The organism is Acidovorax sp. FHTAMBA, from assembly GCF_038958875.1.
GTDB lineage: Bacteria > Pseudomonadota > Gammaproteobacteria > Burkholderiales > Burkholderiaceae_C > Acidovorax.
In genome coordinates, this window is the sequence record NZ_CP152407.1 from 1,362,672 (window position 1) to 1,418,698 (window position 56,027).

50 protein-coding genes and 3 tRNA genes (2 of these 53 cut by a window edge) are annotated in these 56,027 nt (G+C 65.0%); 23 read left to right on the forward strand and 30 right to left on the reverse strand.

The features are described 5' to 3' along the window. The 3 genes in view from rapZ to AAFF19_RS06340 are tightly spaced (at most 2 nt apart) and all read right to left on the reverse strand, a layout consistent with a single transcriptional unit that may run on beyond the window. On the reverse strand, window positions 1–670 hold the 5' portion of the coding sequence (gene rapZ, locus AAFF19_RS06330) for an RNase adapter RapZ (protein WP_008905080.1). The gene continues 197 nt to the left of window position 1, outside the view; only the first 670 of its 867 coding nucleotides appear in the window; its start codon is at window positions 668–670; its stop codon lies beyond the left edge, outside the window. Then, window positions 670–2,340 carry a DNA repair protein RecN gene (recN, locus tag AAFF19_RS06335; protein ID WP_182118288.1) on the reverse strand — a complete coding sequence of 557 codons (1,671 nt, stop codon included), beginning with the start codon at window positions 2,338–2,340 and terminating at the stop codon, window positions 670–672. The genes rapZ and recN overlap by 1 nt, the downstream gene beginning before the upstream one ends. Before the next feature lie 2 nt (window positions 2,341–2,342). After that, entirely contained in the window at window positions 2,343–3,239 is an 897-nt protein-coding gene (locus AAFF19_RS06340) for an NAD kinase (RefSeq protein ID WP_008905078.1), read from the reverse strand. 28 nt (window positions 3,240–3,267) lie between these two features. Here AAFF19_RS06340 and hrcA point away from each other — a divergent pair, with 28 nt between their 5' ends. The 4 genes from hrcA (at window position 3,268) to greB (ending at window position 5,325) form a co-directional block, all read left to right on the forward strand. Further along, entirely contained in the window at window positions 3,268–4,272 is a 1,005-nt protein-coding gene (gene hrcA, locus AAFF19_RS06345) for a heat-inducible transcriptional repressor HrcA (protein WP_008905077.1), read from the forward strand. 51 nt (window positions 4,273–4,323) lie between these two features. Further along, window positions 4,324–4,400 (forward strand) — tRNA-Ile (locus AAFF19_RS06350). Window positions 4,401–4,605: 205 nt separating this feature from the next. Continuing rightward, window positions 4,606–4,682, forward strand: a tRNA-Arg gene (locus tag AAFF19_RS06355). Between the two features lie 76 nt (window positions 4,683–4,758). Further along, window positions 4,759–5,325, forward strand: coding sequence for a transcription elongation factor GreB (gene greB, locus AAFF19_RS06360; RefSeq protein ID WP_008905076.1), 567 nt, complete (start codon window positions 4,759–4,761; stop codon window positions 5,323–5,325). Between the two features lie 72 nt (window positions 5,326–5,397). Here the strand turns inward: greB and AAFF19_RS06365 are convergent, their stop codons facing one another. The 4 genes from AAFF19_RS06365 to AAFF19_RS06380 form a co-directional block, all read right to left on the reverse strand. Then, window positions 5,398–7,680 carry a bifunctional (p)ppGpp synthetase/guanosine-3',5'-bis(diphosphate) 3'-pyrophosphohydrolase gene (locus tag AAFF19_RS06365; protein WP_182118289.1) on the reverse strand — a complete coding sequence of 761 codons (2,283 nt, stop codon included), beginning with the start codon at window positions 7,678–7,680 and terminating at the stop codon, window positions 5,398–5,400. 94 nt (window positions 7,681–7,774) lie between these two features. Further along, on the reverse strand, window positions 7,775–7,978 hold the full coding sequence (gene rpoZ, locus AAFF19_RS06370; RefSeq protein ID WP_005794722.1) for a DNA-directed RNA polymerase subunit omega: 204 nt from the start codon (window positions 7,976–7,978) through the stop codon (window positions 7,775–7,777). A gap of 16 nt (window positions 7,979–7,994) precedes the next feature. Next, a complete protein-coding gene (gene gmk / locus AAFF19_RS06375; protein WP_008905074.1) occupies window positions 7,995–8,615 on the reverse strand; it encodes a guanylate kinase in 621 nt (206 codons plus the stop codon). A 36-nt stretch (window positions 8,616–8,651) separates the two neighbouring features. Further along, on the reverse strand, window positions 8,652–9,569 hold the full coding sequence (locus AAFF19_RS06380) for a YicC/YloC family endoribonuclease (RefSeq protein ID WP_182118290.1): 918 nt from the start codon (window positions 9,567–9,569) through the stop codon (window positions 8,652–8,654). A 75-nt stretch (window positions 9,570–9,644) separates the two neighbouring features. Between AAFF19_RS06380 and AAFF19_RS06385 the strand changes: the two genes are divergently transcribed. The 5 genes from AAFF19_RS06385 (at window position 9,645) to hemW (ending at window position 14,426) form a co-directional block, all read left to right on the forward strand. Then, entirely contained in the window at window positions 9,645–10,661 is a 1,017-nt protein-coding gene (locus AAFF19_RS06385; RefSeq protein WP_008905072.1) for a serine/threonine-protein kinase, read from the forward strand. Between the two features lie 28 nt (window positions 10,662–10,689). Further along, the gene (locus AAFF19_RS06390) at window positions 10,690–11,592 is read left to right on the forward strand and encodes a PP2C family serine/threonine-protein phosphatase (RefSeq protein WP_008905071.1); all 903 of its coding nucleotides are present in this window, start codon (window positions 10,690–10,692) and stop codon (window positions 11,590–11,592) included. Window positions 11,593–11,744: 152 nt separating this feature from the next. Continuing rightward, on the forward strand, window positions 11,745–12,476 hold the full coding sequence (rph, locus tag AAFF19_RS06395) for a ribonuclease PH (protein ID WP_182118291.1): 732 nt from the start codon (window positions 11,745–11,747) through the stop codon (window positions 12,474–12,476). Between the two features lie 76 nt (window positions 12,477–12,552). Beyond that, the gene (rdgB, locus tag AAFF19_RS06400) at window positions 12,553–13,152 is read left to right on the forward strand and encodes an RdgB/HAM1 family non-canonical purine NTP pyrophosphatase (protein WP_182118292.1); all 600 of its coding nucleotides are present in this window, start codon (window positions 12,553–12,555) and stop codon (window positions 13,150–13,152) included. Window positions 13,153–13,166: 14 nt separating this feature from the next. Beyond that, on the forward strand, window positions 13,167–14,426 hold the full coding sequence (gene hemW, locus AAFF19_RS06405) for a radical SAM family heme chaperone HemW (protein WP_182118293.1): 1,260 nt from the start codon (window positions 13,167–13,169) through the stop codon (window positions 14,424–14,426). Window positions 14,427–14,461: 35 nt separating this feature from the next. Here hemW and AAFF19_RS06410 read toward each other — a convergent pair whose 3' ends face one another. After that, on the reverse strand, window positions 14,462–14,800 hold the full coding sequence (locus tag AAFF19_RS06410) for an I78 family peptidase inhibitor (protein WP_342721506.1): 339 nt from the start codon (window positions 14,798–14,800) through the stop codon (window positions 14,462–14,464). 398 nt (window positions 14,801–15,198) lie between these two features. On the opposite strand from AAFF19_RS06410, the gene AAFF19_RS06415 reads away from it, so the two are divergent. Continuing rightward, window positions 15,199–15,369 carry a hypothetical protein gene (locus AAFF19_RS06415; RefSeq protein WP_342721507.1) on the forward strand — a complete coding sequence of 57 codons (171 nt, stop codon included), beginning with the start codon at window positions 15,199–15,201 and terminating at the stop codon, window positions 15,367–15,369. A gap of 57 nt (window positions 15,370–15,426) precedes the next feature. Here the strand turns inward: AAFF19_RS06415 and AAFF19_RS06420 are convergent. The 9 genes from AAFF19_RS06420 to AAFF19_RS06460 form a co-directional block, all read right to left on the reverse strand. Continuing rightward, window positions 15,427–15,514 (reverse strand) — tRNA-Ser (locus tag AAFF19_RS06420). A gap of 19 nt (window positions 15,515–15,533) precedes the next feature. Beyond that, window positions 15,534–16,211: an urease accessory protein UreG gene (gene ureG / locus AAFF19_RS06425; RefSeq protein ID WP_342721509.1), complete on the reverse strand. Its 678-nt coding sequence runs from the start codon at window positions 16,209–16,211 to the stop codon at window positions 15,534–15,536. 51 nt (window positions 16,212–16,262) lie between these two features. Then, a complete protein-coding gene (locus AAFF19_RS06430) occupies window positions 16,263–16,973 on the reverse strand; it encodes an urease accessory UreF family protein (RefSeq protein ID WP_342721510.1) in 711 nt (236 codons plus the stop codon). Window positions 16,974–16,983: 10 nt separating this feature from the next. Then, window positions 16,984–17,649 (reverse strand): urease accessory protein UreE, encoded by a 666-nt coding sequence (gene ureE, locus AAFF19_RS06435; RefSeq protein ID WP_342721511.1) that lies wholly within the window; start codon window positions 17,647–17,649, stop codon window positions 16,984–16,986. A gap of 70 nt (window positions 17,650–17,719) precedes the next feature. Then, window positions 17,720–18,208, reverse strand: a complete 489-nt coding sequence (locus AAFF19_RS06440) for a GNAT family N-acetyltransferase (protein WP_342721512.1) — start codon at window positions 18,206–18,208, stop codon at window positions 17,720–17,722. A gap of 11 nt (window positions 18,209–18,219) precedes the next feature. Further along, on the reverse strand, window positions 18,220–19,965 hold the full coding sequence (gene ureC, locus AAFF19_RS06445) for an urease subunit alpha (protein WP_342721513.1): 1,746 nt from the start codon (window positions 19,963–19,965) through the stop codon (window positions 18,220–18,222). Between the two features lie 89 nt (window positions 19,966–20,054). After that, entirely contained in the window at window positions 20,055–20,360 is a 306-nt protein-coding gene (locus AAFF19_RS06450; RefSeq protein ID WP_342721514.1) for an urease subunit beta, read from the reverse strand. 19 nt (window positions 20,361–20,379) lie between these two features. Next, window positions 20,380–20,565, reverse strand: coding sequence for a hypothetical protein (locus AAFF19_RS06455; protein WP_008905051.1), 186 nt, complete (start codon window positions 20,563–20,565; stop codon window positions 20,380–20,382). Window positions 20,566–20,591: 26 nt separating this feature from the next. Beyond that, a complete protein-coding gene (locus AAFF19_RS06460; RefSeq protein ID WP_182118308.1) occupies window positions 20,592–20,894 on the reverse strand; it encodes an urease subunit gamma in 303 nt (100 codons plus the stop codon). Between the two features lie 425 nt (window positions 20,895–21,319). On the opposite strand from AAFF19_RS06460, the gene AAFF19_RS06465 reads away from it, so the two are divergent. From AAFF19_RS06465 to AAFF19_RS06475, 3 genes are all read left to right on the forward strand, one after another. Beyond that, window positions 21,320–24,949, forward strand: coding sequence for an ATP-binding protein (locus AAFF19_RS06465; RefSeq protein ID WP_182118309.1), 3,630 nt, complete (start codon window positions 21,320–21,322; stop codon window positions 24,947–24,949). Continuing rightward, entirely contained in the window at window positions 24,949–26,019 is a 1,071-nt protein-coding gene (locus tag AAFF19_RS06470) for a response regulator (RefSeq protein ID WP_182118310.1), read from the forward strand. Before AAFF19_RS06465 ends, AAFF19_RS06470 begins: the two co-directional genes overlap by 1 nt. A gap of 125 nt (window positions 26,020–26,144) precedes the next feature. Further along, window positions 26,145–27,083 (forward strand): DMT family transporter, encoded by a 939-nt coding sequence (locus AAFF19_RS06475; protein WP_182118311.1) that lies wholly within the window; start codon window positions 26,145–26,147, stop codon window positions 27,081–27,083. A gap of 103 nt (window positions 27,084–27,186) precedes the next feature. On the opposite strand, the gene AAFF19_RS06480 is transcribed toward AAFF19_RS06475, so the two are convergent. After that, window positions 27,187–27,873, reverse strand: coding sequence for a DUF3334 family protein (locus AAFF19_RS06480; RefSeq protein ID WP_008905046.1), 687 nt, complete (start codon window positions 27,871–27,873; stop codon window positions 27,187–27,189). A 329-nt stretch (window positions 27,874–28,202) separates the two neighbouring features. Between AAFF19_RS06480 and AAFF19_RS06485 the strand changes: the two genes are divergently transcribed. Further along, window positions 28,203–29,264 (forward strand): sensor domain-containing diguanylate cyclase, encoded by a 1,062-nt coding sequence (locus AAFF19_RS06485; RefSeq protein ID WP_342721516.1) that lies wholly within the window; start codon window positions 28,203–28,205, stop codon window positions 29,262–29,264. A 23-nt stretch (window positions 29,265–29,287) separates the two neighbouring features. On the opposite strand, the gene AAFF19_RS06490 is transcribed toward AAFF19_RS06485, so the two are convergent. The 3 genes from AAFF19_RS06490 to AAFF19_RS06500 form a co-directional block, all read right to left on the reverse strand. Then, the gene (locus AAFF19_RS06490) at window positions 29,288–30,589 is read right to left on the reverse strand and encodes a UDP-N-acetylglucosamine 1-carboxyvinyltransferase (RefSeq protein ID WP_342721517.1); all 1,302 of its coding nucleotides are present in this window, start codon (window positions 30,587–30,589) and stop codon (window positions 29,288–29,290) included. 797 nt (window positions 30,590–31,386) lie between these two features. Continuing rightward, window positions 31,387–31,845, reverse strand: a complete 459-nt coding sequence (locus tag AAFF19_RS06495) for a (2Fe-2S)-binding protein (RefSeq protein ID WP_342721518.1) — start codon at window positions 31,843–31,845, stop codon at window positions 31,387–31,389. Between the two features lie 13 nt (window positions 31,846–31,858). Continuing rightward, entirely contained in the window at window positions 31,859–34,129 is a 2,271-nt protein-coding gene (locus AAFF19_RS06500; RefSeq protein ID WP_342721520.1) for a xanthine dehydrogenase family protein molybdopterin-binding subunit, read from the reverse strand. A gap of 348 nt (window positions 34,130–34,477) precedes the next feature. Between AAFF19_RS06500 and urtA the strand changes: the two genes are divergently transcribed. The 5 genes from urtA to urtE all read left to right on the forward strand — a co-directional run bounded on the left by urtA (window position 34,478) and on the right by urtE (window position 41,214). Next, on the forward strand, window positions 34,478–35,749 hold the full coding sequence (gene urtA / locus AAFF19_RS06505; protein WP_342721521.1) for an urea ABC transporter substrate-binding protein: 1,272 nt from the start codon (window positions 34,478–34,480) through the stop codon (window positions 35,747–35,749). 176 nt (window positions 35,750–35,925) lie between these two features. Next, a complete protein-coding gene (gene urtB / locus AAFF19_RS06510; protein WP_342721522.1) occupies window positions 35,926–37,506 on the forward strand; it encodes an urea ABC transporter permease subunit UrtB in 1,581 nt (526 codons plus the stop codon). A gap of 15 nt (window positions 37,507–37,521) precedes the next feature. Then, entirely contained in the window at window positions 37,522–38,685 is a 1,164-nt protein-coding gene (urtC, locus tag AAFF19_RS06515) for an urea ABC transporter permease subunit UrtC (RefSeq protein ID WP_342721523.1), read from the forward strand. After that, on the forward strand, window positions 38,682–39,557 hold the full coding sequence (gene urtD / locus AAFF19_RS06520; protein ID WP_342721524.1) for an urea ABC transporter ATP-binding protein UrtD: 876 nt from the start codon (window positions 38,682–38,684) through the stop codon (window positions 39,555–39,557). Before urtC ends, urtD begins: the two co-directional genes overlap by 4 nt. Before the next feature lie 967 nt (window positions 39,558–40,524). After that, complete coding sequence (urtE, locus tag AAFF19_RS06525) at window positions 40,525–41,214, forward strand: urea ABC transporter ATP-binding subunit UrtE (protein ID WP_182118320.1); 690 nt, start codon at window positions 40,525–40,527, stop codon at window positions 41,212–41,214. Window positions 41,215–41,218: 4 nt separating this feature from the next. Here the strand turns inward: urtE and AAFF19_RS06530 are convergent, their stop codons facing one another. Continuing rightward, the gene (locus AAFF19_RS06530) at window positions 41,219–42,064 is read right to left on the reverse strand and encodes a phosphatase PAP2 family protein (RefSeq protein ID WP_182118321.1); all 846 of its coding nucleotides are present in this window, start codon (window positions 42,062–42,064) and stop codon (window positions 41,219–41,221) included. 278 nt (window positions 42,065–42,342) lie between these two features. Here AAFF19_RS06530 and AAFF19_RS06535 point away from each other — a divergent pair, with 278 nt between their 5' ends. The 3 genes from AAFF19_RS06535 (at window position 42,343) to AAFF19_RS06545 (ending at window position 45,520) form a co-directional block, all read left to right on the forward strand. Continuing rightward, on the forward strand, window positions 42,343–43,413 hold the full coding sequence (locus tag AAFF19_RS06535; RefSeq protein ID WP_182118322.1) for a diacylglycerol kinase family protein: 1,071 nt from the start codon (window positions 42,343–42,345) through the stop codon (window positions 43,411–43,413). A 40-nt stretch (window positions 43,414–43,453) separates the two neighbouring features. Next, a complete protein-coding gene (locus AAFF19_RS06540) occupies window positions 43,454–44,245 on the forward strand; it encodes a metallophosphoesterase (protein ID WP_246330690.1) in 792 nt (263 codons plus the stop codon). A gap of 192 nt (window positions 44,246–44,437) precedes the next feature. Further along, complete coding sequence (locus AAFF19_RS06545; RefSeq protein ID WP_182118323.1) at window positions 44,438–45,520, forward strand: adenylate/guanylate cyclase domain-containing protein; 1,083 nt, start codon at window positions 44,438–44,440, stop codon at window positions 45,518–45,520. A 21-nt stretch (window positions 45,521–45,541) separates the two neighbouring features. On the opposite strand, the gene AAFF19_RS06550 is transcribed toward AAFF19_RS06545, so the two are convergent. The 6 genes from AAFF19_RS06550 to AAFF19_RS06575 form a co-directional block, all read right to left on the reverse strand. Continuing rightward, window positions 45,542–46,288 carry a haloacid dehalogenase type II gene (locus tag AAFF19_RS06550; protein ID WP_342721525.1) on the reverse strand — a complete coding sequence of 249 codons (747 nt, stop codon included), beginning with the start codon at window positions 46,286–46,288 and terminating at the stop codon, window positions 45,542–45,544. Between the two features lie 59 nt (window positions 46,289–46,347). Further along, window positions 46,348–47,193: an urease accessory protein UreD gene (locus AAFF19_RS06555; protein ID WP_182118325.1), complete on the reverse strand. Its 846-nt coding sequence runs from the start codon at window positions 47,191–47,193 to the stop codon at window positions 46,348–46,350. A 142-nt stretch (window positions 47,194–47,335) separates the two neighbouring features. After that, window positions 47,336–48,103 carry an ABC transporter permease gene (locus tag AAFF19_RS06560; protein WP_182118326.1) on the reverse strand — a complete coding sequence of 256 codons (768 nt, stop codon included), beginning with the start codon at window positions 48,101–48,103 and terminating at the stop codon, window positions 47,336–47,338. Window positions 48,104–48,120: 17 nt separating this feature from the next. Then, window positions 48,121–48,945, reverse strand: coding sequence for an ABC transporter ATP-binding protein (locus tag AAFF19_RS06565; protein ID WP_342721526.1), 825 nt, complete (start codon window positions 48,943–48,945; stop codon window positions 48,121–48,123). Between the two features lie 96 nt (window positions 48,946–49,041). Further along, entirely contained in the window at window positions 49,042–50,073 is a 1,032-nt protein-coding gene (locus tag AAFF19_RS06570; protein ID WP_342721527.1) for an ABC transporter substrate-binding protein, read from the reverse strand. A gap of 248 nt (window positions 50,074–50,321) precedes the next feature. Continuing rightward, window positions 50,322–52,628, reverse strand: a complete 2,307-nt coding sequence (locus AAFF19_RS06575; protein WP_342721528.1) for an NADP-dependent malic enzyme — start codon at window positions 52,626–52,628, stop codon at window positions 50,322–50,324. Window positions 52,629–52,995: 367 nt separating this feature from the next. Between AAFF19_RS06575 and AAFF19_RS06580 the strand changes: the two genes are divergently transcribed. Then, entirely contained in the window at window positions 52,996–54,330 is a 1,335-nt protein-coding gene (locus tag AAFF19_RS06580) for a glycerate kinase (RefSeq protein WP_182118329.1), read from the forward strand. A 181-nt stretch (window positions 54,331–54,511) separates the two neighbouring features. On the opposite strand, the gene AAFF19_RS06585 is transcribed toward AAFF19_RS06580, so the two are convergent. Both AAFF19_RS06585 and uraD read right to left on the reverse strand, forming a co-directional pair. After that, on the reverse strand, window positions 54,512–55,753 hold the full coding sequence (locus tag AAFF19_RS06585; RefSeq protein ID WP_342721529.1) for an ArgE/DapE family deacylase: 1,242 nt from the start codon (window positions 55,751–55,753) through the stop codon (window positions 54,512–54,514). After that, on the reverse strand, window positions 55,750–56,027 hold the 3' portion of the coding sequence (gene uraD, locus AAFF19_RS06590) for a 2-oxo-4-hydroxy-4-carboxy-5-ureidoimidazoline decarboxylase (RefSeq protein ID WP_342721530.1). 1,501 nt of this gene lie beyond the right edge of the window; only the last 278 of its 1,779 coding nucleotides appear in the window; its start codon lies off the right edge, out of view; it ends in the stop codon at window positions 55,750–55,752. Before uraD ends, AAFF19_RS06585 begins: the two co-directional genes overlap by 4 nt.

Genomic DNA, 56,027 nt, shown 5'->3' on the forward strand with positions numbered 1-56,027 from the left:
GCGCCACCTCGGGCTGCTGGCGCAGGAAGTCGGCCACCGGGGCGTCCTGCCCGGTCAGGTCGCGCAGCGCTGGCTCGTAGTGCGGGTTGGGCAGCATGCGCACATCGAACACGTAGTCCGCATCCATCGGAATGCCGCGTTTGAACGCGAAGGACTGGAACACCAGCGTGAGCTGGCCCGGCGTGGCGGCCATCAGCCCCTTGACGTAGCTTTGCAGCTGCGAGGCGCGGATGGTGCTGGTGTCTATCACATGGGATTGCTCGCGAAGCGCGGCGAGCAATTCGCGCTCCACCTCGATGATCTGCACCAGCGCCTTGCGTCCCTGCTGCAGGTCCGCATGCGACAGCGGGTGGCGGCGCCGCGTTTCCGAAAAGCGCCGCACCAGGGTGTCGATCGTAGCGTCGAGGAAGATCGAGTGCACCGAAACGCCCTCGCTGCGCAGCCGGTTCAATTCCTGCGGCACCTGGTGCAACGACGTGGCGCTGCGCACGTCCATCGCGATGGCCAGCCGGTTGCCGTGGTGGCGGTGCTCCAGCGCGACGAAGGCGGGCAACAGCTCGGGTGGCAGGTTGTCGACGCAATAGTAGCCCGCGTCCTCGAGCGCGTGCAGGGCCACCGACTTGCCCGATCCGGACATGCCGGTGATCACCACGATCTCAAGCGTTGCCATCACCGCGCCCTTTCCACCGCCGCGTCCGCCAGCTCCAGCATTTCGCGCGCATGCGCCAGAGTGGTTTCGGTGGACTTCTCGCCGCCCAGCATGCGGGCGATCTCGGCTACGCGCACTTCACCCTGGATGGGCTGGACGCTGCTGGTTGTGCCTTCGGCCTGCTTGCGCTTGATCACCTTGAGATGGTGGTGCGCGCAGGATGCCACCTGCGGCAGATGCGTGACGGCAAGCACCTGCCGGTCGCTGCCCAGCTGCTGCATGAGGCGGCCCACCGTTTCGGCCACCGCACCGCCCACGCCGGAGTCCACCTCGTCGAAGATGAGCGTGGGCGCGGCACCTAGCTGGCTGGTCGTGACCGAGATCGCCAGCGAGATGCGGGAGAGCTCGCCGCCCGACGCCACCTTGCCGATGGGGCGTGGCGACATGCCGGGGTGCCCCGCCACCAGGAACTCGACATCGTCGATCCCATGCGCAGCGGGCTCGGCCAGCTTGGCCACGGAGACCTCGAACTTGCCCCCCTCCATGCCCAGGCCCTGCATGGCATGCGTGATGGCGGCCGAGAGGCGGGGCGCCGCCTTGGCCCGCGCCTGCGACAGGGTGCGGGCCGCAGCGTGATAGGCCTTGGCGCTGGCAGCTTCGGCAGCCTCCAGTTGTGCCAGATCGGTCGCGGCGTCCAGGCGGCGCATCTCGTCTTTCCAGCCCTGGAGCAGGGCGGGCAGCTCCGCAGGCGTGCGGCGGTACCGGCGCGCCAGGGTCATCCAGGAGGAGATGCGGGCGTCAAGTTCCGCCAGGCGCTGGGGGTCCATGTCGGCATGGCGCAGATACAGCTGCAGCGAGTGTGCCACGTCACCGGCCTGCGCGAGGCAGGACGAGAGGATGTCGGCCAGGCTGGCGAATTCGGGCTCGATATCTTCCTGCCCGTGCAGCAGGGAATGTGCGCGGGTGAGGGCTGCCAGCGCGCCAGCGTCGTCGTCCTGCAGCACCTGGAGCGCGGCCTGCGCACCCTCCATCAGCGCCTGCGCATGCGACAGGCGCTTGTGCTGCGCTTCCAGCTCTTCCCATTCGTCTGCGGCAGGCGCGAGCTTGTCCAGCTCGCCGATCTGCCACTGCAGCCGCTCGCGTTCCTGCTGCAGTGTGGCCTGGTCCTGCCGCGCCTGCTGCAGCGTTTTCTGGTCGGCACGCCATCGGCTCCAGTGCATCGTCACGTCAGCCTGGCTCAGGCCAGCATAGGCGTCGAGCAGTTCGCGCACCGAATCGGGGCGGGTCAGGCTTTGCCAGGCATGCTGGCCGTGGATGTCAAGCAGCATGTCGCCCAGCGCCCGCAGCTGTGTGGCGGTTGCCGGCGTTCCGTTCACCCATGCCCGGCTCTTGCCCTGCGCGTCGATCGTGCGGCGCAACAGCAGGGTGTCGCCCGCCTCGAAGCCTGCTTCGTCGAGCCACGGTTGCGCTGCGGCCGGGCAGTCAAACTCGGCACTGATGTCGGCACGGGATGCGCCTTCGCGCACCACGCCCGCATCTGCGCGCGCCCCGAGCGCCAGTTGGACAGCGTCGATCAGGATCGACTTCCCCGCACCAGTTTCACCCGTCAGCACCGTGAAGCCTGTTTGCAACTCCAGATCCAGGGCCTGGACAATGACGAAGTCCTGCAGGGTGATCCGCCGCAGCGCCATGGTCAGGATCCCCCTTCATTCCAGCGCAATTTTTTGCGCAGGGTGGCAAAGTAGTTCCAGCCTTGAGGATGGAGAAACCGCACGCAGTGCTCTGACCTTTTCACCAGAATGCGGTCACCATGCAGCAGTGAGGCCAGTGACTGCATGTCAAAATTGGCACTGACATCCCGACCACTCACAACCTCAACCGCCACCTCGGTGGCATCTGACAGAACAATCGGTCGGTTGGAGAGCGTATGGGGTGCGATGGGCACGAGCACCCATCCGGGAATGGAGGGGTGAAGCATGGGACCACCGGCTGACAGCGAATACGCCGTTGACCCTGTGGGTGAGGCGATGATGAGTCCGTCTGCGCGTTGGTTCGCCACAAATCGGCCGCCGACCTCGACCCGCAATTCCACCATGCCTGAAGTCGCGCCTCGGTTCACAACGACATCGTTCATCGCGAGGGCTTCGAAGACGACGCGCTCGTCGCGCACGACCGTAGCGTGCATCAGCGGTCGCAAGTCTTCCTCGTATTCACCCTGAAGCATGGGGGGCAGAGTGGCCTGATAGGTATCGAAAGGAATGTCGGTGATAAAGCCAAGCCGTCCCTGGTTAATGCCGATCAGGGGCGTCCCAAACCGGGCGAGCCGCCGACCTATGCCCAGCATGGTGCCGTCACCCCCGACCACCAGGCCCAAATCGCACCGACTGCCTATCTCGTCTACATTCAGGACTGGATAGTGTGTGAGCCCGGTGTTGCTTGCGGTCTCAGCTTCCAGCATCACTTCGCAACCCTGGCGCTCTAGAAAATGGGCGATGTCTTCCAGGGCCAGGCGGGAGCTTTCACCGATGGAGCCCGCCGAAGAAGCTTGGTACTTGCCTATGAGTGCGACATGGCGGAAATTGGACGTCATCACGAAATTACATCATTAAAATCATCCCATGCTCGATGACCGTGCCAAGTTGTTGCTCAAAGCGCTGGTCGAGCGCTATATCGCCGATGGGCAGCCTGTCGGATCCCGCACCTTGTCGCGCGCGTCCGGGCTGGATTTGTCTCCAGCCACCATCCGAAACGTCATGGCGGATCTGGAGGAGCTGGGGCTGATCGCCAGCCCCCACACGTCAGCTGGTCGCATACCCACGGCACGAGGCTATAGGCTGTTTGTGGACACCATGCTGACAGTGCAGCGGGACCCCCTGACCCCTCCCCAGCTAGCGCCCGAACAGCCGCAGAAGGTGATCGCCAACGCTGCCCAGTTGCTCTCCAGTCTTTCGCAGTTCGTGGGTGTCGTGATGGCGCCTCGCAGAACGTCGGTGTTCCGCCACATTGAGTTCTTGAGGCTGTCCGAGCGGCGGTTTTTGGTCATCATCGTTTCGCCTGAGGGAGACGTTCAGAATCGCGTGATCTTCACGGATGTGGACTACTCCCAGTCGCAACTCATCGAGGCTTCCAACTTTCTGAACGCGCATTACGCCGGGCTTGCAATGGAGCAGGTACGTGAGCGACTGAAATCTGAGGTGGATGTGCTGCGCGGCGAGATCGCTTCGCTCATGCAAGCTGCGGTGAATGTGGGGTCCGAGGCCCTGTCCCAGGCACAAGACGAGGTCGTGATTTCTGGCGAGAGAAACCTGTTGGCGGTAAGCGATTTCTCCAGCGACATGGGCAACCTGCGGCGTGCATTCGATCTGTTCGAGCAGAAAACCCAGATTCTGCGGTTGCTGGACATCTCCAGCCAGGCTGAAGGGGTGCGCATCTACATTGGCGGTGAAAGCCATGTGGTGCCGTTCGAGGAACTGTCTGTTGTCAGTGCGCCCTACGAGGTGGATGGCAAAGTGGTCGGGACGTTGGGCGTGATCGGCCCCACGCGCATGCCATACGACCGCATGATCCAGATCGTGGACATCACATCAAAGCTGGTGTCCAACGCCCTCAGCTACCGCAAGTAAAGCCCCTACAATACGGCGCTTGCCCCGTTGTATAGCGCTGGAGCATGGCTTGGGGCGTTAGCTCAGTTGGTTAGAGCAGAGGACTCATAATCCTTTGGTCGTTGGTTCAAGTCCAACACGCCCTACCACCCATTCATCCGAATGGGCGATCAACAGGATCGCAGCCAGCTTTCTTTTTTGCGATGAGCGTCTTTCTTTTTTGGAGTCGCTCCAGTGCATTACAATCTAAGGCTGCATTGATTTGTATTTGTGCTGGCCAGGCCAACGCGGCAGGTGTCAGTTAAAAATTGATTTCAAGGGTCGCCAAGAAATCATGCTATAATTCAAAGCTTAGCGGCTGTAGCTCAGCTGGATAGAGTACTTGGCTACGAACCAAGGGGTCGTGGGTTCGATTCCTGCCAGCCGCACCAATGTTTAAAGCCTGCAATCGCAAGATTGCAGGCTTTTTCATTTGTCCCAGCGTTTTCGCTGAAGGGGATACCTGCCATGAGCAAGGCCTTTACCAAAGAAACCGATGCTTCCGATGAGGATGAATTGGTGTTGCCTGCGTTGCCTGCGGGCGGCAAGAACTACATCACTCCAGCAGGATACGCGCGCCTGCGTGATGAGCTGCTGAACCTCATTGACAACGAGCGGCCCAAAGTGGTGGAAACCGTTCACTGGGCTGCGAGCAATGGAGATCGGTCTGAAAACGGCGACTACCTCTACGGCAAGAAGCGTTTGCGAGAGATCGATCGGCGAATCCGATTTCTCACCAAGCGGCTCGAAATTGCCGAAGTGGTTGATCCCAGCCAGCACGTGGGAAGCGAACAGGTGTTTTTTGGCGCGACGGTTACTTACGTCGAGGATGAAGGCACAGAACGCACAGTCACCATCATGGGCATTGATGAGGCAGACAGCCGCGAATTGCAGGTGAGTTGGATTTCCCCTGTCGCGCGTGCGCTATTGAAAGCGCGCACAGGGGATGAAGTCCTGCTCCCCACTCCAGGAGGTGTTCGAAGTCTTGAAGTGGTGTCAGTGAAATATCCGCAACGCAACGACCGTGAGGATTAAAAATAGCGTCCGGCAGAGCTGAGTTCTCCCGGACGCTAAGGCTAGCGACGCTGCTTACCGCGCTGTGCGCGTTCATGCGGCCTGCGGGGTGATGCGTGCGGCGCGAATGACGGCCTGGGTGCGACGAAGGTTGCGAAGTGCTGTTTCGAGGTGGGCCTGATCCCGCACAGCCACGATGAAACGCAAGTCCGTGGTGTCAAGGGCGGCCTCGTCGTCCATGTCCACATGGGTAATATCTGCTTCCGAGTTGGCCAGTTCCGCAGCTACGCGGGCGAGTACGCCTTTGCCGTTCGTGACCGTCACCACGACCCCGGTTTCAAACATGCGCGTTGGTTCGTCCGACCAGTCCACCGCGATAAAGCGTTCACTATCCTTGTGCTGTAACCGCTTGGCGACGGTGCAGTGAACGTTGTGAACGACCAGGCCTTCACCGCGGCCCAGATAACCCACGATGCTGTCTCCAGGCACGGGGCGGCAACAGGACGCGTATTGCACTGATGCATTCTCGCTGCCGTCGAGTGTCACAGCACCCTGCGAAAGCGTCTCGTGGGATGTGTAGCGTTCCCGCGTCATCAGCAGCGCGTCGGGGCGGTGCCCGTGTTCAGACATGAGCACCATGAGCCGCTTCGCGACAATGCTGGCGATACGCTTTCCCAAACCCAGGTCGGTCATCAGTTCGCTGCGGGTACGGTTTCCTGTAAAACGCAGGAGCTTGTCCCACATCGGCTGGGTCTCGGTGTTCATGGGCGGCAACCGCTCTAGCCCTTCCGCGCGGATAGCCTGAGTCAGCAGTTTCTCGCCCAGGCCTTCCGATTCGTTCTGCGCCAGCGTTTTCAGGTAGTGCCGAATCTTGGAGCGCGCGCGGCCCGTGCGCACAAAACCCAGCCAGGCCGGGTTCGGCGTGGATACCGGGGCAGTGATGATCTCCACAACATCGCCATTCTTGAGTTCGGTGCGCAACGGCACTTGCTCGTTGTTGATCTTGGCTGCCGTGGTGCGGTCGCCCACGTTGCTGTGGATGGCGTAGGCAAAGTCCACCACGGTGGCGCCACGTGGCAAAGCCATGATCTGGCTCTTGGGGGTGAAGACGTAGACTGCATCAGGAAAAAGGTCCACCTTGACATGGTCCCAGAACTCTGCGGCATCGCGGGTCTCGTTCTGAATGTCGAGCAGGGACTGCAGCCATTTGGTTCCCAGCCTTTCGGCCGACGAGCCGTCACCGTCCTGTGCCTTGTACAGCCAGTGTGCAGCCACACCGGCCTCGGCTATGACGTGCATTTCGTCCGTGCGCATCTGAAACTCGATATTCACGCCAGACGGGCCCACCAGCGTGGTGTGAAGGGACTGGTAGCCATTGAGCTTGGCGATGGCGATGTGATCCTTGAACTTGCCGGGTACCGGCTTGTACATCTGGTGCAGCACGCCCAGGGCGGTATAACAGTCCGTGACGGTTGGCACGATCACCCGGAAGCCGTAGATGTCCGTCACCTGGGCAAAGCTCAAATGCTTGAGGTCCATCTTCTGGTAGATGGCATACAAAGTCTTTTCACGGCCGGCAAGACGAACTTTCATGCCGATTCTGGAAAATGCAGCATCCACTTCGGTCTGCACTTTCTGAACAAGATCACGACGGCGGTTACGCGATTTGTTGACCGCCTTGGACAACGTCGCGTAACGCCATGGGTGCAGGTGCCGGAATGCCAGGTCCTGCAGTTCCCGGTACGTCTGATTGAGACCCAGTCGGTGGGCGATGGGCGCATAGATTTCGAGCGTTTCCGAAGAAATGCGACCCCATTTGCTGCGTGGCATGTCCGACAGCGTGCGCATGTTGTGCGTGCGGTCCGCCAGCTTGATGAGGATGACGCGCACGTCGCGCGCCATGGCCAGCAGCATCTTGCGAAAAGACTCAGCCTGGTTTTCCTCGCGCGTATTGAATTGCAGCTTGTCCAGCTTGGTGAGCCCGTCCACCAGTTCGGCCACGGGGGCTCCAAACCGGTCAATCAGGTCGGCCTTGGTGACGCCGCAATCCTCCATGGCATCGTGCAGCAAGGCGGCCATCAGGGCCTGCGCGTCCAGCTTCCAGGTGGCGCACTGGGCAGCCACGGCAATGGGGTGGGTGATGTAGGGCTCACCGCTGTTGCGCAACTGGCCCAGGTGGGCCTCGTCAGCGAAACGGTAGGCTTGGCGTACCTGTTCGATGCTCGAGGCGTCGAGGTAGTCAAGGCTGTCCGTCAACGCGGCAAAGCTGGCCGCAGCCGCATTGGCGGCCGCGGCGGCTGCCGACAAAGTGCCTGCCGTCGGCGTTTCGCCCGGCTCGGCTTGCGTTGCAGAAGGTGAGTTGAGCACCGCGTTCATGCCTCAAATGTAGCGCGGGAGCGCACCACACCGCTTCGGGGCAAAAAAAAGCACCGCTTTTGCGGTGCTGTTTGGGGCTGCGCCCGAGAAAACCTCAACCAGGAACCTTCTTGAGCATCTCAAGGCCCACTTTGCCTTCGGCGATTTCGCGCAGGGCAGTGACTGCAGGCTTGTTGCGGCTTTCGATGCGGGGTGCATGGCCCTGGCTCAGCATGCGGGCACGGTACGTGGCGGCCAACACAAGCTGGAAGCGGTTGGGGATCTTTTCCAGACAGTCTTCTACGGTGATGCGTGCCATCGTTTTACTCCGGGATTCAGGTGATATTGAGCGACTGGAAGGTGTCAGCACGGGCGCGGCGCTGGGCGGCGTACTTGAGTCGCTGGGCGTGAACTACGGCTTTCAGGTCGAAAAGCGCGCGCTCAAACAACTCGTTGATTATAACGAAGTCGAATTTGCTGACCTGGGCCATCTCCTCGGCTGCATTCTTCAGACGGACTTCGATGACTTCCGGGGAGTCTTCGCCCCGTCGCTCCAGGCGCGAACGCAGTTCTTCCCAGCTCGGCGGCAGGATAAACACGAGGATTGCATTGGCGAAAGCCTGCTTGATCTGTAGCGCGCCCTGAAAGTCGATTTCCAGAATCACATCCGAGCCTTGGGCAATGCGCTCCTCGATCGCCTTCTTGGAGGTGCCATAGCGGTTGCCGTGCACGTGCGCCCACTCCACGAAGGCGTTGCCTTCCACCATGGCATCGAACTCTGATTGCGATGCAAAGTAATAGTCGCGGCCGTGCTTTTCCTGCCCGCGCGGCGCGCGGGTGGTGTGGGAGATTGACAGGTGGACGTGCGAGTCCAGCTCCAGCAAGGCCTTGACCAAGCTGGATTTGCCAGCGCCGCTGGGGGCCGCAACTACGATGAGATTTCCGGGATAGTCCATGGCTGATGTGCGCGAAGCGCTATCAAAAAATGAGTTTTATTCGATGTTTTGAACTTGCTCGCGCATTTGCTCGATCAGCACTTTCATGTCCACGCTGATGCGGGTCAGGTCAAGGGCCGCTGATTTGGAGCCCAGCGTATTGGCCTCGCGGTGGAGCTCCTGGATCAGGAAGTCCAGGCGCTTGCCCACCTCGCCGCCTTTCTTGAGAAGGCGTTCGATTTCGTCCAGGTGGGAGTCCAGCCGGGTGATTTCCTCGGCCACATCAATGCGGATGGCAAACGCCGTGGCCTCGGTCAGGGCGCGGTCACGGGCTGCCTCGGGCAGGGTGGCACCGTCGGTCAGCGCCATGGCTTCCTTCCAGCGCTCCATGAAGCGCAGCCGTTGCTGCTCGACCAGCAGCGGCACCATGGGGACGGCCTGTTCGGCCAGGGCACGCAATTGCTTGACCCGGTCCAGCAGCATGGAGGCCAGGCGCTTGCCCTCCCGTTCGCGGGCGGCCATCAGGGCGGTCAGGGCTTCTTCGGCCAAAGCAGGAACCGCATCGCTCCAGTCCTCAGAGCCCGATGGGGCGTTGGCGCACAGGCGCAGGGCGTCGGCTACCGTGAGGGGTGCCGCCGCCGGCAGCCATGCCTTGACGGAATCCTGCAAAGAATTGAGCCGCTGCAGCAGCCGTGCGGGCGGGTCCTGCAGGGTGTTGCTGTCCTCGTTCTCCAGGGCGGCGCGGACTTCAACCTTGCCGCGCTTGAGGCGGGCGGTCAGCAGGCTGCGCAGCGCGGGCTCCATGGCGCGCAGTTCATCGGGGAGGCGGAACGAAAGGTCCAGGAAGCGGCTGTTGACCGAGCGGATTTCCAGCCCCAGTCTGCGTGATTGGGGCGCGCGGGTGTCGTTTTCAGCGCCAGTGGCAGATGCGCCATGCTGTGCGCTGGCGTATCCGGTCATGCTGTAAACTGGCATTGGACTTTTTGATGGTTGCTTGCGATCCGGCGATTATCCGGGTTCCGCTCCACCCCCGAGTCATCTTCGCAAAATATGTCAAAAATCAAGCCGGCTCCTTTGCCGCCCGATACCGCAATAGGCGGCTACCGCGTGGTGCGCCGGTTGTCATCGGGCGGTTTTGGTGTGGTCTATCTGGCCCTGGACGCCGAAGGGCAGCAGGTCGCCATCAAGGAATACCTTCCCTCCTCGCTGGCCACGCGTGCACCGGGCGAGCTGCTGCCCAAGGTGCAGTCAGAAAAACTCTCGCTCTACCGCCTGGGGCTCAAGAGCTTCTTCGAAGAAGGCCGGGCGCTGGCCCAGATCTCGCACGCTTCGGTGGTGAGCGTGCTCAACTTCTTCCGCGAGAACGAAACCGTCTACATGGTGATGAACTACCTGGAGGGCGCGACCCTGCAGGACTTCATCATCACCGCGCGGGACCTGAAAACGCAGAAGGTCTTCCGCGAATCCACCATCCGCTCGCTGTTCGACGAAGTGCTGCGCGGGCTGCGCATCGTGCACCAGCACAAGATGCTGCATCTTGATATCAAGCCGGCCAACATCTTCATCACCGACGACAACAAGGCCGTGATGATCGACTTTGGCGCCGCGCGCGAGGTGCTGTCCAAAGAGGGCAATTTCATCCGCCCGATGTACACGCCAGGCTTTGCCGCCCCCGAGATGTACCGGCGCGATTCGTCCATGGGCCCCTGGACCGATATTTACGCGATTGGTGCCTGCATCTACGCCTGCATGCAGGGCTTTCCGCCCAACGAGGCACCCCAGCGCATCGAAAAGGACCGCCTGTCGCTGGCCTTGACCAAGCTGCGTGGCGTGTACTCCGACAACCTTATCGAGGTGGTGGAGTGGTGCATGGCGCTCGATCCGCTGTCGCGCCCGCAGTCGGTATTTGCGCTGCAAAAGGAACTCAGCCGCGAGGGCGAGCGCCGCTACACCAAACTGACGGTGGCCGAGAAGATGCGCCTGCAGCTCGACACCCTGGTGTCCGACACCAAGAAAAACGTGCAAAAGGTGGGTGAAGCCACCGGTATCGGAGCCAAACCCAAATGAACACGACGCCCTGTTTGCGTGATTCGCTATGAAATTCTCGGTTTTCCAGATCAGCCGCCGTGGTGGCCGCGAGAAGAACGAAGACCGCATGGGCTATTGCTACACGCGCGAATCGGGCCTGTTTGTGCTGGCCGACGGCATGGGTGGCCACCCGGAAGGCGAAGTGGCGGCGCAGATCGCGCTGCAGACCATCTCCGCGCTGTTCCAGCGCCAGGCCAAGCCGCAGCTCAAGGATGTGCAGGAGTTCCTGTCGGGCGCGCTGCTGGCGGCGCACCACCAGATTCTGCGTTACGCCACCGACAAGGGCATGCTCGACACGCCGCGCACCACGCTGGTGGCTGCGGTTTTGCAGGGCGGCACGGCCACCTGGGTGCATTGCGGCGATTCGCGGCTGTACATGGTGCGCGACGGTGATTTGCTGACCCGCACCCGCGACCACTCCTACATGGAGCTGCGCAACTCCCCACCGCCGGGCCTGGAGCGCATCAACCGCAACGTGCTGTTCACCTGCCTGGGCTCGCCCACCAAGCCCATCTATGACATCACCGGCCCGGTGTACCTGGAGCAGGGCGACCGCATTCTGCTGTGTTCGGATGGGCTGTGGGGCACGCTCAGCGACGAGGAGATTGCCAAACAGCTGGCCCGCAACACGGTGTCGCACGCTGTGCCCGAGCTGGTGGAGGACGCCCTGCGCAAGGCGGGTGACAGCAGCGACAACGTGACCGTGATCGCGCTGGAGTGGGAGACGCCCGACGCGTTCGAGTCCACCCAGGGCGTGTCCACCGACAGCATCAGCGACGACGTGTTTGCGTCCACCATCCAGGCCGGGCCACTCGATGGCCTGGTGGACGACCTGGACGATGCCGCCATCGAGCGGTCCATCGCCGAGATCAACGAAGCCATCCGCCGCTCTGCTGCACGGAAAGCCTGAGCCTCCCCCTGAGTCGCTTCGCGCCTTCCCCCTCCTCTCGGCTTCGCCGGGGAGGGGAACGCCACCAGCGCGGCGGGGCGGCCCTTGCGCGGTGGCCCTGGCCGGGGGCGCGCCAGTTGCATAGATTGCGCTACGAATCAAGAAAGAACGCTATGACCTTTAAACGCACCGGCGACCGCGCTGCCAACCAGCTGCGCCCCGTGCGCATCACCCGCCACTACACCATGCACGCCGAGGGCTCGGTGCTGATCGAGTTCGGCAACACCAAGGTGCTGTGCACCGCCTCGGTGGAAGAGCGCGTGCCGCCCCACAAGCGCGGCAGCGGCGAGGGCTGGGTCACGGCCGAATACGGCATGTTGCCTCGCGCCACCCACACCCGCAGTGACCGCGAGGCCGCGCGCGGCAAGCAGACCGGCCGCACGCAGGAGATCCAGCGCCTCATCGGCCGCAGCCTGCGGGCCGTGTTTGACCTCAAGCTGCTGGGCGAGCGCACCATCCAGCTCGATTGCGACGTGATCCAGGCCGATGGCGGTACCCGCACCGCGGCCATCACCGGCGCCTGGGTGTCAGCGCAGGATGCGGTCAACCAGCTGCTGGCCAGCGGCAAGATCACGCAGTCCCCCCTGGTGCAGCCGGTGGCGGCCATCTCGGTCGGCATCGTGCAGGGCACGCCGCTGCTGGATCTTGAATATGTGGAAGACGTGGACTGCGACACCGACATGAACGTCGTGATGACGGGCGCAGGCCACTTTGTGGAAGTGCAGGGCACGGCCGAAGGCGTGGCGTTTACCCGGACGGAGATGGACCAGCTGCTCGCGCTGGCCGAAAAAGGCATCGCAGAGCTGGTGCAGTTGCAGCAACGGGCGCTGCTGGAAACCCCCTAACCCTCTAACCTGATATTGCTCACTAATTGATAGCTGCTTGCGCTTGATGGATAAGCGCTAGATGCCAATTTGAATCATGAAAATCGTTCTAGCATCCAACAACCGTGGCAAGCTGGCCGAGCTGCAGTCCATGTTCGCGCCACTCGGGGTCGAGCTGGTTCGCCAGGCCGACTTGGGCGTGGGTGAGGCCGAAGAGCCATTTCGCACCTTTGTGGAGAATGCCTTGGCCAAAGCCCGCTTTGCCTCGGCCCACACCGGCCTGCCCGCCTTGGCGGATGACGCCGGTATGTGTGTGGATGCCTTTGGCGGCCTGCCGGGCGTCGATACCGCCTACTACTGCACCCAGTTTGGCTACGAGAAAAGCGACGACAACAACGTGCGCGCCCTGCTGGAGCAGTTGCAGGGCGTCGCCAACCGCCGCGCCGCCATGGTCAGCACCCTGGTTGCCGTGCGCAGCCCGCAAGACCCGGAGCCACTGATTGCCGTGGGCCGGGTGGTGGGCGAGATCACCACCGAACCCCGGGGCAGCAACGGATTTGGTTTTGACCCTGTGATGTTCATCCCCGAATTCGGCAAGACCTTTGCCGAGCTGCCTGTGGAAGTGAAGAACGCCCACAGCCACCGGGGCCGCTCGGCCGCGCAAATGCTGGCGCTGATGCGTGAACGCTGGCTGTAAGAGGGGCACTGAACGTGGTTCATATTCCGATCACGCCGCAGGCAGAGGCCGAACCCGCCGTGGTGCGCGACATCCAGCACTACATGCGCCCTGGCCTGCTGCAGTTGCAAAGCCTGCCACCGTTGTCGCTTTATGTGCACCTGCCGTGGTGCCTCAAGAAATGCCCGTACTGCGACTTCAACTCGCATGAGTATCGCGAAGGTGGCGGGGATGCGGCTGGCAATGCAGGGGTTCCCGAGCAGCGCTACATCGACGCGCTGATGGCCGACCTGGAGGCCGCGCTGCCGCTCATCTGGGGCCGCACGGTGCACAGCATCTTCATCGGCGGTGGCACGCCCAGCCTGTTTTCTCCAGCCGCCATTGACCGGCTGATCGGCGACATCCGCGCCCGCCTGCTCCTTGCGCCCGACTGCGAAATCACTCTGGAGGCCAACCCCGGCACGTTCGAGAAAGACCGCTTTCGCGCCTTCCGCGCGGCCGGTGTCACGCGCCTGTCGGTGGGGGTGCAAAGCTTCAACGACCAGCACCTCAAGGCCCTGGGCCGCGTGCATGACCGCGCCCAGGCGATGGCGGCGGTGGAAGAGGCCGCCGCGTCGTTTGACACCTACAACCTCGACATCATGTACGCGCTGCCGGGCCAGACGCCGCAGGAGCTGGAGCAGGACATGTTGACGGCATTGGCCTTCAAGCCGCCGCACATCTCCATCTACCATCTCACCATCGAGCCCAACACCTACTTCGCCAAGTTTCCGCCAGCCATCCCCGAGGACGACCAGGCCTACGCCATGCTCGACCGCATCACCGAGATGACGGGCCAGGCGGGCATGGCGCGCTACGAAATATCGGCCTATGCGCAGCCCGGACACCAGTGTTTCCACAACACCAACTACTGGCAGTTTGGCGACTACCTGGGAATTGGCGCGGGCGCCCACAGCAAACTCAGTTTTGCGCACCGCGTGGTGCGGCAGGTGCGCTTTCGGGACCCTGCCCGTTACATGGACAACGCCCTGGCCGGGCGGGCCATGGCGCAGGATGAAGACGTGCGCCGCGCCGAGCTGCCGTTTGAATACATGCTCAACGCCCTGCGGCTGCGTGAAGGGTTTGCGCTGCAGGACTTCATGGACCGCACCGGCCTGCCCGTCACCGCCATTGCCAAGGGGCTGGAGGCCGCAGAGCGCAAGGGTCTGATCGAGCGCAGCCTCACGCATGTCCGGCCCACAGAACGGGGCTTTGATTTTTTGAGCGATCTGCAGGAGCTGTTTCTGGCGGACTGACGCAAAAGTGGCCCGCCAGACAGCAGGTGTTCCTGTCAGCCGCAGGTCACCGCCAGGATGCGGCCGTTCGCGTCTACCTGCAGGTTCAGGCGCTGGGCGTTGAACTCCTTGGTCACCATTTGCCCCGGCCGCAGGATGCGCGCCATTTGCGAGCCTGAGCGCACCCGGGCGGACTCCATGACGGACGCCGTGCTGTTCTGGCCCACGGCAAACTGGGCTGGCTGTGCATTGCACGCAGTGGCGGGCGCCGGGGCTGGTGCGGTGGCAGACGGGCTGCCGGGCGGGGCAGGTGCTGGCCCGGGGCTGGCGCAGCCTGCCAGGGCGGCGCCCAGTGCCAAGCTGCATGCGAGAGTCCATGCGATGGGTCGGTTCATAAGTGACATGCTCCTGAATGCAAGCCATCACCATAACGGATGCGGGCGTCGCTGACGCCCGTACCGCGCCTGCACAGGTCACCAGTCGTAACCGCATGTGCACGAGCACAAAAATCAGAAGCGTCCTACATCCCGGGCGAGTTCTGCGGCCTACCATTCAGACGTCGATTCCCCCTCGACATCCCTCCCGCTTGCAACGCGCAAGTGTTCGGCCCGCAACCTGCGGGCTTTTTTTTGGGCCGGGTTCGGAGACTGCGGAATCTGCAGGCCCTCCGAAAGCCCGAGTGCGCTATTGGTTTCTGCGGTTGCTCAATGCGGCGATGCGCATTTGTGGGCAACATACTCGGCGTCAGCAAACCTGCCATCACAGTGCAATAGCAGCCGACTACACAAGCACAATGATTTTGTACAAACCTGGCGCGCAGTTTCTTTATAAAGGCCGAACGGTCAGCGTGGATTACGTCATCATCAAACGCACGGGCTTGTGGATACGGCTGGCTGACAGCGATACGGTTTGCCGCCCCGAAGAGCTCACACCCCTCGGGCAGGGAGCCAGTCTGGCCGGATGAGTCCGCCGGGAAGTCGGGAAAAGAAAACGGGCCATGAAGGCCCGTTTCTGTGTGTGCTGGCGGAGACTGTGAGATTCGAACTCACGGACGGTTGCCCGTCGGCAGTTTTCAAGACTGCTGGTTTAAACCACTCACCCAAGTCTCCGGGAGGGAAGGCGGGAATTCTAGCCGACTGCGGGCGCCTGTTTTTTCAGCATGCCCCGCGTCTCGATGAAGCCGATCACCTCGCTGAGCCCGCTCAGGTTCTTCAGATTGGTCATCACAAATGGCTTGAGCCCCTGGGCGTTGGTGCGCATGCGGGTGGTGTCGGCGTGCATCACGTCCAGGTTGGCGCCCACGTGGGGCGCCAGGTCGGTCTTGTTGATGATGAACAGGTCGCTCTTGGTGATGCCGGGGCCGCCCTTGCGCGGGATTTTTTCGCCAGCGGCCACGTCGATGACGTAGATGGTGAGGTCCGAGAGCTCGGGGCTGAAGGTGGCGGCCAGGTTGTCGCCGCCGCTTTCCACAAACACGATGTCGGCGTTGGGGAACTCGCCCAGCATGCGGTCGATGGCCTCCAGGTTGATGGAGCAATCCTCGCGGATGGCCGTGTGGGGGCAGCCACCGGTTTCCACGCCCAGGATGCGCTCGGCGGGCAGGGCGCCGCTGACGGTGAGCAGGCGCTGGTCTTCCTTGGTGTAGATGTCGTTGGTGATGGCGATGAGGTCGTAGTCGTCGCGCATGGCTTTGCAGAGCATCTCCAGCAGGGTGGTCTTGCCGGAGCCCACGGGGCCGCCGATGCCGACGCGCAAAGGGGGCAGGTTCTTGGTGCGGTGGGGGATGTGGTGCAGTGTGTTCGTCATGGTTCTTGCGGACTATGAAATTGATAGCTGGTAGCGCATATGGGATAAGCGCTAAGAGCGGAAAAGTCTTGAATATTGCACTTCGTGCTGCGCGCTCAAGATGGCGAGCATGGGCGAAAAGGCCTGGCGCTCGCTGTCCATCAGGCCTATGGCGTGGTCGGCGGCGGCGGGGATTGCGTCCGCCAGCTTTGCCAGGATGCGCTGGCCTGCGCTTTGGCCCAGCTGCATGGATTTGAGGGCGGCCTGCACCATGTTTTCGGCCCAGCCGAAGGCGTAGGCCAGCAGAACATCGCGCACGGGCGCCTGGGTGGTGGAGGCGGCCAGTGCGAATGCCACAGGGTAGGTGGGGGGCAATGCGGCCAGGTGGCGCACGGCGGGCATCAGGGTCTCGTCGCCCTGGTTCTGATTGCGCAGCCAGTCGGCCATGGACCGGCCCATTTGCTCGGTCTGCAGGCGCAGCTCGCTGGTTTCGCGGGTGTGCAGCACCCAGTCGTTGAGTTCGCGCACATGCGCCCAGTCGGCGCGCCGCCACGCACCCACAGCCTTGGCGATGAGGGCCATGTCGCCCCGGGCCTGGGTGATGTGGAGCTGGTCCAGCAGCCAGTCACCCACGGCGGTTTCGCTGGCGAGGCCCGCGTTTTCAATGGCGCTTTCCAGCCCTTCGGAATACGAGAACCCGCCCACGGGTAGCGCGGGCGAGGCCAGCCACATCAGCTGCAAAAAGCTGGCGGCCGGCAGCGGCGCGGGGCGGTCCAGGCGCATGGGCGGTGGCTCAGTGGTCGTGGTTGCAGTTCGGGCCGTGCACGTGCCCTTGGGCCACCACGGGGATGGACACGGTGCGGCCTCGGCCTGGGGGCGTGGCCGCAGCCGGTACCTCTGTGTGAGCGTGCCCGTGGTCATGTCCATGATCGTGCGCGTGACCATGCTCGTGATCGTGGTCATGGCTATGGCCGTGACCCCCATGGTGGTGCCCGCCGCCATGCCCCGCAGCATAGGCACCGCCTTCGGGTTCAAATGGCATGTTCTGCTCCGTCACGATGAGGTGCATGGCGCGCAGCATGTCGGCCAGCACGTGGTCGGGCTCGATCTTGAGGTGGTCGGGCTGCAGCTCGATGGGCACGTGGCGGTTGCCCAGGTGGTAGGCGGCGCGGGTCAGGTCGAACGGGGTGCCGTGGTTTTTGCAGTGGGTGATGACCAGCACGGGCTGCGGCGCAGCAATCACGCGGACCATGGAGCCGTCTTCGGCCACCAGCACATCACCGCCGCGCACCAGGGTGCCGCGTGGCAAAAAGATGCCCAGTTCGCGCCCGGCGGAGTCGGTGGCGGCAAAGCGGCTTTTCTGGCGCACGTCCCAGTCCAGCTCGATGGTGGTGGCGCGCTTGACCAGCACGGGTGCAAGGCCCTTGCCTTGGGGGATCAGTTTGGAGGCTTGGATCATGGAGATTCTTTGTTGCAGCGGGCAAACGCGCATTGTGTGCCAGGGGCTCAAGCCTGGGGAGCGCGTTTGTTTACAGCGTACGGGTCATGAAGAAGCTGCAAGGGTCGAGGCAGTAGTCGGCAAAAGGGTCACATTCGACGAAGCCGTTCTGCAGGTAGAGCTGCCGCGCGGGTTCGAAGTAGGGTTGCGTACCGGTCTCCAGGCTCACGCGGGCAAAGCCGCGTGCGCGGGCCTTTTGCAGCAAATGGTTTAGCATTTGGCGCGCAATGCCCCGGCCGCGATAGTGGGTGCTGGTGCGCATGGATTTGAGTTCAGCGTGGCTGGTATCGAGCCGCTTGAGGGCGCCCGTGCCCACCAGCATGTCGCCATCCGCTCCGGTCAGCCAGGCAGACCAGAACGCGATGTTCGGCTGACGCAGCTGGCCCATGTCCAGCGCGTGCACGCTTTCAGGCGGTGACACGGCGCGCATGTCCACCAGGTGCTCTTGCATGAAGGCTTCAATGCGCGGATCGCTCAGGTCGTCCAGGCGGATCATCAGGTCTTGCAAAACGGCGCTCATGGGGGGGTGTATCAGAACAAAAAGTAGCGCTGCGCCATCGGCAGCACGGTGGCGGGCTCGCAAGTGAGCAACTGGCCGTCGGCGCGCACGGAGTAGGTCTGCGCGTCGATCTCCATGGTGGGCGTGTAGCTGTTGTGCACCATGTGCTGTTTGCGCACGCTGCGGATGTTGCGCACCGCGCTCAGCGTTTTGCGCAGTCCGAAGCGCTCACCGATGCCCGCCGCCAAACCCGCCTGCGAGACAAAGGTGAGGGAGGTCTTGGCAACCGCTCCGCCAAACGCGCCGAACATGGGCCGGTAGTGCACGGGCTGGGGCGTGGGGATGGAGGCATTGGGGTCGCCCATCGCAGCCATGGCGATCATGCCGCCCTTGAGGATGAGCGCAGGCTTCACGCCAAAGAACGCGGGCTTCCAGATCACGATGTCGGCCCATTTGCCCACTTCGAGCGAACCCACTTCATGGCTGATGCCGTGCGCAATGGCCGGGTTGATGGTGTACTTGGCCACGTAGCGCTTGATGCGCTGGTTGTCGTTGCGGGCGCTGTCGCCCACCAGGCTGCCGCGCTGCACCTTCATCTTGTGCGCCGTCTGCCAGGTGCGCAGGATGACTTCGCCCACGCGGCCCATGGCCTGGCTGTCGCTCGACATCATGCTGATGGCGCCCAGGTCGTGCAGGATGTCCTCGGCCGCAATCGTCTCCCTGCGGATGCGGCTTTCGGCAAAGGCCAGGTCTTCGGCAATGCTGGCATCCAGATGGTGGCACACCATGAGCATGTCCACATGCTCATCCAGCGTGTTGTGCGTGTACGGCATGGTGGGGTTGGTGGACGATGGCAAAAAGTTGTCTTCACCCACCACGCGCAGGATGTCCGGTGCGTGACCTCCCCCCGCGCCTTCGGTGTGAAAGGCGCAGATGCCGCGCCCGCCCACGGCGGCAATGGTGTTCTCCACAAAGCCCGATTCGTTGAGTGTGTCGCTGTGAATGGCCACCTGCGTGTCGGTGGCTTCGGCCACATCCAGGCAGTTGCTGATGGCGGCGGGCGTGGTGCCCCAGTCTTCGTGCAGCTTGAGGCCAATGGCGCCCGCGTTGATCTGCTCGTGCAGCGCATCGGGCAGGCTGGCGTTGCCTTTGCCCAAAAAGCCCAGGTTCATCGGGAAGGCGTCTGCCGCCTGCAGCATGCGCTCCATGTTCCAGGCGCCGGGGGTGCAGGTGGTGGCCAGGGTGCCGGTGGCGGGGCCGGTGCCGCCGCCCAGCATGGTGGTGATGCCGCTGGCCAGCGCCTCTTCGATCTGCTGTGGGCAGATGAAATGGATGTGGCTGTCGATGCCGCCCGCGGTGACGATGTTGCCCTCGCAGCTGATGATTTCGGTGCCGGGGCCGATGACGATGTCCACGCCCGGTTGGGTGTCTGGGTTGCCCGCCTTGCCGATGGCCGCAATGCGGCCGTTCTTGAGGCCGATGTCGGCCTTGATGATGCCGGTGTGGTCAACGATGAGCGCGTTGGTCAGCACGGTGTCAACCGCGCCGCCCGCTGCGGGGCCTGTGTCTGCCGCGCCGTCGCGGCTGCGTTGTGACTGCGCCATGCCGTCGCGGATGGTCTTGCCGCCGCCAAACTTCACCTCTTCGCCATAGCTGCCTGCGCGCAGGGTGTAGTCGGCCTCGACCTCGAGGATGAGGTCGGTGTCGGCCAGGCGCACGCGGTCGCCCACGGTGGGGCCGAACATTTCGGCGTAGGCGCGTCGTCCAATGGTTGCCATGGGTGTGCTCCGCGAGAACTGAGAACTATGTTTTTGATAGCTGCTAGCGCTTATCCAATAAGCGCTATAGGCTGTTTTGGCTTAAATTTTTACAGCGCGCCGTGTACCAGGCCCTGAAAGCCGTACACGCGGCGGTCGCCCGCGTAGTCCACCAGCTCCACCGTGCGTTCCTGGCCGGGCTCAAAACGCACAGCCGTGCCCGACGCAATGTTCAGCCGCATGCCGCGCGCAGCCGCGCGGTCAAAGCCCAGCGCGTTGTTGGTTTCGGCAAAGTGGTAGTGCGAGCCCACCTGGATGGGGCGGTCGCCGGTGTTGCGCACCACCAGCGTGAGGGTGCGAAGACCGGTGTTGAGCGGGTGCTCTCCGCTGTCGGTCAGCAGTTCACCTGGAATCATGTGGTTCTCCCGGGTGAGGTCACTTGCGGCCTTGCCATATAGCCAGGGCGACCACCAGGCCCATGGCGACAAAGCCCCACAGATCGGTGGCATGCCAGTGGCTGCCGTGCGGGCTGTGGCCATCATGGGCCCATGCGCTGCCTGCGCATACCCAGAGGGCGCAAGCCGTGATGAATCGGTTGGGGTGGGCGGTGGTGCGCGGCATGAGGAAGGGTCCTGTGAGAGGGCTGATCAAAGAATGGGTTGGTGCACGGTGACGAGCTTGGTGCCGTCGGGGAAGGTGGCTTCCACCTGAATGTCCGGGATCATCTCGGCGATGCCGTCCATCACGTCCGCGCGGGTCAGCACGCTGCGGCCCTCGCTCATCAATTGCGCCACGGTCTTGCCGTCGCGCGCGCCTTCCATCACGGCGGCACTGATCAGGGCCACGGCCTCGGGGTAGTTGAGCTTGAGGCCCCGGGCCTTGCGACGCTCTGCCAGCAGGGCGGCCGTACAGATCAGTAGCTTGTCTTTTTCGCGAGGAGTCAATTCCATGTCGTTTCACTCAATGCTGGGGTCAATGGCTCGCGCGACCGCAGGGGCGGCCGAACGCGAGGGGTCAGTTCCATATCGTTTTACTCAATGCTGGTGTCATCGGCTCGCGCGGCCACAAAGCGTGTCGAACGCGAGGGGTCAGTTCCGTTTCGTCTCATGCGTATGTGCATTAAAAGAAAACACAGATCCGTTCACGCTGAGCTTGTCGAAGCGCCGCGCGAGGCTTCGACACGCTCAGCCCGAACGGGTCTTGTTGATCGACCGCGAAGCCGGTACTACTCCAGGGTGTACCGGGAAATCTGCTTGAGGCCGTTTCATCATAGGCAGCAAGCCCCGTGCCCGCCATACGTCATGTGGCGCAGGGCCGTGCTCGCTGGCGCGCGCCGTGGCATGGAAACTGCACCTGCAGTGCTTGTTGTCATCCCATGCCCATGTCACTTTCCACTGCGCCCCTTGCTCCCGCCGATGCTGCGCCGGTGCAGCCGTCGGGGCAGGATGTAGATGCGCAGGCCCCCCAGCAGGTCGTCAAGGTGCGCCGCGACTACAACAGCTGGGTAGCCACCGAGACCATGGAGGACTACGCGCTGCGCTACACGCCCCAGCGCTTTCGCAAATGGTCCGAATGGCGTGTGGCCAACACGGCGTTTGGTGCGGCCTCCTTCCTGATCCTGGAGGCTGTGGGTGCCACGCTGCTGGTGCAGTACGGCTTCATCAACGCCTTCTGGGCCATCGTGGCCACGGGGCTCATCATCTTTCTGGCGGGGCTGCCCATCAGCGTGTATGCGGCGCGCTACGGGGTGGACATGGACCTGCTCACGCGCGGCGCGGGGTTTGGCTACATCGGCTCCACGCTCACCTCGCTGATCTACGCCAGCTTCACCTTCATTTTCTTCGCGCTGGAGGCCGCCGTGATGGCCTATGCGCTGGAGCTGGCGCTCGACATCCCGCCCACCTGGGGCTATCTGATCTGCGCCGTGGTGGTGATTCCGCTGGTCACGCATGGCGTGTCGGCCATCAGCCGCCTGCAGGTGTGGACGCAACCGCTGTGGCTGGTGATGCTGGTGGTGCCGTTTGTGTATGTGATCGTGCGCGATCCTGGTGCGTTTTCTGGGGTGGTGCACTACGGTGGTGAATCAATGCGCGGCGCCACGTTCCAGTTGCCCTTGTTTGGTGCGGCGCTTACCGTCGGCATTGCGCTCATCACCCAGATGGGGGAGCAGGCCGACTATCTGCGTTTCATGCCCGCATCCAACTCCGCCACGCGCGGGCGCTGGTGGCTGGGCGTGCTGGTGGGCGGGCCGGGCTGGGTGGTGCTGGGCGTGCTCAAGATGCTCGGCGGTGCGCTGCTGGCCTGGCTGGCCATCTCCCACATGGTGCCGGTGGACCGCGCGGTGGACCCCAACCAGATGTACCTGGTGGCGTACGAGTATGTGTTCCCGCACTACGGCTGGGCGGTGGCGGCCACTGCGCTGTTCGTGGTGGTCTCGCAGATGAAGATCAATGTGACCAATGCCTATGCGGGCTCGCTGGCGTGGTCCAACTTCTTCTCGCGCCTCACGCACAGCCACCCGGGGCGCGTGGTGTGGGTGGTGTTCAACACACTCATCGCCTTCATGCTGATGGAGATGAACGTGTTCCGCGCCATGGGCGAGGTGCTGGGGCTGTACTCCAACATCGCCATCGCCTGGATCATGGCCGTGGTGGCCGACCTCGTCATCAACAAGCCGCTGGGCCTGTCGCCCAAGGGCATCGAGTTCAAGCGCGCGCACCTGTACGACATCAACCCCGTCGGTGTGGGGTCGATGGCGCTGGCGTCCATCGTGTCCATCAGCGCGCACCTGGGGTTTTTTGGCCCGCTGCCGCAGGCGTTCTCGGCCGTGATCGCGATGGCCGTGGCGTTTGTGGCCGCACCGCTGATTGCCTGGGCCACGCGGGGCAAGTACTACATCGCACGGCAGAGCGAGCCGGTGGCTGTGCCCATGCAAGGCCCCGTACCATGCGGTCGGGCTTCAGACATAGGCAGCTACCAGCGCCTCACGGTGCACCGCTGCGTGATCTGCGAGCGCGAATACGAGGCGCCCGACATGGCGCAGTGCCCCGCCTACCGGGGCGCCATCTGCTCGCTGTGCTGCACGCTGGACGCGCGCTGTGGCGACCTGTGTAAACCCCATGCGACCATGGCCGTGCAGTGGTCTGCCGCGCTGCGGTGGGTGCTGCCGCGTGCCGTCTGGCGCTACCTTGACACGGGCCTCGGCCACTTCCTGCTGCTGATGCTGGTGATTGCGCCGCTGCTCGCGGCCGTGATGGGGCTGCTCTACCACCAGGAGCTGAACACGATTGCCCAGGCCATGACGGACACCGAAGTGGCAGCGGCCCCCGAGGTGGCGTTGCGCTCCGGCTTGCTCAAGGCCTATCTTGCGCTGCTGGTCATCTCGGGCATCGTGGCCTGGTGGCTGGTGCTGGCGCACAAAAGCCGCCAGGTGGCGCAAGAAGAATCCAACCGCCAGACGGGCCTCTTGGTGCGCGAGATCGACCTGCACCGCCAGACCGACGAGGCCCTGCAGACTGCGCGCAGCGTGGCCGAGCAGGCGCGCCAGGTGGCCGAAGAAGCCAAGCGCGCCGCCGACCAGGCCAACCAGGCCAAGAGCCGCTACATCAGCGCCATCAGCCACGAGATCCGCACACCCCTGAACTCCATCCTGGGTTATGCGCAGCTGATGGGTGAGGACACCGGCGTTCCGACGCACCGCAAGCAGGCGGTACATGTGATCCGGCGTGGCGGCGAGCATTTGTTGTCGCTCATCGAAGGCACGCTGGACATCGCGCGCATCGAGTCCGGCAAGCTCACACTGGATGTAGCGCCCATGCGCTTTGCCGACGGGCTGCACGAGATGGCCAGCCTGTTCGAGCTGCAGGCTGCCGCCAAGGGCCTGGCGTTCACGTTCGATGTGTTGGGGGTGATCCCGGAGGTGGTGCGCGCCGACGACAAGCGCCTGCGCCAGATCCTCATCAACCTACTGGGTAACGCCGTCAAGTTCACGGCGCACGGCACCGTCACGCTGCGCGTGCGCTATGCGCGCGAGATGGCGCGCATCGAGGTGCAAGACACCGGGCCGGGCCTCAGCGCCGACGAGATCGACCGCATCTTCGAGCCGTTCACGCGCGGTGGCTCGGGCGGCAGCGGGTCTGCGTCGGCGCCGGGCGCGGGGCTGGGGCTGACCATTGCCAAGATGCTCACGGCACTGATGGGCGGGGAGCTGACGGTGACCAGCACGCCGGGCGCGGGCTCGGTGTTTCACGTCAAGCTCTTCTTGCCCGAGGTGCATGCCGACGCTTTGGGCAAAACCGCCCCGCCGCCTGCCGCACTGGCAGCGCTTGCACAGCGCGCCCGCAAGGGCTACGCCGGCGAGCGCCGCCGCATCCTGGTCGTGGACAACGAAGAGCCCGACCGCGAACTGCTGGTGCAACTGCTCGAACCCCTGGGGTTTGAGTTGCGCCAGGCGGCCAGCGGGCACGACGCGCTGGACCTGCTGGCCACCCGCTACCGCCCGCACGTGATCTTCATGGATCTGGCCATGCCGGGCATTGATGGGTGGGAGACGCTGCGGCGCGTGCGGCAGATGCATTTGCCTGAGGTCCACTGCGCCATCGTGTCTGCGAATGCCTTTGATAAGGCATTGGACAACGACGTGAACATCCGCGCCGAGGACTTCATCGTCAAGCCCGTGCGCCACAGCGAGCTGCTGGGCTGGCTGGAGCGCCGTCTTGGCCTGCAATGGTTGTATGAAGAGCCACCCGCCGCGCACTTGCCCGGCGCACCTCAAGCCACTGCGGCGCCCGCCACTCCCGCACCGCTGACCTACCCCGACGCCGCCACACTCGCGGCGCTGGCGCAAGTGGTCGCCCTGGGCTACTACCGTGGCATCCTCAACACCCTGGACGACATCGAACGCAGCCAGCCCGCGCACAGCGCTTTTGTAGGCACCATGAGGCAACTTGCCAAACAGTTCCAGTTCGATGCCATGGGCCATATCCTGGAACAGGCGCCACCGTGATGACCACCGCAATTCCCCGTTCGTACCCCGCATCTGCGTCGCCCGGCGCAGCGCTGAACCGCAGCGACAGCGACGTGGTGCTGATCGTGGACGACGTGCCGGACAACCTGGCCGTGCTGCATGACGCGCTCGACGAATCCGGCTACACCGTGCTGGTGGCCACGCATGGCGAAGCCGCCTTGTTGCGCGCCGCGCAGGCCCTGCCCGACATTGTTTTGCTCGACGCGATGATGCCCGGCATGGATGGGTTTGAAGTTGCACGGCGGCTCAAGGCCAACCCCGCCACCGCGCACATCCCCATCATTTTCATGACGGGCCTCACCGAGACCGAACACCTGGTGGCCGCGCTGGAGGCGGGCGGTGTGGACTACGTCACCAAGCCCATCAAGCCGCGTGAGGTGATGGCCCGCATGGGCGTGCACCTGGGCGCAGCCCGCAAGGCCCGCCAGGACGCGCGCCAGGCGCGCGAGGCGCGCAATGCACTCGACGCCTTTGGCTACGCCAGCATCACCGTGCGTGCGTCGGACGGCCGCATCGTGTGGCAGACCCCGCTGGCGCGCGAGCTGCTGCAAAGCTACTTTGGCGAGGTGGGGCCCGATGGCGCGCCCACCGCATTTGGCCAATGGGCGCCCGAGCCCGTGCAGGCCTGGCTGCGCCGCCACGTGCTGGCCGACAACGCGGCCGAGTTGCTGGCTGCCTCACTGGCGGAGCCGCCCCGCCTTGCCATCGAACAGGGCGCGCGCCGCCTCACCTTCCGCCTGCACCAGCAGGCAGGCGACAGCGAGGGCGGCGGTGACTGGCTGCTGGTGATGCGCGAGGTGTCCGACGCCAAGATCATCGAATCCATGAGCCTGTCGTTCAAGCTCACAGCACGCGAGGCCGAGGTGCTGTACTGGGTGGTCAAGGGCAAGATCAACCGCGACATCGGCGACATTCTGGGTGCCAGCCCCGCCACGGTGAAGAAGCACCTGGAGCGCGTGTTTGCCAAGCTGGGGGTGGAGACGCGCACTGCGGCGGCGGGAATGGCGATGAACCGTATCCGGCAGTTGCACCCGCAGTTTGAGGGGTAGGCGGCTGCGCGTGCGGAGCCGGGCGCATGACTGCATGCCCGCCTGCGCGGCGGGCCGGCAGCCTGTCTGGCGGTGTGTGGTGGCGCGGGATCGGGTGTGCTGTGGCGATTTGCTACGCTCAGCCCATGTCCGCATCTCCCTCTGTTGCTGCGCGCGGGGCCTTCCTGCGCGGGCTGTACCGGCGCCCGGCGCTGCTGCTGGTGGTCACCACCCTCATCTGGGGTAGCAATGCGGTGGCGGCGCGCCTGGCCGTGGGCCATGTTTCTCCGATGATGCTCACCACGGCGCGCTGGGGCATTGCTTGTATCGCGCTGTGGTTTGTGGCGCGCCAGCAGGTGGCACAGCATTTTCCGGCGCTGCGCGGCCGCTGGATGTATCTGGCGCTGATGGGCGTGAGCGGGTTCACCGCTTTCAACGCGCTGTTCTATGCAGCGGCACACCACACCACGGCCGTCAACCTTTCGCTGATACAGGGAATGATCCCCGTGCTGGTGTTGCTGGGCGGTGTGATGTTTTTCGGGTTGCGGGTCACCGCTCTGCAGATGGTGGGTGTTGTCATCACGCTGGCGGGCGTGGCGGTGGTGGCCTCGCGCGGCTCCTGGGCTGCGCTGGCAGCGCTGGACATCAACCTGGGCGACGCCTGGATCTTGTTGGCCTCGCTGCTGTACGCCGGCTACACGCTGGGGCTGCGCTCACGGCCTACGGTGCCGCCGCTGGTTTTTTTCTCGGCCGTGGCGGGTGTTGCGGCATTGGCCTCTTTGCCGCTGCTGGCGGCCGAACTGCTGTCGGGGCGCTTTTTCTGGCCTACGCCGTGGGGCTGGGCCATTCTGGTCTACATCGGTCTGCTGCCATCGTTTGTCTCGCAGATCCTCTTCATCCGCGCTGTGGAAATGATCGGCCCCGCACGCGCCAGCGTGTTCCTCAACCTCAACCCTGTCTTTGGCCCCGCACTGGCCGTGGGCGTGCTGGGCGAGCCGGTGGGCTGGTACCACGCCGTGGCACTGGCAATGGTGCTCGGTGGCATCTGGATCGCGGAGCGGCTGGGCACGCGGCGCCCGGTTTGAGGGCTGCCGAACCGCCTGTTTTTAGGTATTTTTGGCCGCTTGCGCTTGGACTTGAAACCGCCCTTGCCAGTAAAGTGCCAGAAGCTATTATTTTGATAGCTATTTACATCCCCAGCGACTTGAGCAGCGCATCGGTATCGTCCTGCCCCGCAGGCGGTGGCGCGGGCACCGGGGGCGCGGCCTGCGACTGGGCCATCAGCGCGTCGGGGTCGGGCGCTTCCTGCGCTTCAAAGTCATAGAGCTTGATGAACTCGGTGCGGTCGATGGCGAGCTCCAGGTAGAAGATGTTGTTGTTGCTGGTGTAGAAGGTCACGCGGCGGGCTTCGGGCTTGTCAAGGTTGGCGTCCACGCTCAGCTGCACCTGCTTGTTCAGCACCAGCATCTTGGGCTGGTTCTGGGTGATGTGGGTCTGCAGCTCGCGCCGCACCTTGCCGGTGAAGTCGCCCACCACCTGGTTCATCAGCTCGCCCATCACGTTGCTGACCTCGTCGGAGGTGTACGAGCTGACCAGGTCGTCCTTGGACATGCCCATGTTCAGCAGGTAGTTGGCATACAGCTCCATCGCCGCCTGGCCCGAGAAGTTGATGATCACCAGCCCCGAGAAGCCGCCGTCAAACAGCACAAAGCAGCCGATGTCGGGCTTCAGGCAGGTCTTGCTGATGCGCTGCACCATGCCGGAGTAGTGGATCTGGCTGTGGGTGGCCACGCCCAGCACGCGGGTGACGGAGTTGCACAGGCTGATCAGCAGGTCTTCGGTGCCGTAGACGGTGGATTTTTCGGGGGTACTCATGGTGCGTTCAGGAGATGATGGTGGCAGGTTGACGTGGTGCAGAGCATAGGCGAAGGCGCCGAGACCGGCCAGCGTGCTTTCCCGTGCCGTTACCGACGTGTCGCCCACAGTGCGTGGGAGGCTGCGAGGGAAGCCGTCGATTGACAAGGAGGCGCGTGGGCGTATCGTGCCAGGGAGGCGGCAGAGGTGGTGCCAGGCGCATCCATCACCGTGGGCAGGACGGGTGCGACATGGCAGGGGGCCACGTTGCCATGGCTTTGGGCGGCGGTGGCCTTTGCCACCACTGGGGGCTTTCAACAGGGCGGGGCTGACACAAGGTGCCAATGGCGATGGGCGACACTGAAAAAGACCTGAACAAGGATCGTCTGGCACTGGTGCTTGAAGCCGCCGGTCTTGATCTTTGGGAGAACGACCTGGTCACCGGCCAGGTCACGTACAAGGCGACCAAGACCTTCCGGGAGCTGGGCTTTGCCGAGGACGAAATGGCGTCCGGCCTGGAGGATATCTTTGCCCTGTTTCATCCCGGTGATCTCGAAAGGGTCCGGCAGGCGGTGGCCGACCATGTGGCGGGCGCCACGCCGCAGTACCGCGCCGAGTTCCGGCTGCGCTCCAAGGCGGGCGAGTGGATCTGGTTTGCCAACTACGGCCGCATCATGGACCGCAACACGGACACGCCGGGCAAGCGCCTGATCGGCGTGACGTTCAATATCCACGACCGCAAGCAGCAGGAAGACGAGATCGCGCAGATCAACCGGCAGCTGGTGGAGCAAAACCAGCTGCTGCAGGAACTCAATGCGGCGCTGGAACTGCTGGCCGCCCATGATGCGCTGACCGGCCTGTCGAACCGGCGCACCCTCATGAACCTGGGCGCGAACGAGTGCAAACGCTCCGAGCGGTTTGGGCACCCGGTGTCCGTGCTGGTGGTGGACATCGACCTCTTCAAGGCCGTCAACGACGCGTGGGGCCATCTGGCAGGCGACCGCGTGATCTGCGCCGTGGCCAACGCCTGTGCAGCGCGCAAGCGCAGCGGGGTGGACATCGTGGCGCGGTTTGGCGGGGAAGAGTTCGTCATCGTGCTGCCCGAGACCGGGGGCACCAGCGCGCTGCATGTGGCCGAGACGCTGCGGCGCGAGATCGCCGCAATGCGAGTGCCCGTGAACGACGCAGGCGCATGCGTTTCCGTCACCGTGAGCATTGGCGTAGCCACGCTGCAGCAGGGCTGCAGCTATGACTTTGAAGCGCTGATCAACCGCGCCGACACGGCCCTCTACCGTGCCAAGGGTACGGGGCGCAATGCGGTGTATTGCGCCGATGTTCCGCCCGGCGCGCCTGCCGCGATGCACGTGCTCAGGGAACCGGGCGAAGACGCAGCAGGGGCACTCACCGCCTGAGAGGCGGAGGCTCACTCACCCACTCACTCCTCGCTCGTCCACTCCACCTGCACGCCCAGGCTGCGCAGGTTCTCCACAAAGTGCGGGTGCGCGCGGCGAATCGGCGTGGCGTTGCGGATCTCCGAGCGCCCGGGGGTGCTGACCGCCACCATGAAGAGCGCAATCGCCACGCGGATGATGTAGGGGCTCTCCACCACCGCTGGCGTGAGCGCATTGCCGCCAAAGGTGACCAGACGGTGCGGGTCGGACTGGAACACATGCGCGCCAAACTTCGACAGCTCGCCCGCCCAGCCTAAAGCGCCGTCGTACACCTTGTTCCAGAACAGCGCATTGCCCTCGGCCCGCACACCGAGGGCGATGAAAATGGGCAGCAGGTCCACCGGAAAGTACGGCCAGGGCGCCGCCTCCACCTTGGTCAGCACATTGCTGGTGAACGGCGTCTGCACCTTGAGCGGCCCCGCGCAGTGCGCGCGCGACCAGCCGTCCTCGTGCGTGATGGTGACGCCGAACTTGGCAAACGTGCGGTCAATCAGCGGAAAGTTCTCGGGTGCGCTGTTCTTCACCACCACGTCGCCACCGGTGATCGCCCCCAGCGCGAGGAAGGTCGTGATTTCGTGGAAATCTTCGTCGAAACGGAACTCCCCGCCACGCAGCTGCGTGCCGCCGTGCACCGTGATGCGCGACGTGCCCATGCCCTCAATGCGCACGCCGATCATGGTCATGAAGCGGCAGAACTCCTGCACGTGGGGCTCCGACGCGGCGTTCGTCAGCACCGACGTGCCCTCGGCCGTGGCGGCGCACAGCACGAAGTTCTCAGTGGTGGTGACCGATGCGTAGTCCAGCCAGTGGTGGTTGGCCTGCAGCCTGCCGTCGCAGCGGATCAGCAGCGAGCCTTCGGCCCGTTCCACGCGCCCGCCAAAGCGGTGGAACACCTCCACATGCGGATCGATCTCGCGCACGCCCAGCGTGCAGCCCTTGACGTTGTCCTCCAGCCGCGCCACGCCAAAGCGCGCCAGCAGCGGGGGCACCAGCATGATGGACGAGCGCATTTCCTCGGGCAGGCGGTGGTGGGCCGCGTCGAACGTGGTGGCGTGGTGGTGCAACTCCAGCGTGCCGGTGGTGTGGTCCATCTGCACATCGCTGCCCAGCGTGCGGAAGATGTCGAGGATCTTGCGCACATCGGTGATGTCGGGCACGCCGAGCAGCCTGAGTGGCTCGTTGGTGAGCAGCGTGGCGCAGAGCACGGGCAGCACGGCGTTCTTGTTGGCAGATGGCGTAATGCGGCCCTTGAGCGGGGTGCCGCCGTGGACGACGAGGTTGGACATGGGGAGGGAGGAGAAGATGCCTGGGCGGGCCAGGGGTTGCGCGAGGTCGATACTCTAACTGGGTTGGGTTTCTGGTGTGTTTGGGGCGGTGTGCCTGGTTTGAGGGCGGAGGCCGGGGAGCGCGCCCGGCAGCGCGGTAACTTTCTTTCGCTTCGCCGAAAGAAAGTCACCAAAGAAAGGGCGACCCCCAGTCTGCGACCCCTTCGCTGTGCGAAGGGGCAAACCTACGTCGGGGCGGTTGCGGGGTGCGCCGTGGAACTCGCTTTGCGCCTGCGGCGCGCCGCTCGAACAACCACGGCGAGTCAGTTCACGAGGCATGCGCGCTTCGACGCGCATGCTCACCCCGCAACCGCCCCGCCGCAGGCGCAGCCAGCAGGGGTGGGACAGCCGAACATCCGAACAGCCACACGGGCCATTGCTTCGCTCGGCCCAGTCTGCGCAGCGAGGCGCTTGCGCCCGCGCGTTTGGGGCCGAGCGCAGCGCAGCGAAGCAATGGCCCGGGTGGATGTCCGATCCCCGGGTTCCCTTCAGGATGCGCCGAGGAGCGGAGGTTTTGGCGGATCAGGGCTCGCGTCTGTTTGAGTGACGCGAAGCGGCACGAGTTTAGCGAGACCCCGCCAAAACCGAGCACCGCAGGTTGCCCGCAGCGAAGCGAAGGGACGCAGCGTGTAGGGTCGCCTTCTCTTTGGTGACTTTCTCTTGGCGAGGCAAGAGAAAGTTACTGCGCCGCCGGGCGCACACCCCGGCTCCCGCCCTTCAATTAGTCATGCAGCTCAGATCAGCGAGCGAACCGAAAATCAACCCCGCCCCTCAGCCGCCCGATGAATCGCGGCCCGAATCCTCGGATACGTCCCGCACCGACACGCATTCCCGCCCATCGCAGCATCAATGTCCGCATCGCTGGGCTTGGGTGTCTTCTTCAGCAGCGCGCAGGCTGACATCAGCTGCCCGCTCTGGCAGTAGCCGCACTGCGCCACATCCAGCACCGTCCATGCGGTGCGCAGGGCTGTGGCCTCGGGGCCCTGCAGGCCTTCGATGGTGGTGATGCCGGCATCGCCCACGGCCGACAGGGGCGTGATGCAGGCGCGCACGGGCTCGCCGTTCAGATGCACGGTGCAGGCGCCGCACAGCGCCATGCCGCAGCCAAACTTGGTGCCGTTCATGTGCAGCTCGCCGCGCAGCACCCACAGCAGGGGCGTGTCGGGTTCGGCGGTGACGGAGATGGCTTTGCCGTTGATGCGCAAGGTGGTAGGCATGGTTTCAATCCAGTCAGGCAAGTTTCAGGGGCAGGGCGCGCAGACGCTGGCCGGTGAGTGCGAAGAGAGCATTCGCCACCGCCGGTGCAATGGGCGGCACGCCGGGCTCGCCCACGCCTTCGGGCGGCTCGGCGCTGTCGATGATGTGGGTTTCCACCTGCGGGCAGTCGGCCATGCGCAACAGCGGCATGTCGTGAAAATTGCTTTGCTGCACCTGCCCGTCCTTCAGCGTGATCTCGCCATACAGCGCCGCCGTCAGGCCAAACACCACGCCGCTTTCCATCTGCTGCGCAATCAGGTTGGGGTTGATGGCCGCGCCGCAGTCGACAACGCACACCACGCGGTGCACGCGGATGGCCTTGTCCGCCCCCACCGACACCTCGGCCACCTGCGCCACGATGGAGCCGAACGACTGGTGCAGCGCCACGCCGCGCGCACGCTTCTCGCCCGCTGCACCCGGCGCCAGCGGTTGGCCCCAGCCCGCCAGCTCGGCCACCTTTTGCAGCACTTTCAGATGGCGCGGGTGCTTTTGCAGCAGTGCGGTGCGAAAGGCCACCGGGTCTTGTTTGGCCGCGGCTGCGGCCTCGTCCACAAAACTCTCCTTGAAGAACGCTTGGTGTGAATGCCCGACCGATCGCCAGAAGCCCACGGGCAGCGGCAGGTCGACGATCTCGTGCGCAATGCGCGCATGGGGCCATTCGTAGGGCTGGTCGAACGCGCCTTCGGACGTGGTCTTGTCCGGCTCTGCGCCTGCGAGGCCAAAGGTGCGCACCAGCACCTGCGGCACGATGGCTTGGCCCACCGACACGTTGTGCCACGCCACCAGCTGGCCCTGCGCGTCAAACCCCGCCTTGAAGCGGGACATGCACGCCGGGCGGTAGAAGTCGTGCTGCGTGTCCTGCTCGCGGCTCCACAGCGTTTGCACCGGCGCACCACCGGCCACCTTGGCTATGGCGGCGGCCTGGGCCACGTAGTCGGCCTCCAGCCGGCGGCCAAAGCCGCCACCCAGCAGCAGCTGGTGCACGGTCACTTTTTCATCGTCGATGCCCAGCGCCTTGGCCGCCGCGCGGCGCGCCAGGCCCGGCACCTGGGTGGATGTCCACACGGTGGCAGCGCCGTCTTTGAACTGCACCGTGCAGTTAATCGGCTCCAGCGCGGCGTGGGCCAGGTAGGGCGCGCGGTAGTCGGCGGTGATGGTGGTCGCAGCGCCTTGCATGGCCGCGTCCACATCGCCCGCGCTGTGGTAGCCAAAGCCCTTGGCTTCGTCCAGCGCCTGCGCCAGGCGCGCCATCACGGTGTCGCTCGACAAGGTGGCGGCGGGGCCGTGGTCCCATTCCACGGTGACTGCGGCGGCGGCCTTTTTGGCGTGCCAGGGCGTGTCGGCAATCACCGCCACGCCGCCCGTGCCGCCGTGGTAGGGCGCCACTTCGAGCACGTGTTTCACGCCGGGCAGCTTCTGGGCGGCGGCCGCGTCAAAGCGGGCCACCTTGCCACCGCGAGTGGGACACATCACGAGACTGGCGTGCAGCAGGCCGGGCGGGTTGGCGTCGATGCCGAAGACGGCCGTGCCATCGAGTTTGCTGGGCGCCTCGATGCGCGTGAGCGGCTTGCCGATCAGCTTGAACTGCGCAGGCTCTTTCAGCGTGACCTTGCCCGGCATGGGCTGCTGCGCGGCCAGGGCGGCCAGTTCGCCAAAGGTGGCGCGCTGCCCTGTGGTGTGTTCCACCCAGCCTGCGTTGGCCGTGCACTCTGCGGCTTGCACGCCCCACTGCGCAGCGGCGGCGCGGATCAGCATGGCGCGCGCATGGGCGCCAGCCTCGCGCATGGGAAGCCACAGGTCCTTGATGCTGCTGGAGCCGCCCGTCATCATCACGCCCACCTCGCGCATGGTCTTGGCGGTCAGCCAGCCGACCACGGCCTTCATCGAGCCATCGTTGTCGGGGTGAAAGGGCAGGCCGTCCACCACGGTGGCGAGGTTGTTGTAGATGTCGTCGATGGGCGTCATCTCCAGCCGCACCTGCGCCCAGTCGGCGTCCAGCTCTTCGGCCAGGATGGCGGCCAGGCCCGTGTGTGCGCCCTGGCCCATCTCGGACTTGGCCATCATCACCGTCACGGTGTTGTCGGCGCCTACCTTGACCCAGCCGTTCAACGCGGCCTGCCCGCTGGTCTGCGGCAGCGGGTCGGACGGGTGCAGGCGCTGGCGTGGCGGCATCACGCCCCAGCCAATGACCAGCGCACCTGCTGTTGCGGCGCCGCCGAGGAGCACTGTGCGTCGTTTCACCATGGGTTCATCCTTTTTGGCGTGAGCGGGGGAGTGCGGAGGCTGCCCATCGTAAAACTTTGGGACTTTCGCCACCGCTTTGGGGCTAGAGATTTTGAGTGTTTTTGGCCTCTAGCGCTTATCCATCAAGCGCTGGCAGCTACTCAATGCATAGCGTTTCGCCTACCCGACACATGCGTTGCGCCGGCGCCGCATCGCCACGCACGCGCCGGCCGCACATACGCCACCCGGCGTATTTCCCAAGCACACCCCGCTCTCCAGAATCCATTCCATCGCACTACACAGCCCACTGGAGTTCACCGGGGGCCCAGGGCGAGGCGGTTTGAATCCTTACCTACCGGAGAAGCACACATGCAACGTCGTTATTCCCTCAAGGCCCTTGCGGCTGTCGCTACGCTCGCTGGCCTGTCTGCATTGCCAGCCCATGCCCAGGACACCATCAAGGTCGGCATCCTGCACAGCCTGTCGGGCACCATGGCGATTTCCGAAACCGTGTTGAAAGACACCGTGCTGATGGCGATTGACGAGATCAATGCCAAGGGTGGCGTGCTGGGCAAGAAGCTCGAACCCGTGGTGGTGGACCCGGCCTCCAACTGGCCGCTGTTTGCTGAAAAAACCAAACAGCTGCTGGGCCAGGACAAGGTCTCGGTCATCTTCGGCTGCTGGACCAGCGTGAGCCGCAAGTCGGTGCTGCCCGTCGTGGAAGAAATGAACGGCCTGCTGTTCTACCCCGTGCAGTACGAGGGTGAAGAGCTGTCCAAAAACGTGTTCTACACCGGCGCCGCACCCAACCAGCAGGCCATCCCTGCGGTGGACTACCTGATGAGCAAGGACGGCGGCGGTGCCAAGCGCTGGGTGCTGCTGGGCACCGACTATGTGTACCCCCGCACCACCAACAAGATCTTGCGCGCCTACCTCAAGTCCAAGGGCGTGAAGGATTCCGACATCGACGAGAAGTACACCCCGTTCGGCCATTCGGACTACCAGACCATCGTGGCCGACATCAAGAAGTTCAGCCAGGGCGGCAAGACGGCCGTGGTCTCCACCATCAACGGCGACTCCAACGTGCCTTTCTACAAGGAGCTGGGCAACGCGGGCCTGAAGGCCAAGGACGTGCCCGTGGTCGCCTTCAGCGTGGGTGAAGAGGAACTGCGCGGCGTGGACACCAAGCCGCTGGTCGGCCACCTGGCCGCCTGGAACTACTTCCAGTCCATCAAGAGCCCGGCCAACACCGAGTTCATCAAGAAGTGGAGCGACTACGCCAAGGCCAAGGGCATTGCCGGCCACAAAGACAAGCCGCTCACCAACGACCCGATGGAAGCTACCTACATCGGTATCAACATGTGGGCCCAGGCCGTGACCAAGGCCAAGAGCACCGACACCGACAAGGTAATTGCCGCCATGGCTGGCCAGACCTTCAAGGCACCGTCGGGCATCGTCAGCAAGATGGACGAGAAGAACCACCACCTGCACAAGAGCGTGTTCATCGGCGAGATCAAGGCCGATGGCCAGTTCAACGTGGTGTGGAAGACGCCTGGTCCTGTGAAGGCCAAGCCATGGAGCCCGTACATCGAAGGCAACGACAAGAAGAAGGACGAGCCGGACGGCAAGTCGAAGCTGTGATTCGGTACACCCCCCTGAGGCGCTAGCGCGCCTTCACCCCCTCTCTCGCCTCGCTGCGCGATGCGGGAGGGGGGACGATGCCAGCGGCCCGGCAAAGCCGGTTCCGCGGCATCCCTGGCCTGGGTTCGCGCATGTTCCGCGGCCCGCTGCTTTTTCAGACGCCACCGGCTTGTGCCATGCTTTCATCCATCTTTTCCCGCCTGATCGCCTGCCTGCTGCTGTGTGCAGCCGTGCAGGCGCACGCACTCACGGTCGAGGCGGCGCGGGCCATGGCCAGTGGCGATACCGATGAGCGCATCGCTGCGCTGCAGGCCGCCATCGCCACGCCAGACGAGGCCACTGTGGCCTTCATCCGCGCCATGGCCGACGACGCGGTGAAGATCGCGGGCGACCAGGCCATCGTCGTGAAGGACGACAAGGGCTACGACCCCGTGACCGGCGCAGAGGTGCCCGTACCGGAGGATGCCGAAGACATCGTCAACAACAACCGCATGCGCGGCGAGTTCGACACCGCGCTGGCCTCGCTGCAGCTCATGTCCGCCGACATGGCCCAGCGCCGCCAGGCCATCGACGCCCTGCGCGAAGAGACCGACGAAGCCCGTCTGCCGCTGATCGAGAAGGCGCTGGCCGCCGAGCAGGACAGCGCACTGAAGGCCCGCCTGGAGAGCATCCGCGCACGCATCCTGATTGCCAGCGGCGACGCCGCCAAGCGCCTGGACGCTGCGCAACACCTGGCCGCCAGCGGCAACCCCGCCACGCGCACCGTGCTGCTGGAGCAGCTGCGCGGCGAGGAAGACCCCAAGGTCAAGGCTGCCTTGCAGGCCGCGCTGAAGAGCGTGGAAGAACGCCTGCAGTGGGGCGAGCGCCTGGCCGCCATGTTCTCGGGCATCAGCCTGGGGTCTATCCTGCTGCTGGTGGCGCTGGGCCTGGCCATCACCTACGGCCTCATGGGCGTGATCAACATGGCGCACGGCGAGCTGATGATGATCGGCGCCTATGCCACCTATGTGATGCAGGGCGTATTCCAGCGGTACTTTCCGGGTGCGTTCGACTGGTACCTGGTCGCGGCCGTGCCTGCCGCCTTCATGGCATCGGCCCTCATGGGTGCGGTGCTGGAGCGTGGCGTGATCCGCTTTCTGTACGGCCGCCCGCTGGAGACCCTGCTGGCCACCTGGGGCATCAGCCTGATGCTGCAGCAACTGGTGCGCAGCGTGTTCGGTGCGCAAAACGTGGGCGTGGAAAACCCCGCATGGATGAGCGGCGGCGTGCAGCTCATGGACAACCTGCAGCTGCCCTGGAACCGCGTGATCATCGTCGCCTTTGCACTGGCGGTGCTGGCCGGTGTGGCCTTTCTCATCAGCAAGACGCGGCTGGGCCTGTTCGTGCGCGGCGTCACGCAGAACCGCCCCATTGCCTCGTGCATGGGCGTGAACACGGCGCGCGTCGATACCTATGCGTTTGCGCTCGGCTCGGGCATTGCCGGCCTGGCGGGCTGCGCTTTAAGCCAGGTGGGCAACGTGGGGCCCGACCTGGGGCAGGGCTACATCGTGGATTCGTTCATGGTGGTGGTGCTGGGCGGCGTGGGCCAGCTGGCCGGCACCGTGTATGCCGCGCTGGGCCTGGGCGTGCTCAACAAGTTCCTCGAAGGCTGGACGGGCGCCGTGTTGGCCAAGATCGCCGTGCTGGTGTTCATCATCATCTTCATCCAGAAGCGGCCGCAGGGCATCTTCGCCGTGAAAGGCCGCACTGCGGACTGAAGGGCGATCTATACCATGACCACCAAGCTTTCCAATCTCCAACTGCCCGCACCCGCACCGCTGCTCACACGCGGGGGCTGGTCGGCCTTCATCGTGGCGCTCATCGTGGTGTGCGCCGTGGCGCCCGTGCTCAACCTGTGGGTGCCCGCAGGCAGCGCGTTGCACCTCAGCGACTACGCCGTGGCGCTGCTCGGCAAGATCATGTGCTACGCCATCTGCGCACTCGCCATGGACCTGATCTGGGGCTACTCCGGCATCCTGAGCCTGGGCCACGGCCTGTTCTTCGCATTGGGTGGCTATGTGATGGGCATGTACCTGATGCGCCAGATCGGGCGCGATGGCAACTACCAGAGCGACCTGCCCGACTTCATGGTGTTCCTCGACTGGAAGGAGCTGCCCTGGCACTGGGCGCTGTCGGACAGCTTTGTGGCCACGCTGATCCTCATCGTGGCGGTGCCGGGCGTGATTGCGTTTGTGTTCGGCTACTTCGCCTTCCGCTCGCGCATCAAGGGCGTGTACTTTTCCATCATCACGCAGGCCATGACGTATGCGGCCATGCTGCTGTTCTTTCGCAATGAGACGGGCTTTGGCGGCAACAACGGCTTTACCGACTTCAAGCGCATTCTGGGCATGCCGCTGGCCACGCAGAACATGCGCATGCTGCTCTTCGTGCTCACGGGCGTCACGTTGCTGGTGTTCTTTTTGCTGGCCCGCTGGCTGGTGCGCAGCAAGTTTGGCCGCGTGCTGCAGGCGGTGCGCGATGCCGAAACGCGCGTCATGTTCTCGGGCTACTCGCCGCTGCCCTACAAGCTCACCATCTGGACCATCAGCGCCATGATGTGCGGCGTGGCGGGCGCCTTGTATGTGCCCCAGGTCGGCATCATCAACCCCGGCGAGATGAGCGCCGCCAACTCCATCGAGATTGCGGTGTGGGCTGCCGTGGGCGGCCGTGCCACGCTGATCGGCCCCATCGTGGGCGCCTTCATCGTCAACGGCGCCAAGAGCTGGCTCACCGTGACGGCCCCGGAGTTCTGGCTGTACTTTCTGGGCGCACTGTTCATCGCCGTCACGCTGTTCCTGCCGAATGGAATCGTCGGCTTGCTGCGCAAGCCGGGAGGCGTGGTGGGCCTGGTGAAGAAGTGGAAGAAGAACAAGAAGACCGAAGGAGCCGCGCCATGACGCCCGACCTGATGGACGAAGGCGCGCGGCGCATGCAGGGCAGGCTGGCACCCGCGGCCTTGGGCCAGACGGAATCGGGCGGCCGCGCTGCAGGATTTGCGCGCATCGCCACGCCCGGCGAGGTGGACGTCACCCATGGCCGCATCCTGTACCTGGAAGACGTGAACGTGAGTTTTGACGGTTTCAAGGCCATCAACAACCTGAGCCTGGACATAGCGCCCGGCGAGCTGCGCTGCATCATCGGCCCCAACGGTGCGGGCAAGACGACGATGATGGACATCATCACCGGCAAGACGCGGCCCGACAGCGGCACGGTGTACTTTGGCTCCACCATCGACCTGCTACGCCACAACGAGCCCGAGATCGCCAGCTTGGGGATCGGACGCAAGTTTCAGAAACCCACGGTGTTCGAGCAGCTCAGCGTGTTCGAGAACCTGGAGCTGGCTTTGAAGACGCACAAGGGTGTGCAGTCGAGCCTGTTCTTTCGGCTCGATTCAGCGCAGTCGGACCGTCTGGCCGAGGTGTTGCACACCATCCATCTGGCGGGCAGCGTGACGCTCCAGGCGGGCAACTTGAGCCATGGGCAGAAGCAGTGGCTGGAGATTGGGATGCTGTTGATGCAAGACCCGAAATTGCTGTTGCTGGACGAGCCGGTGGCGGGAATGACGGACGAGGAGACGGCGCGCACTGCGGAGCTTTTTTTGACGCTCAAGGGAAAGCATTCGCTGATGGTGGTGGAGCACGACATGTCTTTCATCCGCACCATCTCCGAGATCGTCACCGTTTTGTGCGATGGGGCGGTGCTCGCGCAGGGGACGCTGGACCAGGTGCAGGCGGACGAGCGGGTGATTGAGGTTTATTTGGGGCGGTGATATGGTGGTCTGCCGCTCTTCGCTTTGTGGTCGTGCAACTGAACCTCATTCGTTCGGGCTGAGCCTGTCGAAGCCTGGGCGCTCCCCATCCGTTCTGGCTGAGCTTGTCGAAGCTGGGGCGTGCTGGTTGAGAAAGCATGCCCGTGTTGAGGGCGGAGGCCGGGAGTCGCCCGGCATGCGAGTAACTTTCTTTTGCTTCGCCAAAAGAAAGTCACCAAAGAAAAGGCGACCCCCAGTCTGCGACCCCTTCGCTGTGCGAAGGGGCAAACCTGCGTCGGGGCGGTTGCGGGGTGCGCCGTGGAACTCGCTTTGCGCTGGCGCGCGCCGCTCGGACAACCACGGCGAGTCAGATTACGAGGCATGCGCGCTCCGACGCGCATGCTCACCCCGCAATCGCCCCGCCGCAGGCGCAGCCAGCAGGGGTGGGACAGCCGAACAGCCGAACAGTCAACACGGGCCATCGCTGCGCTCGGCCTCGCGGTCGCGGCGCGCAGCGCCTGCGCCATCCAGGCCGAGCGCAGCAATGGCCCGTGGGGTTGTCCGGTTGCGGGTTCCCTTCTGTGCGTGCCGAGAAGCGCAGGGCAGGGGGTGCGTGCGTGTGCCGCAGGACACACGCACTTCGTGCACTGACTCGCCGCAGTTGTTTGAACGGAGCGCGCAGCGCGCAGTGAGTTCTGCGGCGCACCCGCTGACCGAGCATCGCAGGTTGCCCGTAGCGCAGCGAAGGGACACGCACAGTAGGGTCGCCTTCTCTTTGGTGACTTTCTCTTGGCGAGACAAGAGAAAGTTACTGCGCCGCCGGGCGCACACCCCCGCTCCCGCCCTCAAACCAGGCATGCGGCTTATCCAGCACCCGAGCCCCGGCTTCGACAAGCTCAGCCCGAACGGTCAGTGGAAACTATCAAAAACATAGCTGCTGGCGCTTACTGAATAAGCGCTAGAGGCCAAAAACACTCAAAAAACCACCATGCTCACCGTCCAAAACATCAACCAGTACTACGGCGGCTCCCACATCCTGCGCGACGTGAGCCTCACCGCTGCCCCCGGCAAAGTCACCGTGCTGCTCGGTCGCAACGGCGTGGGCAAGACCACGCTGCTCAAAAGCCTCATGGGCCTCGTCCCCATCAAGAGCGGCACCATCACCTTCGACGGCCAGCCCATCGATCAGGCCAAGCCCTACGACCGCGCCCGCGCAGGCATCGGCTTCGTCCCCCAGGGCCGCGAGATCTTCGGCCGCCTCACCGTGGAAGAAAACCTGCGCATGGGCCTGGCCTACAAAAATGGCTCCACGCCCGTGTCCCCGCACCTGTACGAGCTGTTCCCCGTGCTCCGGCAGATGCTGGGCCGCCGGGGGGGCGATCTCTCGGGCGGGCAGCAGCAGCAACTGGCCATTGCCCGCGCGCTGGCCCCGGGGCCGCGCCTCCTGATCCTGGACGAACCCACCGAGGGCATCCAGCCCAGCATCATCAAAGACATTGGACGCGTCATTCGCCAGCTGGCCGACGGCGGCATGGCCGTGCTGCTGTGTGAGCAGTACTACGACTTTGCCGAGGAGCTGGCAGACGAATACCTAGTGATGGAGCGGGGCGAAGTCATTGCGCGTGGGCCCGGCGCCGAGATGCAAGCCAAGGGGATCCGCGGTCTGGTCGCCATTTGACGCATCAGGCCAGCTTCATGTGGCGACCCACAGTGCTGCGCCAGCGCGAGACGCTTTCCATGACCACCACAGTGCACACCATCCAGGTGGCGCCCAGCAGCCAACCCGCCAGCACGTCGCTGGGGTAGTGCACCTGCAGCACGACGCGGCTCCACCCGGTGGTGAAGATCAGCATGCCAGCTGCCACCACGGCGGGCAGGTGCCAGGCGCGTGGCAGGAGCCGCGTTGCAAGGTAGGCCAGCATGGCGTAGGCCACCATCGATGCACTGCTGTGCCCGCTGGGAAAGCTGTAGCCATCCGCCTGCGCGATGCCGTGCAGATGTTCGGGCCGCACGCGTTCAAAGACATTTTTCAGAATCTTGGTGAGTGCGCCGTTGCCGGCCATGGCCACCAGCCAGCCCGTGGCCAGCAGTCGGCGCCGCTGCCGCCACAGGGCCCCCGCCACGGCCAGCGTCAGCGCCGTCAGCACCCAGGTGTCCCCCAGGTGGGTGAGCATGGCAAACCCCTGCAGCACAGCGGTGTCGGCGTGGTCGCGCAGGGCCATGGTCACTGCGTCGTCCAGTGCCCCCCAGGGGCCCTGGGGGCGCCCGCTTTCGGCCAGCGCTGCCATCGTTGCGCCTGCCATCACCAGGGTGCAGGCCGAGGCGCCCATGGCCCCCAGCATCAGCCACCGTGCCTCCAGGCGCGGCAGCAGCCGATGCAGCGGCGGACTTGCACGCCGCAGGGCGCGCAGGCCTTGCAGTGCCACCACGCCCAGCAGCGCGAAAGCACCCATGCCAGCGAGCCACCAGCCCACAGGGTGCTGGGCCAGTACGGCGCCAAAGTCGGCGGCGGCGGTGTTCGTCGTCATCAGGCGGGTCTTTCTCTGCGGTCGGTTGGTAACCAGCAAGGGAGCCCAGGCTGCAGCCTGAGTTCCCGCGTTCGGTACAGCGCAGAGCGTAGCGTCGCAGTTGTCGGCGGGTGCTGACAACGCAAAGGCGCGACTGCTGGCTGAACGCTGACGCAGCGGCCGTAACGATAGGCAGGCTGGCGTGCGTTGCCACGGCATGCGAGGGCCGAGATTCGGCCTTCATCTGCATCTGCATCTGCATCCAGCTTGCCAGGCCACACGCGCTTTGCCCGCTTTTTATGACCACTTCGAACCCACCGCTTTCTTCTGCCAAACCCCACGGTCCCATTCATCTGGTGGTACCCCGGCGCCCGGGTGCCGACCTGGACGCACTGCGCGCCAGGCTGGAGGGTATTGCCCCACTGCAGGACCACGACGTGGTGTGGCATGTTCCCGACCAGCGTGGCGACATCGTGCACCTGGCCCGTGATGCGGCGTATGCCGCGCGCGCCGATGGGGGGCTGCTGGTGGCCGCTGGCGGAGATGGCACCATCAATGCCGTTGCCGCCGCAGCGTTGCGCGTGGGCGTTCCCATGGGCGTGGTGCCCATGGGTACATTCAACTATTTCAGCCGCGAGCATGGGCTGGCGCTGGAGCCTGAACAAGCCGTGCAAGAGCTTTTGCAGGCACTGCACGATGGGGATATGCGCCCGGTGCAGGTAGGGCATGTCAACAACCGGCTGTTCATGGTGAACGCCAGCGTGGGGCTGTACCCGAAGCTGCTGGCCGAGCGTGAGAAGGCCTCCCGGCGGTTTGGCCGGTCACGCCTGGTGGCTGTTGCGTCGGCCGTGTGGAGCATGTTCCGGCCGGCAGCCGGCCGCCGCTGGCGTGTGGTGATGAAAACCCACCGCGATGCCACGGCCCAACCGGAGGAGCATCTGGTGTCCACCCTTTTTGTGGGCAACAACCCGCTGCAGCTGGACCGCATGGGCCTCCCCCAGGCGCAGATGGTGGCCGATGGCGGCAAGCTGGCGGTGGTACTGCTCAAGCCGCAGGGCCGGTGGGCTGTGGCGCGCACGGTGTGGCATGCCGCCACCGGCCAGCTCGACAAGGACACTGCCGTGCTGAGCATGGCATGCGCGGAGCTGACCGTGGAGCCTGCCAGCTGGCGGCCCCCGCAGGTCAAGGTGGCGTTTGATGGAGAGCGCGAATGGATGGAGCCACCGCTGCATTTTCGCCTGAGCGACCGCCCCCTGTGGCTTGTGGCGCCCAGCCCCCTCGTGCGTGAGGATGCGCCGACGCATCTGCAGACCAGCGAGCCGCCCACCGAGGCGCTCGCGCCCGCATCGGGCGGCCTGGTGCCCGCCTGAGGCGGCTCTAACCCCGTCGGTGTTGTAGCGACTGCCCGCCATGAATGTCCTGATGCACCTGTCGGACCTGCACTTCGGGGTACACGACCCGCAGGTGTGCACTGCGGCGCAGCGGCTGGCGCAGCGCCTCGGCGTGGAGATGGTGGTGGTGTCGGGCGATCTCACCCAGCGCGCCACCGCTGCGCAGTTTGAGCTGGCCGCCCGGTTTTTGCAGGGGCTGCATGCCCGGTCCACGCTGGTGCTGCCCGGCAACCACGATCTGCCACTGTTTGCCTGGTGGATGCGCTGGGGCCGTTCGTATGAGCGCTTTGCGCAGCAGTTCGGGCTGGACCAGGAGCCCGTACGGCAGATGGGGCCCTTCTATGTGGTGGGGGTCAACACCACCAGGCCGTGGCGCCACGAACGCGGCAGCCTGTCCGCCGCGCAGATCGAGGACGTGGTGAGAAGGCTGGCGCAGGCGCCACCCGGCGCGTGGCGCATTGTGGCCAGCCACCATCCGTTGGTACCCCGCGATACGGCCGACCAGGCCCACCGCCCCCGTCGTGCCGATGTGGCGCTGCAGCGTTGGCAAGCGGCAGGGGCGCAGATGTTGCTGTCCGGCCATGTGCATGAGCCGGGCCTGGTGCAGCCTTCGCCGGGCCTGTGGGCCAGCCGCGCGGGCACCGCGGTGTCCCGGCGGGTGCGGCACGGCAGCCCCAACAGCCTGCTGGTGCTGAGCGTGGAAGCCACTGGTGCCGTGGCGAGCGGCCAGGCCCGTTTTGCCGCGCGGTGGGACTACGACCACCCCAAGGGCGAGTTTGCTTGCGTGAGCCGCACGTTGCTGGCCCCGTGACTCCGGCAAATTGGAGGCACCACGGTGCCGCAACGGCGCAGCAGCGCGCGCAACCGGCACGTCCGGGCCCCCCGCGTTTCACCGGCTTGACCGGCTGCAGGCCCCCGTCTATTCTGGGTTGAACTGCCCCAACCCCGCACGCCCACGGGGGCTGCGCGGCACAAATCGCCCCTTTTGGTTTTCACCGCTCTTATGCACAAAGAATTTCACAACGACGCCGTGCGGCGCCTGCAGGCCCTGATCGAGCGGGAGACAGGGGCGCCTCTTGGCGAAAACGCGCAGGCCGAGATGGAAACCATCCTGCGCGGCCCCGATTGGCCCCATGGCACGGCCAGCGATGGGCTGGGCGTTGCGCCGCGTGAAGTCACCATCCTGCTGGCAGACCTGCGCGGGTTCACGGCGCTGGCGGGCTCGCTGCCGGCGGCGGTGGTCATCGCAGCACTCAACCGTTGCCTTGCCCGGCTGAGCGAGGTGGTTTTCAAGTACCAGGGCAGCATCGACAAGTTCATGGGCGACTCGATCATGGTGCTGTTCGGCGCCCCCGTGGCCCGCGACGACGATGTGGACCGTGCCCTGCTGTGCGCCGTGGAGATGCAGATGGCCATGCGCGAGCTCAACCTGGCGCACCTGCAGGAGCGGCTGCCCGAGGTTTTCCTGGGCATTGGCGTGAACACCGGCACGGTGATGGCCGGGCGCTTTGGGTCGGATGTGTATTCCGAATACACCGTGATCGGCGAGGCCGTCAACCTGGCCTCGCGCATCGAGGCGCTGAGCCTGCGCGGCCAGGTGCTCATCAGCGACTCCACCTACCAGCGCTGCTGGGGTCTGGTGTCGGCATCGGCGCCCATGCAGGTCTATGTCAAGGGCCGCACACAACCTGTCAACCTGCGCGAGCTGATCGCCATACCCTCCCACAAGCTCAAGGTGCCGCGCCAGGAGTTCCGGCGCAGCCACCGGGTCGATGCGCGCCTGCCCTGCCTGTGCCAGCGTGTGCAGGACAAGATCGTGGTGCCCCACATCGTGCATGGCGCCATCCAGGACATCGGCTATCACGGCCTGCTGGTGGAGCTGGTCGAGCCGCTGGAACCCCACAGCGAGATCAAGCTGGAGTTCGAGCTGCCGCTGGTGGACTACCGCGTGGCCGATGTGTATGCGCGAGTCATCACGCTCAAGCGCGATGGCGACGAATGGGTGGCCGGGCTGGAGTTCACCTCCATCAGCCCGGAATGCCGCGCCAAGGTGCAGATGTTCGTGCAGCTGCTGGTGGCGCGTTGAGGCAGCCGCGCGCGGAGCGCCTCAGCATCCCAGCATCTGAGCGAGCGCGTTGAGGTCTGTGGCATGCAGGTCATTGCCCGGCTGGGGCGACACATCCTTGGGCTGTGCCGCGCCAAACTCATGCGGCCGCTCGATGTACGCCGTGCGCAGACCACAGCCCCGCGCAGCAGCCAGGTCATCGTGGTGTGCGGCCACCAGCGCCACCTGGTGCGGCGCGAGGTCAAACACCCGCGCCACGCCCAGGTAGGTGTCGGGATGCGGCTTGTAGGCCTTGAACACCTCGGCGCTCAGCACGCAGTCCCAGGGCAGCCCTGCGCGTTTGGCCATGGCGGTCAGCAGACCGATGTTGCCGTTCGACAGCGTGGTGATGGTGTAGCGCTGCTTGAGCCGTGTGAGGCCCTGCACGCTGTCGGCCCAGGCATCCAGCCGGTGCCACACGCGGTTGAGCTGGCGGCGCTCGGCCTCGCCCAGGTGTGCGAGGCCAAAGCGCGGCAGGATTTCGTCCAGTATTTGCCGGTGCAGTGCATCGATCAGCGTCCAGCCCTGTTCGCCGCGCATCACGCGCGCCATGGCCGGCTGGTAGCCCGCGCGCCACGCCAGAGCGAAAGCGTCGGCATCCACCTGGGGGTACAGCGCCCGCACCTCGCGTGCGATGCTGCCGTGCCAGTCCACCACCGTGCCAAAGATGTCGAAGGCCAGCACCTGCACCTGGGCAAAGGAGTGGTCGGCGGGCAGGGCGGACGGATTGGCGGGTGTGTGCGGGTTCATGCGGCATCGTACGGGGCCGGGACCCCTCCCGCTGTCGCGTGTGCAGCAAGGACAACGCCCTACATCGCCCAGATTCTTGGCGCCTCCCCCTCCAACCCCCACAACACCTCCCGCCAAGCCACCCGCACCGCCTTGAGCAGCTTCATCGCAGGCTCCACCTGCGGCGCCAGCACGCGCACCACCACCATGCGGTCGTTGGGGCTGGTGGCGCCTGCGGTGGCTTTAACCTGGGGGTGTTGCTCCATCACAGCACGTGCGGCGTCCAAGGCCGCATCGCGGCGCGTGCGGTTGAGGGACGTGCCTGCGGCAAAGAACATGCTGGCCATGCAGCGGTGACCTGCCAGGCCCAAGGGGCTGGTCAGCAGCCGGTCATCGGCGGCGTCGATCACGCCGCGCTCCAGCCAGAGGCCCGGCACTTCCAGGTGCTGGGTGAATCGGCCTTGGTCAAACGGCTGGCCCGCGTGCGGCAGGCCCAGTGCCGTCACGTCCCAGGCGATGCATTCGGCGCCGGGGGCGAGGTTCAGCGTGAGGTGGTTTTCGGCGTGGCAGGCGCTGTAGCACAGGGCTTCGAGCGGCAGCCATTCCAGCCGAGCGCCTTCAGCCAGGGTGAGGTGGCTGCGCTGCAAGGCCAGCGGGCCGGTGGAGCGGTAAAAGCGTGTGGCGCCGGGCGTGGTGACCAGGCCGTGGGCGCCGGGGCCCACGGTGGTGGTGATGTCCAGCGTGTCCCCGCCCACCAGGCCGCCAGGCGGGTGCACCAGCACGTTGTGGCAGATGCCGTCGCCCTCGGGGTACAGGCTTTGCAGGATGCGCAGCGGCCCGTGGTGTGCATAGCGGGCCACGGTGCGGGAGCTGCCAGCGGGGGGCTCTGCCGTGTAGTCGAGTTGCAGGCGGGCGTGCCAGGACATGGGTGGGGGGCGGTCGATATCAGTGTGAAGGTGCCTGGGGCCTGGGGCCTGGGGCCAGGTCATCGTGACTGCCCGGTGTGCCCGCTGCCAAGGCGGGCGCGGCACCAGGCGCGGCATCCCAAGGCGCTCAGGATGGTTGTGGTTACTCGCCCTGCGAGCCCCGGTGCGCCCACCCTGTGGTGCGCTTCTCGATGGCGCTGAACAGCTCGTACATCACCATGGCCATGGCGCCCACCACCATCAGGCCGGCAAAGGCCAGGCCCATCTGCATGGACGAGCCCGCGCTGATGAGCAGGTAGCCGATGCCTTCATTTGCGGCCGTCATCTCGCTCACCGTAGTGCCCACAAAGGCCAGGGTGATGGCCACCTTGAGCGAACCGAAGAAATACGGCATGGAGCGGGGCAGGCCCACCTTGGTCAGCACGTCCCAGCGCTTGGCGCCCAGCACGCGCAGCACGTCTTCCAGCTCGGGCTCCAGCGTGGCCAGGCCCGTGGCGATGTTGACCATGATGGGGAAGAAGCTGATGAGGAAGGCCGTGAGGATGGCCGGGCCCACGCCAATGCCGAACCACACCACCAGGATGGGCACGAACGCGGCCTTGGGCAGTGCGTTGAACGCGGTCATCAGCGGGTACACGGCGGCATAGGCCAGGCGTGAGCTGCCGATGACGAAGCCCAGCAGCACACCTACCCCGATGGCAATGCCAAAGCCCGCCATGGTGACCCAGTAGGTGCGCCAGGCATGGGCGGCGATCACACCACTGAACTCGACCAGCTGCGTGGCGATGACCCAGGGGCTGGGGAAGAGGTATTCAGGGACGCTGAAGGCCGAGCAGATGATCTGCCACAGCAGGATGATGGCCACCAGCAGGATCCACGGTGACCAGCGTTCTACGGTTTTCTTGTGCATGAAAAATGGAGTGGGCTCTATTGCGAAATGGGTGCACCGACTTTGCGCAGGGCGCCGATGTGGCCCCGCAGCTCGTGCACGATGTCCGTGAATTCCTTGGTGTAGGTGACTTCCAGCTCGCGCGGGTGGGCAAGCTCGATCTCCTTCTTCACCACAAAGCGGCCCGGGCTCTTGCTCATCACGTACACGGTGTTGGCCAGAAACACCGATTCGCGCAGGTCGTGCGTGACCAGGATGACGTTGAATTTCTGTTCGGCCTGCAGGTCGCGCAGGATGCACCACAGCTCTTCCCGCGTGAACGCATCCAGCGCTCCGAAGGGCTCGTCCAGCAGCAGCATCTTGGGTTCGTGGATGAGGGCGCGGCAGATGCTGGCGCGCTGCTGCATGCCGCCCGACAGCTGCCAGGGGAACTTGTCCTCATAGCCCGCCAGCCCCACCTTTTGCAGCAGCTTGCGGGCACGGTCTTCGTATTCCTTGCGCTTTTGCTTGAAGTTGCTGCGGTAGGGCTCGACGATTTCGAGCGGCAGCAGCACGTTATTGACCGTGGTGCGCCAGGGAAGCAGCGAGGGCGCCTGGAACGCCATGCCCGAGATCTTCAGGGGCCCGGTCACCAGCTGGCCGTCGATCAGGATCTTGCCCATGGACGGCATCTTCAGGCCCGTGGCCAGCTTCATGAAGGTGGACTTGCCGCAGCCCGACGGGCCCACGATGGCAATGAACTCACCCTGGCGGATCTGCAGGTCGATCGCCTCGACAGCGAAGTGGTTCTGCGCGCGCAGCTCGTCGTTGTAGGCGAGCCAGACATCGCGGAAGTCCACAAAATAGGAATCAGCAGCCTGCATGAAGAAAATTTGACTAAAAATGGCCGCCAGCGCTTATACGGTAAGCGCAAGCAGCTATAAAAAATATAGTAAACGTACCGCGGGGCGCGGAGCCGTTTACTTCTTCGGCAGGATGTTCAGCTCTGCGGCGGGCGGCAGGAAGCTGCCGTTCCACACATCGTCGGCGTTCACGCGCGTCTTGGTGTTGAACGCGTCCGACACCTGCGAGGCCATCAGCGACAGGCGAGCGGGCTTGACCTGGCCAAAGCCTTCGGCGCGCGCGTCGGCACTGTTGACGACGGTGTCGATCGCCAGTTGCAGGCGGCGGGTTTCCAGCGGCACGTTGACGATGCCATCGCGCGCTTTCACGTGCTCGATGGACGCTGCCGGATTGGCCAGCACCTCCTTGGCGCCCTTGGTGAAGGCCGACAGGAAGGCCTTGATGGCGGCCGGGTTCTCCTTGATGAGCTTCGGAGACGCGATGATCACGTTGCCATACAGCTTCACGCCAAAGTCGGCATAGGGCAGCACCACCACATCGGCCGCCTTGGCGCCGCGGGCCTCCAGGTTCAGCAGGCTGGTGAAGGTAAAGCCCGTGATGGCGTCCACGTCGCCCCGCACCAGCATGGTTTCGCGCAGTGGCGGGTCCATGGCGGTCCAGGTCACGGCACCCACGCCGTTGGCTTTCTGGAAGATGGGGAAGGCACGGCGGCCGGCGTCAAACACGGGCGCGCCCATCTTCTTGCCCGCCAGGTCGGCGGGCTTGGCAATGCCGCTTTTCTTGAGCGCCATCACCGAGGCGGGGGTGTTGTTGTAGACCATCATCACCGCCACGGGCTTGTTCTGCGCATCGGGGTTGTTGGCGTGGAATTCCATCACGGCCGCCAGGTCGGCAAAGCCCATGTCGTACGTGCCCGATGCGACCCGCTGCACGGCGCCGCCCGAGCCGTTGCCGGCGTCCACCGTCACGTCCAGCCCTGCGGCCTTGAAATGGCCCTTGGCCACAGGCTGCAGAAACAGCGCTGCAGGGCCTTCAAAGCGCCAGTCAAGCTGGAACTTGATGGGCGTGGGGGTCTGCGCTTGCGCCAGCGAAAAGGTACTGGCAGCGGCCAGCAGTGCGGCGGTCTGCAGGAACGAACGTTTTTTCATGGGGGCTCCTGTCGGAAAAGGCTGGGGAAGGTGCCGTTGGCACAGCGGGGTGTCGCCATGGACTCAGCAAAATCGATGCCTGCTTTCGCGCGGACGCGGTCAGGCATGCAGCCATTGTTCCCTGAAGTGGTGCGTCCGGGCATGCAGGGTTTCCCCACATGGTGCACGCCCGGGCGGCGGTGCACCACCCGGGGGATACGGCCGGGGCGCAGGCGGGTTGGTTGCCTGCCGCGCCCCTCCCGGCGCCCTTACTTGGGGCGCGCCGCTGCGCTGGCCACGGCCAGGGCCGTCATGTTGAGCACACGGCGCACGGTAGCAGCAGGCGTCAGGATGCAGGCCGTGGCGGCGGCGCCCATGAGGATGGGCCCCACCGTGACACCGCCGCTGGTTGTCGTCTTGAGCACGTTGTAGAGGATGTTGGCGGCATCCAGGCTCGGGCAGATCAGCAGGTTGGCCGAGTCCGTCAGGGTCGAATCGGCCATGTAGGCGCTGCGGATGTTCGGCTCCAGCGCGGCATCGCCATGCAGCTCGCCATCGCACTCGATCTCGGGGTGGGCTGCCACGAACAGGTCGCGCGCCTCGCGCATCTTGCGGGCCGATGCGCGCTTGGACGAGCCATAGCTCGAATGCGACAGGAAGGCCACCTTGGGCGGGATGCCGAAGCGCTGCACCTCCTGCACCGACATCCAGGCGATGTCTGCCAGCTGCTGGGCCGTGGGGTCTTCGTTCACGTAGGTGTCGGCAATGAACAGCGTGCCCCGGTTGGTCATCAGGGCGTTCAGGGCCGCGTAGTCGCTCACGCCGCTCTGGCGGCCGATGATGCTGTGGATGCGTTCCAGGTGCGTTTCATACGTGCCCACCAGGCCGCAGATCATGGCGTCGGCATCGCCCAGCTTGACCATCAGTGAGGCAATGATGGTGTTGGAGCGGCGCACGGCGGCCTTGGCCACTTCGGCCGTTGCGCCATCGCGCTTGAGCAGCTGGTGGTAGTGCTCCCAGTACTGGCGAAAGCGTGGGTCGTCTTCGGGGTTGCAGACCTCCACGTCCTTGCCCAGCTGCATGCGCAGGCCGGCCTTGGCAATGCGGGCGGCAATCACTGCGGGGCGGCCGATCAGGATGGGCACGGCGATCTTGTCGTCGATGGCCATCTGTGCGGCGCGCAGGGCGCGCTCGTCTTCACCATCGGCATAGGCCACGCGCTTTTGCGCGTCGGGCAGGGCCTTGGCGGCCATGATGACCGGGCGCATCAGCATGCCGGTTTGATAGACAAAGCGGGACAGCGTGTCCTTGTAGGCCTCCATGTCCTCGATGGGACGCGTGGCCACGCCCGATTCCGCCGCCGCCTTGGCTACCGCAGGCGCAATCTTGAGGATCAGGCGCGAATCGAACGGCGTAGGGATGAGGTAGTCGGGGCCAAAGGTCAGCTCTTTGCCCGCATAGGCGCTGGCCACTTCTTCGCTGATGTCGGCCTTGGCCAGGTCGGCAATCTGGCGCACGCAGGCGAGCTTCATGGCCTCGGTGATCTTGGTGGCGCCGCAGTCGAGCGCGCCGCGGAAGATGTACGGGAAGCACAGGACGTTGTTCACCTGGTTCGGGTAATCCGAGCGGCCCGTGGCGATGATGCAATCGGGCCGAATGGCCTTGGCCAGCTCGGGGCGGATTTCGGGCTCGGGGTTGGCCAGCGCCAGGATGATGGGCTTCGGCGCCATGGTTTTCACCATCTCGGCCGTGAGCACGCCGGGGGCCGAGCAGCCCAGGAACACGTCGGCGCCGTTGACCGCATCGGCGAGCGTGCGGGCGTCGGTCTTTTGCGCGTAGGTGGCTTTCGATTCGTCATAGCCGCCGGGGCGGCCTTCGTAGATCACGCCCTTGGAGTCGCACACAAAGATGTTCTCGCGCTTGACGCCCAGGCCCACCATCACGTTCAGGCAGGCAATGGCGGCGGCACCCGCGCCCGACACGGCGATCTTGACCTCGCCGATCTGCTTGCCCACCAGCTCCAGGCCGTTGAGCAGCGCCGCGCTGCTGATGATGGCCGTGCCGTGCTGGTCGTCATGGAACACCGGGATGTTCATGCGCTTGCTGAGTTCGCGCTCGATGTAGAAGCACTCGGGCGCCTTGATGTCTTCCAGGTTGATGCCGCCCAGCGTCGGTTCCAGCGCTGCAATGATCTCGATGAGCTTGTCGGGGTCGCGCTCGGCCAGTTCGATGTCGAACACATCGACACCGGCAAATTTCTTGAACAGGCAGCCCTTGCCTTCCATCACCGGCTTGGCGGCCAGCGGGCCGATGTCGCCCAGGCCCAGCACGGCCGTGCCGTTGGTGATCACGGCCACCAGGTTGCCGCGCGAGGTGAAATCGAACGCCTTGGAGGGATCGGCCGCGATGTCCAGACACGGATAGGCCACGCCCGGCGAATACGCCAGCGACAGGTCGCGCTGGTTGGACAAAGGCTTGGTGGGGGTGACGGCAATCTTGCCCCGGGTGGGGTTGCGGTGGTACTCGCGCGCGGCGTCGCGCAGGGCCTGCTCGGCGGCGGAAATGTTTTGGTTCATACGGAAATCCTGGAAGTCCTGGGCGGAAAGCAAAAACAAGGGTACCCGATGGCGTGGCGGGCTGGCATGCACGTTTATGCGTATGCAGCATGGGCCGCAACCCCAGGGGCCGCAATGGCACACGGGGCGTGTGGTCACGCAGGTTGTGGCCCGGGGGCGGGCCGGGTAACGGGTTCCTGGCAGCGCGCAGGCGGGACGCTCGTGGGCGTCGGCCTGGCGTGGGGCGTGGACAGCGGCGGAAGGTGTCGCGGCTGGCGCCATGGAAGCAACGTTCAGGGCCACAGCCTTGATCGAGGCCCGCAGGATACCGGATTCGACGCCGTGCAGGAGAACGCCACGCGTCACAATCGCCACCGGAGAAACGCCCATGACCACCCCTGCACCCGATCCTGCCCGCCAGCCCGGCGAATTCCTGCAACACCTCTACCGCGTGGCCGTGCGCCGTGCGCTGCCGCTGCACAACACGGCGGCATTCCTGCCGGCGCCACCTACCCCGGAGAGCGGTGGCCGCACCCTGGTGCTGGGCGCGGGGAAGGCGGGTGGCGCCATGGCGCACGCGGTGGAGGCGCTGTGGCCGGCCGATGCGCCCCTGTCGGGCCTCGTGGTCACGCGGTACCACCACACGCCGCCGCGGCCTGCGGGGCTGTCGCAGCGCATCGAGGTGGTGGAAGCGGCGCACCCCGTGCCCGACGCGGCAGGGCTTGCCGCCGCGCAGCGCATGCTGGCGCTCACGCAGGGCCTGACCGAAAACGACCTGGTGCTGTGCCTGATATCGGGCGGCGGCTCGGCCCTGCTCACCTTGCCGGCCGATGGCCTCACGCTGGAGGAAAAGCAGCGCATCAACCAGGCGCTGCTGGCCAGTGGCGCCGCCATCGACGAGATGAATTGCGTGCGCAAGCACCTGTCGCGCATCAAGGGCGGGCGGCTGGCCGCGGCCTGCGCGCCGGCGCGCGTGGTCACGCTCACCATCAGCGATGTGCCGGGCGACGACCCTTCCGTGATCGCCAGCGGCCCCACGGTGCCCGACGCCACCACCTGCTCCGATGCGCTGGCGATCCTGGACCGCTATCGCATCGAGGTGCCCGCCGCGGTGCGCTCGGCGCTCGAAGCCGGCACGCTGGAAACACCCAAGCCCGGCGACGCCGTGTTCGCTGGCCACGCCGTATACCTCATCGCCACGCCCCGGCAGGCGCTGGAAGCGGCGGCCGAGGCCGCTCGCGCGGCGGGCGTGCAGGCGCACATCCTCTCCGACGCCATGGAAGGGGAATCGCGCGAGGTGGGCAAGGTGCACGCCGCGCTCGCGCGGGCCGTGGCACAGCATGGCCAGCCCTTCGCGCGGCCCTGCGTGATCCTCTCCGGTGGCGAGACCACGGTCACGGTGCGGCCGCAGCCGCCCGGTACACCCCGGGGGCGGGGCGGCCGCGCGGGCGAGTTTTGCCTGGGGCTGGCACAGGCGCTGCAGGGGCAGCCGGGCGTGTGGGCGGTGGCGGCGGACACTGATGGCATTGACGGCGTGGAAGACAACGCCGGTGCCCGTGTGGCGCCCGACACGCTGGCGCGGGCCGAGGCGGCGGGTCTGCGCATCGCCGCCCACCTGGACCGCAACGACGCCTACGGCTTCTTTGACGCCCTGGGAGATCTGGTGGTGACGGGGCCTACCCACACCAATGTGAATGACTTCCGGGCGATCTTGGTTTTGTAGTTGTCAGCGTGTGTTTTTTTGTGGGTGGCAGCAGCTATTTTTTGATGGTTTGCCTGTTTTGCGGGCGGGAGCCGGGATGTCGCCCCGGCCTCCGCCCTTCAATACATGCACGGCGAAGACTATAAAATCGATAGCGCATAACGCTTTATAGGTAAGCGCCTGAGGCGGGTTTTAACCAGATCTACGCCATCAAATCATGCAACGACCGCGCAATCACCTTGGTGGCGCGGCGCAGGTCTTCCAACTGCAGGCGCTCGTCCGCCCGCTTGGCGTGCGACTCCAGCACCGTGCGCGGCCCGGCGCCGTAGATCACGCCGGGAATCCCACGCTCCACATACAAGCGCACGTCGGTGTACAGCGGCGTGCCCACGGCGGGCACGGGCTCGCCGATCACGGCCTCGGCGTGTTTCTGGATCGCATCGACCAGCGGTGCATTGCCCGCCAGCGGCGTCATGGCGTTAGCCAGTAGCAGGCGCTTGATGTCCACGCTGATGCCAGCGCGCTCGCCCGCCGCCTGTTCGATCACGCGGCGGATGGTGGCCTCGACCTCCACCGGGTTTTCTTCGGGGATCATGCGGCGGTCGAGTTTGAACATGACCTTGCCGGGCACCACGTTGGTGTTGGTGCCGCCCTCGATGCGGCCCACGTTCAGGTAGGGGTGCTTGATGCCCGTGACGTTGGACGTGACCTTCTTGTATTCGTCGTTCTGCGCGTACAGCGCGTTCAGGATGTGTACCGCGCCCTGCAGCGCGTCCACACCCGTGTGCGGCACGGCGGCGTGGGCCATCTTGCCGTGCACGGTCACTTCCATCTGCAGGCAGCCGTTGTGGGCGGTGAGCACTTCGTAGCTGAAGCCTGCGGCGATCATCAGGTCGGGCTTGGTCAGGCCCTTTTGCAGCAGCCAGCCGGGGCCGAGTTCACCGCCAAATTCTTCGTCGTAGGTGAAGTGCAGTTCCACCGCGCCTTTCGTGGGCTTGGCTATGGCTTCCAGCGCACGCACGGCGAAGGTGAACGATGCAAAGTCGCCCTTGCTCACGGCGGTGGCGCGGCCGTACATGGCGCCATCCACGATCTCGGCGCCGTAGGGGTCGTGCGTCCAGCCCTCGCCGGGGGGCACCACGTCGCCGTGCGCGTTCAGCGCAATGGTCTTGCCGCCACTTCCATACGTGCGGCGCACGATGAGGTTGGTGATGGACTCCATGCCGTAGGCCTGCACCTCGGCGGCGGGCACGGCATGTTTTTCGGCTTCGTAGCCAAAGTCCTTGAGCAGCTCTGCCGTGCGTTCGGCATGGGGCGCGTTGTTGCCGGGCGGTGTGTCGGTGGGCACGCGCACCAGGGCCTGCAGAAAGCGCACTTCCTCGTCAAAGTGCTGGTCGATCCAGGCGTCGAGGGCGGCGTACGAGGGCTGTGTGGGTGCGGTCATGTTTGGTGTTCCTTGGCGAGCTGCTCCAGGACCTGGACAAAGGCCTCGATGGTCAGCTGGATGTCGTGGTTGGTGGTGGATTCGAGCGGGTTGTGGCTGATGCCGGAGTTCTGGCCGCGCACGAACAGCATGGCCTGGGGCATGATTTCGTGCAGTTTCATCGCGTCATGCCCGGCGCCGCTGGGCATGCGGAACACGGGCAGGCCCAGCGCGTCCACGGCGCGCTCCCAGTGGTGCTGCCAGGCGGGTGCGCTGGGTGCGGCCGCTGCGCGCA

Excerpts from the sequence above, each read along its gene's own strand:
- recN (WP_182118288.1), bottom strand. The coding sequence starts at position 2,340 with ATGGCGCTGCGGCGGATCACCCTGCAGGACTTCGTCATTGTCCAGGCC.
- AAFF19_RS06340 (WP_008905078.1), bottom strand. The coding sequence starts at position 3,239 with ATGACGTCCAATTTCCGCCATGTCGCACTCATAGGCAAGTACCAAGCT.
- hrcA (WP_008905077.1), top strand. The coding sequence starts at position 3,268 with ATGCTCGATGACCGTGCCAAGTTGTTGCTCAAAGCGCTGGTCGAGCGC.
- greB (WP_008905076.1), top strand. The coding sequence starts at position 4,759 with ATGAGCAAGGCCTTTACCAAAGAAACCGATGCTTCCGATGAGGATGAA.
- AAFF19_RS06365 (WP_182118289.1), bottom strand. The coding sequence starts at position 7,680 with ATGAACGCGGTGCTCAACTCACCTTCTGCAACGCAAGCCGAGCCGGGC.
- rpoZ (WP_005794722.1), bottom strand. The coding sequence starts at position 7,978 with ATGGCACGCATCACCGTAGAAGACTGTCTGGAAAAGATCCCCAACCGC.
- gmk (WP_008905074.1), bottom strand. The coding sequence starts at position 8,615 with ATGGACTATCCCGGAAATCTCATCGTAGTTGCGGCCCCCAGCGGCGCT.
- AAFF19_RS06380 (WP_182118290.1), bottom strand. The coding sequence starts at position 9,569 with ATGCCAGTTTACAGCATGACCGGATACGCCAGCGCACAGCATGGCGCA.
- AAFF19_RS06385 (WP_008905072.1), top strand. The coding sequence starts at position 9,645 with ATGTCAAAAATCAAGCCGGCTCCTTTGCCGCCCGATACCGCAATAGGC.
- AAFF19_RS06390 (WP_008905071.1), top strand. The coding sequence starts at position 10,690 with ATGAAATTCTCGGTTTTCCAGATCAGCCGCCGTGGTGGCCGCGAGAAG.
- rph (WP_182118291.1), top strand. The coding sequence starts at position 11,745 with ATGACCTTTAAACGCACCGGCGACCGCGCTGCCAACCAGCTGCGCCCC.
- rdgB (WP_182118292.1), top strand. The coding sequence starts at position 12,553 with ATGAAAATCGTTCTAGCATCCAACAACCGTGGCAAGCTGGCCGAGCTG.
- AAFF19_RS06410 (WP_342721506.1), bottom strand. The coding sequence starts at position 14,800 with ATGAACCGACCCATCGCATGGACTCTCGCATGCAGCTTGGCACTGGGC.
- AAFF19_RS06415 (WP_342721507.1), top strand. The coding sequence starts at position 15,199 with ATGATTTTGTACAAACCTGGCGCGCAGTTTCTTTATAAAGGCCGAACG.
- ureG (WP_342721509.1), bottom strand. The coding sequence starts at position 16,211 with ATGACGAACACACTGCACCACATCCCCCACCGCACCAAGAACCTGCCC.
- AAFF19_RS06430 (WP_342721510.1), bottom strand. The coding sequence starts at position 16,973 with ATGCGCCTGGACCGCCCCGCGCCGCTGCCGGCCGCCAGCTTTTTGCAG.
- ureE (WP_342721511.1), bottom strand. The coding sequence starts at position 17,649 with ATGATCCAAGCCTCCAAACTGATCCCCCAAGGCAAGGGCCTTGCACCC.
- AAFF19_RS06440 (WP_342721512.1), bottom strand. The coding sequence starts at position 18,208 with ATGAGCGCCGTTTTGCAAGACCTGATGATCCGCCTGGACGACCTGAGC.
- ureC (WP_342721513.1), bottom strand. The coding sequence starts at position 19,965 with ATGGCAACCATTGGACGACGCGCCTACGCCGAAATGTTCGGCCCCACC.
- AAFF19_RS06450 (WP_342721514.1), bottom strand. The coding sequence starts at position 20,360 with ATGATTCCAGGTGAACTGCTGACCGACAGCGGAGAGCACCCGCTCAAC.
- AAFF19_RS06455 (WP_008905051.1), bottom strand. The coding sequence starts at position 20,565 with ATGCCGCGCACCACCGCCCACCCCAACCGATTCATCACGGCTTGCGCC.
- AAFF19_RS06460 (WP_182118308.1), bottom strand. The coding sequence starts at position 20,894 with ATGGAATTGACTCCTCGCGAAAAAGACAAGCTACTGATCTGTACGGCC.
- AAFF19_RS06465 (WP_182118309.1), top strand. The coding sequence starts at position 21,320 with ATGCCCATGTCACTTTCCACTGCGCCCCTTGCTCCCGCCGATGCTGCG.
- AAFF19_RS06470 (WP_182118310.1), top strand. The coding sequence starts at position 24,949 with ATGACCACCGCAATTCCCCGTTCGTACCCCGCATCTGCGTCGCCCGGC.
- AAFF19_RS06475 (WP_182118311.1), top strand. The coding sequence starts at position 26,145 with ATGTCCGCATCTCCCTCTGTTGCTGCGCGCGGGGCCTTCCTGCGCGGG.
- AAFF19_RS06480 (WP_008905046.1), bottom strand. The coding sequence starts at position 27,873 with ATGAGTACCCCCGAAAAATCCACCGTCTACGGCACCGAAGACCTGCTG.
- AAFF19_RS06485 (WP_342721516.1), top strand. The coding sequence starts at position 28,203 with ATGGGCGACACTGAAAAAGACCTGAACAAGGATCGTCTGGCACTGGTG.
- AAFF19_RS06490 (WP_342721517.1), bottom strand. The coding sequence starts at position 30,589 with ATGTCCAACCTCGTCGTCCACGGCGGCACCCCGCTCAAGGGCCGCATT.
- AAFF19_RS06495 (WP_342721518.1), bottom strand. The coding sequence starts at position 31,845 with ATGCCTACCACCTTGCGCATCAACGGCAAAGCCATCTCCGTCACCGCC.
- AAFF19_RS06500 (WP_342721520.1), bottom strand. The coding sequence starts at position 34,129 with ATGGTGAAACGACGCACAGTGCTCCTCGGCGGCGCCGCAACAGCAGGT.
- urtA (WP_342721521.1), top strand. The coding sequence starts at position 34,478 with ATGCAACGTCGTTATTCCCTCAAGGCCCTTGCGGCTGTCGCTACGCTC.
- urtB (WP_342721522.1), top strand. The coding sequence starts at position 35,926 with ATGCTTTCATCCATCTTTTCCCGCCTGATCGCCTGCCTGCTGCTGTGT.
- urtC (WP_342721523.1), top strand. The coding sequence starts at position 37,522 with ATGACCACCAAGCTTTCCAATCTCCAACTGCCCGCACCCGCACCGCTG.
- urtD (WP_342721524.1), top strand. The coding sequence starts at position 38,682 with ATGACGCCCGACCTGATGGACGAAGGCGCGCGGCGCATGCAGGGCAGG.
- urtE (WP_182118320.1), top strand. The coding sequence starts at position 40,525 with ATGCTCACCGTCCAAAACATCAACCAGTACTACGGCGGCTCCCACATC.
- AAFF19_RS06530 (WP_182118321.1), bottom strand. The coding sequence starts at position 42,064 with ATGACGACGAACACCGCCGCCGCCGACTTTGGCGCCGTACTGGCCCAG.
- AAFF19_RS06535 (WP_182118322.1), top strand. The coding sequence starts at position 42,343 with ATGACCACTTCGAACCCACCGCTTTCTTCTGCCAAACCCCACGGTCCC.
- AAFF19_RS06540 (WP_246330690.1), top strand. The coding sequence starts at position 43,454 with ATGAATGTCCTGATGCACCTGTCGGACCTGCACTTCGGGGTACACGAC.
- AAFF19_RS06545 (WP_182118323.1), top strand. The coding sequence starts at position 44,438 with ATGCACAAAGAATTTCACAACGACGCCGTGCGGCGCCTGCAGGCCCTG.
- AAFF19_RS06550 (WP_342721525.1), bottom strand. The coding sequence starts at position 46,288 with ATGAACCCGCACACACCCGCCAATCCGTCCGCCCTGCCCGCCGACCAC.
- AAFF19_RS06555 (WP_182118325.1), bottom strand. The coding sequence starts at position 47,193 with ATGTCCTGGCACGCCCGCCTGCAACTCGACTACACGGCAGAGCCCCCC.
- AAFF19_RS06560 (WP_182118326.1), bottom strand. The coding sequence starts at position 48,103 with ATGCACAAGAAAACCGTAGAACGCTGGTCACCGTGGATCCTGCTGGTG.
- AAFF19_RS06565 (WP_342721526.1), bottom strand. The coding sequence starts at position 48,945 with ATGCAGGCTGCTGATTCCTATTTTGTGGACTTCCGCGATGTCTGGCTC.
- AAFF19_RS06570 (WP_342721527.1), bottom strand. The coding sequence starts at position 50,073 with ATGAAAAAACGTTCGTTCCTGCAGACCGCCGCACTGCTGGCCGCTGCC.
- AAFF19_RS06575 (WP_342721528.1), bottom strand. The coding sequence starts at position 52,628 with ATGAACCAAAACATTTCCGCCGCCGAGCAGGCCCTGCGCGACGCCGCG.
- AAFF19_RS06580 (WP_182118329.1), top strand. The coding sequence starts at position 52,996 with ATGACCACCCCTGCACCCGATCCTGCCCGCCAGCCCGGCGAATTCCTG.
- AAFF19_RS06585 (WP_342721529.1), bottom strand. The coding sequence starts at position 55,753 with ATGACCGCACCCACACAGCCCTCGTACGCCGCCCTCGACGCCTGGATC.